The organism is Mycobacterium sp. KBS0706, from assembly GCF_005938675.2.
Lineage (GTDB): Bacteria > Pseudomonadota > Alphaproteobacteria > DSM-16000 > Inquilinaceae > Inquilinus.
In genome coordinates this window covers 53,866-109,913 of record NZ_VCCH02000017.1, presented here as the reverse complement: position 1 = coordinate 109,913, position 56,048 = coordinate 53,866, and the positions used below count along the sequence as shown (strand labels likewise).

Sequence of the window (56,048 nt, the reverse complement as noted above, 5' to 3'; positions counted from 1 at the left end):
CCAGCCGGGCGATGTCGGCGCGCGAGATCGGCCCGTGCAGGCGCACCGCCTCCAGCACGATGCGCCGGTTGTACGGCCGTCCGAGATCCTGGTTCGTGCCCTTCAGCCGCGTTGCCATGCAGCCTCCCGACCCGAAGCGTGATCCCGGCGCGGGAATTCGTCAAACGGTTTTATGAATTAAGGCGCGGGCAGGTTTTCGTCATCCTGTGGGGGTGGGTCCTCCACAGGGCGCATGGCGATCCCAAGATGCATCCGATCGGCCGAACTGACGCGCCGTCGGGTGTCGGGCACTGTCTGGAGTTGCCGCTGCTGGACCCCACCTGAGCAGCGGAACTGGTCTCGGGCACGAGATCGGGAGCCGGCGGCGAGACGCCCCCGATCAGCTGCCTCGCCGCCGGTGCTCTCGGTTCAGCCCGCCGCCTTCGCCTCGCGGCGGCGGCGGTGCAGGATCGGCTCGGTGTAGCCGTTGGGCTGGTCGAGGCCCAGCAGCACCAGGTCCAGCGCCGCCTGGAAGGCGATGCTGCGGTCGAAATCCGGCGCCATCGGCCGGTACAGCGGGTCGCCGGAATTCTGGCCGTCCACGACCGCCGCCATGCGCCGCATCGTCTGCCGCACCTGGTCTTCCGTGCACAGCCCGTGCTTCAGCCAGTTGGCGATGTGCTGGGACGAGATGCGCAGCGTGGCGCGATCCTCCATCAGCCCGATATCGTTGATGTCCGGCACCTTGGAGCAGCCGATGCCCTGGTCGATCCAGCGCACGACGTAACCGAGGATGCCCTGGGCGTTGTTGTCCAGCTCGCGCTGCACCTGCTCCGCCGCCAGGTTGCGGCCGCCCAGCAGCGGCGGGGTCAGGATCGCGTCCAGCTTCGCCTTGGGCCGGGACTTGAGCTCCTCCTGCCGCGCCGCCACGTCGACCGCGTGGTAATGCGTCGCGTGCAGCACCGCCGCGGTCGGCGACGGCACCCAGGCGGTGTTGGCCCCGGCGCGGGGATGGCCGATCTTGGCGGCGAGCATCTCGGCCATGGCATCGGGCTTGGCCCACATGCCCTTGCCGATCTGCGCCCGGCCCTTCAACCCGGCGGCCAGGCCCTGGTCGACATTGTTGTCCTCATAGGCGGACAGCCAGACAGCGTCCTTGATGTCGCCCTTCGGCAGCACCGGGCCGGCCAGCATGCTGGTGTGGATCTCGTCGCCGGTGCGGTCGAGGAAGCCGGTGTTGATGAACACCAGGCGGTGCTGCACCGCGCGCATGCACTCCTTGAGGTTGACGGTGGTCCGCCGCTCCTCGTCCATCACGCCGACCTTCAGCGTGTGGCGCGGCAGGCCCAGCGCATCCTCGACCCGGCCGAACAGCGCGTCGGTCAGCGCCGCCTCATCTGGCCCGTGCATCTTCGGCTTGACGATGTAGACGCTGCCGGCCCGGCTGTTGCGCGGGCCTGTGGTCTTCCGCAGGTCGTGGATGGCGCAGAACGCGGTGACCAGCGCGTCGAGGAAGCCCTCCGGCACCTCGCGGCCCTCCTGGTCCAGCACCGCGTCGGTGGTCATCAGATGGCCGACATTGCGGACCAGCATCAGACTCCGGCCGGGCAGGGTCAGCGTGCCGCCACCGACCGCGGTGTAGGTCCGGTCATCGGCCAGCCGGCGGGTCATGGTCTTGCCGGCCTTGGCGAAGGTCTCGGCCAGGTCGCCCGTCATCAGCCCCAGCCAGTTGCGGTAGACCGCGACCTTGTCCTCGGCGTCGACCGCCGCGACCGAATCCTCGCAGTCCTGGATGGTGGTGATCGCCGCCTCCAGCACCACGTCCTTGACGCCCGACGGGTTGTCGGCGCCGATCGGGTGCGACCGGTCGATCTGCAGCTCGACATGCAGGTTGTGGTTGCGGAACAGCAGGCGGCGCTTGCCGTCCTCACCGGCATGGCCGACGAACTGCGCCGGATCGGCCAGCGTGGTGATCGATCCGTCGGCGAGCGCGATCTCCAGTGTCGCACCGGCCAGGCGATACTCTGCCACCTGGCTGTGGCTGCCGGCGACGAGCGGGATGGCCGTGTCCAGCAGCCGTGCCGCCTCGGCGAACACGGCCTGGCCGCGCTTGCGGTTGAAGCCGGCACCGGGCGCCAGGTCGCCGGTCTGCGGGATCGCGTCGGTGCCGTAGAGCGCGTCGTACAGGCTGCCCCAGCGGGCATTGGCGGCGTTCAGGGCGAAGCGCCCGTTCATCACCGGCACCACCAGCTGCGGCCCGGCGATGGTGGCGATCTCCGGGTCGACATTGCCGGTGTCGATGGCGAAGTCCGGCCCCTCCTCGCGCAGATAGCCGATGCCGGTCAGGAAGGCGCGGTACTCGGCCGGGTCCAGGACCTGCCCCCGCCGCTCCTGGTGCCAGGCATCGATCTGCTGCTGCAGCCGGTCCCGCTCCGCCAGCAGCGCCCGGTTGACCGGGCCGAGCTCCGCCACGATCGCGGCGAAGTGGCGCCAGACCGCGTCCGGGTCGACGCCGGTGCCGGGGGCGATCCCGGTCTCGACCAGATCGGCCAGGGACGAGGCCACCTTCAAGCTGTGCCGGGAAACATAGGAGGTCATGTGCAGCGCCGTGGTTGGAGGATCATGCTCATCCGGCTAGTCGAACGGCCGCGCGCGGTCCAGCGTGCGGGGGCAAGTTTCCCGCGATGCGGAAACCGCGCGATGCTATGAACATTCTACAGCCTTGGGCGGGGCGGCGTCCCGCCGGACACGGCCTCAGGTCGGATGGAGTCATGAGAGAAAGGCGATCGGCGCCGGCCAAGGAAGGCGCTCCCCGGTCGGGCCCGAGGTCGGGCAGCGTGCAGTCGGTGGAGCGGGCGCTGTCGCTGCTCGAGGCGCTGGGCGAGGACGAGGAGGGCACGCGGCTGACCGACCTTGCGCTGCGCACCCGCCTGTCGCCCTCGACCGTGCACCGCCTGCTGACGACGCTGGAGCAGCGCCGCTTCGTGCAGTTCGACCCGTCGGACGGGATGTGGCATATGGGCCGGCAGGCCTTCGCCGTCGGCTCGGCCTTCGTGCGGCAGCGCAACTTCGTCGCCCCGGCTCTGCCGTTCCTGCGCCGGCTGCGCGACCAGACGCGGGAGACCGCCAATCTCGGCGTCGCCGACGACGGCGAAATGGTGTGCCTGACCCAGGTCGAGAGCCGCGAGATCATGCGCGCCATCACCCGGGTCGGCGGCCGCGCGCCGATGGCGTCCTCCGGCATGGGCAAGGCGATCCTGTCGACCTATTCCGAGGCCGATGTCGCCGCGCTGGTGGCCCGGCACGGCCTGCCGCGTCTGACGCCGCGGTCGCTGACCGGCGCCGCCGGCCTTGCGGCGGAGCTGGCCCGGGTGCGGACGCACGGCTATGCGGTCGACGACGAGGAGTTCGTCACCGGCCTGCGCTGCGTCGCCGCCGTGGTGCATGACGCGCAGGGCGAGGCGCTGTGCGCGATCTCGGTCTCCGGCCTGGCCACCCGGCTGACCGCGGAGCGGGCGGCGGCGCTGGGCCCGCTGCTGCGCGACACCGCGCGGGATCTGACGCGCGCCCTGGGCGGGCGGGCGCCAGACCCCGCTGACGGTTGATCGAAGGTCAGACGGCCTTCAGGTTCTCGGCCGACGACTTGTTGCGGCGCGGGTCCATCTGCTCCTCATAGGAGATCTTCTGGCCCTCGTTCAGGCCGCGCAGCCCGGCGCGCTCGACGGCGGAGATGTGGACGAACACATCCGGCCCGCCATTCTCCGGCTGGATGAACCCGAAACCCTTGGTGCTGTTGAACCACTTCACGGTGCCGATCGGCATCGCTTGCCTCCCAGGATAGATGGCGCCGCGCGTAAGCGCGCGACGCGTCAGTCGGTCACCGAGAGGGCAACGATCCATGACCGCGGATGCGGTCGGCCGGCCATCCGAACCGGAGTGACCGCCCATGATGGGGCGGGTTTTGCCGCCATGGCAAGAAGAAGATGACATGATCTCGGCGGCCGGTCCGGGTGCTCGGCGGCGCCGTCTTGCACCCGGTGGTCCAGCTCGGTGGTCAATGGGGTTCGCGAATATCCGCCGCCGGCTTTCTGTATTAGGCGAGTCTTGGTCTATTGTATTCGCCACAGGACGGTGTTCCCGACTATTGGAATCCGGTCGGCCGGGTCTGCGGCCGACGGCTGCCGGCGATCAGCCCGGCACCGTGCCGGACCCGCCGGCAGGCTCCGGATCGTGATGGTGTCGATGTAGACACCGGCCGAGGGGATGGTCTGCGACGGACGCGGCCGAACATCTGGGCGCTCTGCACGGCGCCGCCGGAACGCGCCTTGTACCGGGGCTGTTGCCCAGACATGGCATCACTGGAGTCCCTGGCGGCCGAGGCGCGCGGCTGCACGCGCTGCCCGCTGTACAAGGCGGCGACGCGGACGGTGTTCGGCGAAGGCCCGGCCGACGCCGCGATCGTCTTCGTCGGCGAGCAGCCGGGCGACCTGGAGGACCAGCAGGGCCGGCCCTTCGTCGGCCCGGCCGGGCGGATCTTCGACCAGGCGCTGGCCGAGGCCGGGATCCCGCGCGACCGCGCCTACATCACCAATGCGGTCAAGCACTTCAAATTCGCGCCGCGCGGCAAGCGCCGCCTGCACAAGAAGCCGAACGCCTTCGAGATCGACCGCTGCAAATGGTGGCTCGACCGCGAGCTGGCCGTGATCCGCCCCCGCCTGACCGTGGCTCTCGGCGCCACCGCGGCGCGGGCGCTGGCGGGGCGGCCGCTGGCGATCGGCAAGACTCGCGGCCGGGTGTTCGACCTGGCGCCGGACCTGCCGGGCCTGATCACGGTGCATCCGTCCTCGCTGTTGCGGGTGCCGGATGCCGAAGCGCGGCGCTTGGCCTATGCAGCTTTCCTGAAGGATTTGGCGGTTGTCGCCGATGCGCTCACACTTTCGCGGTGAACCGGCGGCAATCCTGCCCGTCCGGACCGAAGGAGGAGATCGACCATGGGCCGTACCTATGCCATCACCGAGCTCGCCGGCTCGTCCGAGATAGGTCTCGAGGACGCGATCCAGGGTGCCGTCGCCACCGCGTCGAAGACCCTGCGCAACCTCGAATGGTTCGAGGTGAAGCAGATCCGCGGCCATCTGAAGGATGGCAAGGTCGCACACTATCAGGTCGTTCTGAGCCTCGGCTTCCGCTACGACGAGAAGTAGCCCCGTGCCTTGGAGGGGCTGTCAGGCCAGCCCCTCCAGCAGCGCGGTCGCGACCCGCCCGGCACCCAGCCCGTCGCACAGCGCGGCGGAGGCGCGGGACAGGCGGTGCAGTCTCTCGGTATCGTCGAGGAAGGCCGCGATCGCCGCCTGCAGCGCGGCGTCGTCCAGCGCCGCCGCGTCGCCGGCCAGGGCGACGATGCCGGATTCGGCCAGGGCCTGCGCCGTCGGCCGCTGGTTGTCGGCCAGGGTGACCGCCAGTGTCGGCAGGGCGAGGCAGCAGCGCTCCCACGAGCTGCTGCCCATCGCCCCGATCGCCACGTCGGCCTCCAGCATCGCCCGCGCCATGTTCTCCAGCCCGACATGGCAGCGGAAGCGCGGATCCACGGCGGCGATCGCCCGCACCCGGTCGATGCTGGGCGCGACCGGACCCAGCACCACCTCGGCGCGGGCGAAATCCGGGATCGTCGCCAGGGCGGCGCAGACCCGGCCGGTGATGCCGCCGACATCGGTCAGGCCGAGCGACACCAGGATCGTCTGCGGGCGCCCCATCTCCGCGCGCCGCGCCAGCGCCGCCGGCCGCAGCGTCGCGAAATCCGGGCGCAGCAGGGCGTAGCCGAGGCCGACCAGCCGCCGGCAGCCGGGCGGCAGCAGCCCGTCATAGCCGGCCGGATCGGTGCCGAAATTCTGGTTCAGCAGCCAGTCGCAATGATGCGGCGCCGCGACCAGGTCGTCGATCACCAGCAGGCGCCGGGCCGCGGCGGCGAAGGCCCGCTCCTCCGGCGCCGTCCAGCGGTAGAGGTCGCAGATCGCCGCGTCGGCCCCGTCCGGCCAGGCCGCATGGACCGCCCTCACCGCCGCCTCGGGGGCTGCTTCGACCACGCGGCAGGCGATTGCGGCCAGGGCGGGCACCACCGAAGCGGCGTCGCCATTCACCAGGAACAGGCAGTCCGCGCCGCGATCGGCCAGGGCCCGGGCCAGGGACAGGCAGCGCATCGCATGGCCGCCGCCGATCGGCGCGGAAGCCTCCAGCCGGAAGGCGATGCGAGGCCCGGCGCTGCTCTCAGACGGTCCAGCCATCGAGGGCGCCCGGCCGCTTGATCTCGATCTCGACGAAGGCGATCGGGTGCGGCGAGCCGTTCATCACGTCGTGGCGGATGCCGGCGGGGCGCATGTAGGACTGGCCCTCCGCCAGCGGCACGTCGGTCTCGGTCTCGCCGTCGTGAATCCGCAGCGTCCCGGCGCGCAGCATGATTACGAAATAGGGGAAGCCGTGCTGGTGCCAGCCGGTCGCGGCGCCGGGCTCGAAGTCCCAGCGCGTGATCCGGACGGTGCCGTCGTCCTGCTGCACGGTCGGCACCGCCCGCGGCGCGTTCTGGAAAGCCATGATTGTGTCGCTCCGACTCTGCCGGCGCCACAGTGCGGGCTGGGTCCGCCGCAGGCAAGCGGCACGGTCGTTGTCAGCCCCGGGCGGAGGGGCTAGACAGGCGAAAACATGCGGAGGGGCTGACGATGCGGGGATGGATCGGGGCGATTGCCTCGGTGGCCATGATCGGAACGGCAGGTCCGGCCGTGGCCGAGACGGTGTCGGTGCTGACGCCCTATCTCTCGGCCGTCGCCACCGGGGAGATGGTCGAGACCTTCAAGGCCGATGCCGAGAAGCGCGGCTGGACCGTGTCGGTGGTCGACACCGCCGGCGATTTCGGTGCCCTGGCCAGCCGGGTCGAGGATGTGGTCAACGCCCGCACCGGCGCCATCCTGCTGGTCTCGATCAACCCGGCGCAGATCCAGGACCAGGTCGGCAAGGCCGCGGCCGCCGGCATCCCGGTCTTCGCCATCGACGGGGCGACGGGACCGGGGGTGACGCTGAACGTCACCTCGGACAACCATGCCCTCGGCAAGACCATGACCGAGCATCTGTTCGGCCGGCTGGGCGGCAAGGGCACGATCGTCCGCTTCTTCCATTCCGCCCATCCCGGCGTGCATCAGCGCGAGATCGCGCTGGACGAGGCGCTGCAGGCGGCGCCGGGCATCCGCCAGGTGGCCGACCACTACGTCCAGGTGCCGGGCCAGATCGACGACAGCCGCAACGCCATGGAGGCGATGCTGGCCGCCAACCCGGCGCCGGGCGCGATCGACGCCGTCTGGGCGGCCTGGGACGAGCCCGGCATCGGCGCGCTGCTGGCGCTGCAGGCGGCCGGGCGGACCGACATCGTCATCGCCGGCATCGACGGCAACCCGCAGGCGGTGGAGCTGATCCGGCAATGCACGCCCTTCATCGCCACGGTGCGGCAGAACTTCGCCGAGATGGCGACGATCACGGCCGGCCAGATGGCCAAGGTCTTCGCCGGCGGCAAGCCGGACGCGGCCGAGCTCTACGCCCCCGGCACGCTGATCACGCGCGAGAGCCTGGGCGTGACCTGCCCGTGAGCTGTGTTCGGAATGAGAACCTGCTCCTTTCTAGTCCCCCCTCCCCTTGCGGGAGGGGGGTAGGGGGAGGGGTCTGCGCGCGTCCGCGCGCGAATGCGCAAGGCACAGGCTTCGCGGTCGGGGCCGGCTCGTCGGAGTCCAGGCCGGCCCTGACGGCGAAAACCCCCTCCCCCTATCCCCCTCCCGCGAGGGGAGGGAAGACCCATTTTGGGAGACCGCGCCGTGGCGGCTGAGGCGCGGCTGGTCGAGCGCTTCGGCACGCCGGTGGCGCTGGTGGCGATCGTGCTCGGCTTCGGCCTGGCGCGGCCGGATGCCTTCGCCACCGCCGCCAACTTGCTCAACGTCACCCAGCAGATGGCGATCCTGGCGATCGCCGCCGCCGCCGCGACCTTCGTCATGGTGATCGGCGAGTTCGACCTGTCGGTCGGCTTCGTCGCCTCGCTGTCCGGCGTGCTGGTGGTCAAGCTGTTGGCCGCCGGCGCCGGCCCCGGCCCGGCGATCCTGCTGACGCTGCTGGCCTGTGCCGCCGTCGGCGTGCTGAACGGGCTGGTGGTGCACGGCCTCCGGGCGCCGTCCTTCATCGCCACCCTGGCGCTCGGCACCATCGCCTCGGGCGTCGCCTACTGGCTGTCCGGCGGCGCCAGCCTGTTCCAGGGCATTCCGCCGGGCTTCACCGCGCTGGCCCGGGCTGCGGCCGGACCGGTGCCGGTGCTGACGCTGTGGATGCTGGCGGTGCTGCTCGCGGCCGGCGGCACCCTGGCGCTGACCGTGTTCGGCCGGCGGCTGATCGCGATCGGCAGCAACCGCGAGGCGGCGCGCCTGTCGGGCGTGCCGATCGGCCGGCCGGTGGTCGCCGTCTTCGCCCTCTCCGCCGCCCTGTCGGGCCTGGCCGGGGTGCTGCTGGCGGCGCGGCTGGGCAGTGTCCAGCACACCATGGGCGAAAGCCTGCTGCTGCCGGCCTATGCCGCCGTCTTCCTCGGCATGACCGCCTTCCGCGGCGGCCGGCCGAACGTGCTCGGCACCGCGGTCGGCGTCGCCATCATCGCGGTGCTGGCGAACGGGCTGACCATCCTCAATGTCGATCCCTTCTTCCAGAAGATGGTCACCGGCGCGATCATCATCGCCGCGGTGATGTTGCGCCGCTTCGGCATGGCGGCGGCGCGATGAGCATCCTTCTGGTCTTCGATCTCGGCACCACGGCGCTGAAGCTGGTGGCGTTCGGCGAGGATGGCCGTCCGGCCCGGCAGGTCGAGGCGCGCCATCCGACCCGGTCGACGCCCGGCGGCGGTCAGGAGCAGGACCCGGAGGACTGGTGGACGGCCGCCGTCACGGCCTGCGCCGCCCTGCCGCAGGCGATGCGCGACTCGGTGCGGGCGATAGCGCTGGTCGGCACCATGGAGAACCTGGTGCCGCTCGACGCCGATGGGCGCCCGGTGCGGCCGGCCCTGCTGTACAGCGACGGTCGCAGCGGCCCGGCGTTCCCGCCGATCCGCGATCGGCTGCTGGCGGCGGGCGCCCCGGCGGTGCTCGGCAACGCCCCCGGGCCGCTGAACACGGTGTGCAAGTTCCGCTGGCTGCAGCAGGCGGAGCCGGAGACGGCGCGGCGGGTGGCGACGATCCTGCCGGGCGCCAAGGATTACCTGGCGCTGCGGCTGACCGGGCGGATCGTCACCGACCCGGCGGCCGGCACCACGGTCGGGCTGATGGACATCACCCGGCGCGACTGGGCGGCGCCGCTGGTCGAGGCGGTCGGCCTCGACCCCGCCCTGCTGCCGCCGATCCTGCCGGCCGATGCCGTGATCGGGGAGCTGCTGGGCCCGGCCGCTCGGGCGCTCGGCCTGCCCCTGGGCTGTCCGGTGGTGAATGGCTGTGGCGACGCCGCGGCCGCGACGCTCGGCGCGGCGGCCGATGGCCAGCTCCATGTCTATCTCGGCACCAGCGGCTGGGTGGCGCGCAGCCGGCAGCTCGACCCCGCGGCGCTGCCGCGGCCCTTCACCACCCTGGCGCATCCGCGGGCCGGCTGGGCGATCGAGATCGCGCCGCTGCTGACCGCCGGCGACGCCGCCGGCTGGTTCGGCCGGATCGCCGGCGCCGAGCTCGCGGTGCTCGACGCCGAGGCCCAGGCGGCCGATGCGGCGCCGCCGCAGACGCTGTTCCTGCCCTATCTGAAGGGCGAGCGGTCGCCCTTCGTCGACCTGGCGCTGCGCGGCGCCCTGCTGGACCTCGACATCGCCCAGGGGCGCGGCGCCTTGCATTACGCGGTGTTGGAGGGGGTGGCGCTGGCGCTGCGCAACAATCTCGATGCGATGGCGGCGCTGCCGGGGCCGATCCGGCTGACCGGCGGCGGCGGCACCAGCCGGATCTGGCCGCAGCTGATCGCCGACGCGACCGGCCGGGTGGTGGAATGCGCCGACCTGCCGACCGCGACCACGGCGATGGGCGGCTACCGCATCGCCGCCACGGCGCTGGGCTGGCCGGCGCCGCCGGACACCATCGGCGCGATCCACGGGCCGCGGCCGGAGCGGATGGTGCGGGCCGAGCGGCGCTTGGCCCGTTTCCGCCAGGCCACCGAGGAGGCGCGGCGCCGGGCCACGGAGGCGTCCGATTGAAAAAAGGGCCGCCCCGAAGGGCGGCCCCGATCGCGTGTCGGTTGGTTGGCTTACAGCACGAAGTCGCTGGCCGTCACGCTGGTGCCGTAGAGATTGATGTGGAAGTCGGAGGTGCCGTCGCCGTTCACGTCGCCCGCGATGGTGACGACGCCGGGCGCGGTGTTGGCGAAGCGGAGCTCACCCGCGGTGCCGCTGTACAGGGCGGTGCCGATGAAGGTGAAGGCCTGGTCGCCGGCGGCGCCGGTGTTGGCGTCGATCCCCGACAGGTCGATGAGATCGCCCTGGGCATGGCTGAAATCGCGGATCAGGTCACCAGCCTGGAACGGGCTGTCGGAGGTCGCGGTAAAGACGAACTTGTCCGCCCCCGCGCCGCCGATTAGCTGGTCCGCACCGCCACCGCCGCGGATGATGTCGTCGCCGAGATCGCCGGAAAGGGTGTTCTTCCCGGAGGAGCCGATCAGCGTGTCATTGAACTCCGAGCCGCCGGCATTCTCGATGTCGATCAGCAGGTCGCCCTGGGCATGGCCGTTGAAGCCCTGGCCGGTCGCCAGGTTCACGGTCACCGCGACATTGCTCTTGGTGTAGAAGGCACCGTCCACCCCGGCACCGCCGTTGATCGTGTCCGCACCCGCACCGCCGGTGATGGTGTCGTCCCCGGCAAGGCCGCTGAGCACGTCATTGCCGTCGCCGCCGCGCAGGTCATTGGCACCGGCATCACCGGTCAGGGTGTCGGCGAAGCGCGAGCCGATCAGATCTTCGACGCTGTTGAACGAGTCGCCCGTGGCGTCGCCGCCGGTGCCGACCCCGGTGGTCAGGTTGACGGTCACCGCGGCCGCCGAGAACTCGTAGCTCGCCGCGTCGAGGCCGCTGCCGCCGTTCAGCACGTCCGCCCCGGCACCGCCGAAGAGGGTGTCGTCGCCGCCGGCGCCATTGAGGATATCGTTGCCGGCCACGCCGGAGAGATAGTTGTCGTGGATCTCGCCGGTGATGTTGTCGGCGAAGCTCGATCCGACCACGTTCTCGACGTTGAACAGCGAGTCGCCCGCGGCCTCGCCGCCGGTGTTGACGTTGGTGGTCAGATTGACCGTCACCGCGGCGGTCGAGCTGACATAGTGGATGCTGTCCGTACCGTTGCCGGCGTCGATCATGTCGGCCCCGGTGCCGCCGTAGATGACGTCGTCGCCACCGCCGCCGAAGATGATGTCGTTGCCGGCCCCGCCGCTCAGGACGTTGGTGCCGTCGTCGCCGCTCAGCTTGTCGTTGAACGCGCTGCCCTGCAGGCTTTCGATGTGGGTCAGCACGTCGCCCTGAGCATCGCCGCCGCTGGCGGTGCCCGCGGTCAGGCTGATGGTGACGGCCGCGGCGGAATTCGCGTAGCTGGCGCGGTCGAGGCCGGTGCCGCCGTCGATCGCGTCCTTCCCGGCGCCGCCGGTGATGCTGTCGTCACCCGCCCCGCCGCTGAGCGCGTTGTCGCCGGTGCTGCCGATCAGGGTATCGGCGAAGCGCGAACCGGTGAGGTTCTCGATGTCGATCAGGGTGTCGTGTTCCGTGCCGGCGGGGTTGGTACCCGTGCCCGCCGTCAGATCGGCGATGATCGCCGTGCTCGAGTCGGCGTAGTTCGCGGTGTCGACGCCGGTGCCGCCGTCCATCCGGTCATTTCCGGCCCCGCCGACGAGCACGTCGTTGCCGGCGCCGCCGTTGAGGGTGTCGTCACCCGCCAGGCCGACCAGGGTGTTCGAGGTGTTGTCGCCGGTGAGGGTGTCGGCGAAGGCCGAGCCGACGACGTTCTCGAAGCCGATGCTGGCCAGATCGCCGGTGGCGTCGCCACCGCTGTTCAGGCTGATCAGCCCCAGCAGGCCGGGCGTCAGGTCGACATTCACCGCTGCGGGTGAGGTCTCGTAGCTCAGCGTGTCGATGCCGTCGCCGCCGCTGAGGACGTCGGCGCCGCCCTTGCCCTCGATGACGTCGTCACCGTCACCGCCGCTCAGCGCGTCGATGATGTTGCCGCCGACCAGCACGTCGTCGTTGGTGTCTTCGAGGTTGACGCCCAACAGCCCCAGGAGTTCCAGTGACAATGCCATATTTGTTCTCCGCTATCGCGTTCAGTATCAGTCCTAGCGCTGCCGGCACACGGCGCCGCTCTCGACCTACGATCACAAAATCGACGTTTACAAACAACTTAAAGGATCATGACAGCTCGGAAGTCTCCTCTTTTCTCCGACAATATATGCAGGATTTTAGATTATAAGATTTTTGTAAAAAGAAATGATATTTCTCATCATGGATGCTTTGTTATTCGTGTGGTGGAGATGGTTTCAAAGGCACTCGAAAATGGATAAAAATTTCCCGATATGAAGTTGTTTCGTTGTGTGGGGCGAATAGCCCACGGCCGCATGCTCTGGAATGGTCGGATCTTTGAAACTAAGTTTCAAGATCTTGGGCCAAAGCGATCTCGCAGATGCACTTTCTGCAAGTATGCCATGCATCTTGTGCATGATATCTTGCGTGTCGCCGCGCCTCGATGGGCGCGGCCGGTGCCTGCCCGCCGCGCCAGGGGCTGCGAAAGAGATTCGATGCGCCGCCGCAGCGTGCCGGCGAATCGTGAGCCCGACGGGTCAGCCCAGGCGAGTCTCGATCGCGGTCCTGACCGAATTGGCCAGGAAGCATTGCTCATGGGCGGCGTGGTGCATGGCCTCCTCCGCGGCCCGGTCCGGCGCCGGGCCGGCATAGGTCACGCGAGGGTTCAGCACCACCCGGGTGACCGCGATCCGGCCCTCGGCGTTCGTCTCCATCACCCCCTCCACCGTGTCGCTGTAGCGGTCGACGGCGAAGCGGCGCTTGGCCGCGATCGACAGGAAGGTCAGCATGTGGCAGCTCGCCAGGGCGGCGATGTAGGCCTCCTCCGGATCGACCGCCTCCGGGGCCGAGAAGGGCGGCGGCACGACATGCGGCGAGGCCGAGGCCCGCACCTCGACGCCGCCGTCGAAGCGCCAGACATGCGCCCGGCTGTAGCGGCCGTCGGTGAAGGCGACGTCCGGTGGGCGCTGCCACAGCACGGTGGCCTGATACTGGCTCATGGGGTCTCTCCTGGTTGCGGATCGGCCGCCGCCCGCAGATGGGCGGCGAGGGTGGCGACGGCGGCGGCGGCGTCGCCGGCGCGGCAGGCGGTGAGAATCGCCTCGTGCTGCTCCGCCATCGCGGCGCGGAAGGCGGAGCCGGGGGGCTGCAGCGCATAGGCGCGTCGTCCTTCCCGCCGCAGTGAATCGATCAGGCGCAGCATCCGGGCATTGCCGCAGGCGCCGTACAGGGCGGCGTGGAAGGCGACGTCCAGCTCCTCGATTGCCGCCGGATCCTCTTCCTCGGCCAGATCATCGGCCAGCCGCGTGGCCCGGCGCAGATCGCGCGGTTCCATCCGGGGCAACGACAGGCGCAGGGCCTCGCCTTCGACCAGGATGCGCAAGGCGGCGAGCTCCAGGCCCTCCGAGGCCGACAGGCCGGCAACGGCCAGGCTGCGGTCGGACCGGCGGACCACCAGCCCTTCCGCCAGAAGCCGGTCCAGCGCCTGCCGCACCGGCTGGCGGCTGACCCCGAATCGCTCCGCCAGGCTCTCCTGGCGCAGCGCCGTGTCCGGCGGCAGCAGGCGCGCTTCGATGTCCCGTCGCAGCGCATCGGCAATCGAGTTTGGATCCATGGATCCAAACTATCTCAGGATTGCAGTCGGCTCAACCCTTAAGTGAAGTTCGGCCTCCCCTGGAGGACCGGTATGCTGCGGCTGTCACCTCGCCGGTCCTTGCCGGGATCGCCTCGTCCTGGCAGGGAGGATGGCGGAGCATCGACCCGTGGACGGCATGAACGGCTTCTGGACGACCTACTGGTCCGACATCGTGCTGGCGGCCAGCCTCGTGCTCGGCCTCGCCGGCGCCATCCATGCGATCATGACCAAGGACGATGTGCGCGCCGCCACCGGCTGGGTCGGCGTCATCGTGCTGAACCCGATCCTGGGCGCCCTGATCTATCTGGTGCTGGGCGTCAACCGGGTGCGCCGCGCCGCGATCGCGCGCCGGCGGCGGCGGTCGGGGGTCGGCATGGACGACCACGAGACCGGACCGGCGGTCGACGTGGCGGCCGTCTCGGCGCCGCAATTCGCCTCGCTGCAGCGGCTCGGCGACAAGGTCTCGCCCTTCGCGGTGACGCCGGGCAACGACGTGCAGCTGCTGCAGGGCGGCGACGAGGCCTATCCGGCGATGCTGGAGGCGATCCGCGACGCCCGGTCCTCGATCGCGCTGCAGAGCTACATCTTCGACAATGATGCGGTCGGGCAGGAGATCGCCGGGGCGCTGATCGAGGCGGCACGGCGCGGCGTCGCGGTGCGGGTGCTGATCGACGCCATCGGCGCGCGCTATTCGCGGCCCCAGATCGTCGGCCTGCTGCGCGAGGGCGGCGTCAGGACGGCCCGGTTCAACGGCAAGCTGATCGGCCTGAGGCTGCCCTATGCCAATCTGCGCTGCCACCGCAAGCTGCTGGTGGTCGACGGCGAGACCGCCTTCACCGGCGGCATGAACATCCGGGCCCAGTTCTCCAGCGCCTATGCGGATGGACCGCCGGCCGGCGACAGCCATGCGTGCATCCGCGGGCCGATGGTGCAGAGCCTGCTGACCGCCTTCGCCCAGGACTGGCGCTTCACCACCGGCGAGCGGCTGCACGGCAAGGCCTGGCAGTCGCAGCCGCAGCCGCAGCCGGAGCCGTCGGTTCTGGCCCGCGCCGTCCTGTCCGGGCCGGACGTCACCCTGGGCTCGAATCACAGCCTGGTGATGGGCGCGATCGCCGTGGCGCAGCGCTCGATCCTGATCTGCTCGCCCTATTTCCTGCCCGACCTGCCGCTGACCAGCGCCCTGGCGATCGCGGCGCAGCGCGGGGTCGAGGTCGACATCGTCATCCCCAGCCAGAACAACCTGGCGCTGGTCGATGCCGCGATGACGGCGCAGCTCGACCAGGTGCTGAAGCCCGGTTGCCGGGTGTGGCGGGCGACCGGTCCGTTCGACCATTCCAAGCTGATGGCGGTGGACGGCGCCTGGGCGCTGATCGGCTCCTCCAACCTCGATTCGCGCAGCCTGCGGCTGAATTTCGAGCTGGATGTCGAGATCTACGACCGCGCCGTCGCCGGCGAGGTCGACGCCGCCATCCGCCATCGCATCGCCGCGGCCCGGCCGGAGACGCTGGCGACGCTGCGGGCCCGGCCGTTCCTGACCCGGCTGCGCAACCGCACGGTATGGCTGGCCTCGCCGTATCTCTGAGGCCGACGGCCTTTGAGATCGACGGCCATCCCTTTCGTCATGGCGAGCCCGAAGGGGCGTGGCCATCCAGGGCCGCTCGCACCGGCCCCTGGGTGGCCGCGTCGCTTCGCTCCTCGCCATGACGGGTTCGGGGCTGTTTGTATTGGCGTCCCGCCATGCCGAATCCGGCGCATCGTCCCGCCGTCTGCGAATGCTTCGCACGCCTCGGGCCGTGCTAGGACTGCGCGCATGGTGAACGGATCTCTCAAGGCGGTGCGGCCGGCCTGGCGCATCTATCTCCTGCTCGGTCTCGGCCTGGTGGCGGCGACGGCGGCGATCCTGCTGGCGATGGGCCGGGTGCCGATCTGCACCTGCGGCACGGTCAAGCTGTGGACGTCCGATGTGCACAGCTCGGACAACTCGCAGCACATCGCCGACTGGTACACGCCGTCGCACATCATCCACGGCTTCCTGTTCTTCGGCCTGACCTGGCTGGTCGCCCGGCGCCTGCCGCTCGGCGCCCGGGCGCTGATCGCCATCGCCATCGAGGCGGCGTGGGAGATCGCCGAGAACAGCCCGATGATCATCGACCGCTACCGCGAGGCGACCATCGCGCTCGGCTACACCGGCGACAGCGTGATCAACTCGGTCTCCGACATCGCCTTCATGACGCTGGGCTTCTTCTTCGCGGCGCGGGCGCCGGTCTGGCTGACCGTGATCCTGGCCATCTTCTTCGAGTTGTTCACCGGCTGGCTGATCCGCGACAACCTGACCCTGAACGTGCTGATGCTGCTGCACCCGGTCGATGCGATCCGGGCCTGGCAGTCCGGCGGCTGACTTCGAGACGACCGATGCTGAGACGCTTCTTCGCCTATTACCGGCCGCATCGCGGGCTGTTCCTGCTCGATTTCTGCTGCGCCATCGTCTCCGGCCTGCTCGAGCTCGGCTTCCCGATCGCGGTCAAGCTGTTCGTCGACAGCCTGATGCCGAGCGGTAACTGGCCGCTGATCATGCTGGCCGCCGCCGGCCTGTTGGCGATCTACGTCGCCAACACCGGCCTGATGGCGATCGTGACCTATTGGGGCCACATGCTCGGCATCAACATCGAGACCGAGATGCGGCGGAAGGCCTTCGACCACCTGCAGAAGCTGTCCTTCAGCTATTTCGACAACCAGAAGACCGGCCATCTGGTCGGCCGGCTGACCAAGGACCTGGAGGAGATCGGCGAGGTCGCGCATCACGGGCCGGAGGACCTGTTCATCGCGGTGATGACCTTCATCGGCGCCTTCGCGCTGATGCTGACCGTGCATATGGAACTGGCGCTGATCACCGCGGCGATCGTGCCGCTGACCGCCTGGCTGACCAGCCGCTACGGCGGCCGCATGACCCGCAACTGGCAGGCCCTCTACAGCCGGGTCGGCAACTTCAACGTGCGGATCGAGGAGAATGTCGGCGGCATCCGCGTGGTCCAGGCCTTCGCCAATGAGGAGCATGAGCGCCGGCTGTTCGCCGACGACAACCAGAGCTACCGCCGCACCAAGCTCGACGCCTACCGGATCATGGCGGCCAGCACCTCGCTCAGCTATCTCAGCATGCGGCTGATCCAGATGGTGGTGATGATCGCCGGCGCCTATTTCGTGCTGACCGGCCGGCTCAGCGAGGGCGGCTTCGTCGGCTTCCTGCTGCTGGTCAACGTGTTCTTCCGGCCGATCGACAAGATCAACTCGGTGATCGAGACCTATCCCAAGGGCATCGCCGGCTTCCGCCGCTACACCGAGCTTTTGGACACCGAGCCGGACATCGTCGACCGGCCGGGCGCGGTCGACGTGCCGGCGTTGAAGGGCGAGATCCGCTACGAAGGCGTCAGCTTCGGCTATGGCGACGGCACGCCGGTGCTGCGCGGCATCGACCTGGCCATCCGGGCCGGCGAGACCGTGGCCTTCGTCGGCCCCTCGGGTGCCGGCAAGACCACGATCTGCTCGCTGCTGCCGCGCTTCTACGAGGTCCAGGGCGGCCGCATCACGGTCGACGGCATCGACATCCGCGACATGACCATGACCTCGCTGCGCCGGCAGATCGGCGTGGTGCAGCAGGACGTGTTCCTGTTCGCCGGCACCATCCGCGAGAACATTGCCTATGGAAGGCTGGGCGCGACCGAGGCCGAGATCATGGAGGCGGCGCGGCGGGCACGGCTCGACGGCGTCGTCGCCGGCCTGCCGGACGGGCTGGACACGGTGATCGGCGAGCGCGGGGTGAAGCTGTCGGGCGGGCAGAAGCAGCGCCTGGCGATCGCCCGGATGTTCCTGAAGAACCCGCCGATCCTGATCCTGGACGAGGCGACCTCGGCCCTGGACACGGAAACCGAGCGGGCGATCCAGCAATCGCTGGCCGAGCTGTCGCAGGGCCGCACCACGCTGGTGATCGCCCATCGCCTGGCCACCATCCAGGACGCCGACCGGATCGTCGTGGTCGACGCCAATGGCATCGCCGAGCAGGGCCGCCACCGCGACCTGGTCGCCGCCGGCGGCCTCTACCGCCGGCTGCACGACGCGCAATACGGAATACGCTGACCGATCGTTCGGTCAATCGCTATCTCGGCTCCGCCCAGCCCTTCACGGTCAGCATCGCCTCGGCGAAAGCCGCCGGCGCTTCCTGCGGCAGGTTGTGGCCGATCCCGGGCCCGACCACCCGATGCTCGTGCCGGCCGGTGAAACGGCTGGCGTGATGGCCGGTGCCGCCGGGCGGCATCACCCCGTCGGCGTCGCCGTCCAGCGTGATCGCCGGCACCGGGATCGGCGGCTGCGCCGCCAGAAGGCGCTCGATCTCCGCCACCGCCGGGTCGCCCTCGGCCAAGGCGAAGCGGTGGCGGTAGGACTGAATCACCACCGCGACGAAGTCCGGATTGTCGAAGGAATCGGCGCTGCGCTCATAGGTGGCGTCGTCGAAGCGCCATTCCGGCGACCACAGCCGCCACAGCAGGCGGCACAGCTCGCGCCGGTTGCGCTCCAGCCCCTTCCGGCCGCGCTCGCCGTGGAAATAATACTGGTACCAGTAGCGGAACTCGGCCTCGGGTGAGGTGGGCTCGCCCGACCGGGCGATGTCCTGGATGTTGTAGCCGTTGACCGAGACCAGGCCGCGCGCCCGGTCCGGCCACAGCGCCGCGACGATGCAGGCGGCGCGGCCGCCCCAGTCATAGCCGCCCAGCACCGCCGATCCGATCTTCAGCGCGTCCAGCAGCGCCAGCAAATCGTGCCCCAGCGCCGCCTGCTCGCCCGACCGCGGCGTCGTCGCCGACAGGAACCGGGTCGGGCCGTAGCCGCGCAGCCAGGGCACGATCACCCGGGCGCCCTGCGCCGCCAGGCGTGGCGCCACCGCGTCATAGCTGTGGATGTCGTAAGGGAAGCCGTGCAGCAGCACCGCCGGCCAGCCTGACGGGTCGCCGGTCTCTTCATAGGCGACGTCCAGCACCCCGGCCTCGATCCGCTTCAGCATGGTCGCGACTCCTGCATTCGGATCCGGTGATTGGAGCACATCCGGCGGCGCGACTCATGAAGATCCGATCGCCGGGTGACCGCGGTAACACCCGACTGCCCCAGGCGTCCGGCATTTTGGCCGGGTGAGACAACAGCGGCGGCCGCGGGCCGCCCGTGAAGAAGGGGAACGACCATGGCCATCATCAACGGCACTCCGGGCAACGACCATATCGAGGGCACGGACGGCGTAGACACCATCAACGCCCTGGGCGGCGACGATGAGGTGAACGGCAACAAGGGCGACGACATCGCCTTCCTGGGCGACGGCAACGATGTGTTCGGCTGGGTTCCGGGCGACGGCAGCGACTTCATCGACGGCGGGGCCGGGCTCGACACGCTCGACTTCGACGGCGCCAATGCCGATGAGAACATCCAGATCTTCGCCAATGCCGGGAAGGCGATCTTCTTCCGCGACATCGCCGCGGTGACCATGACCCTGGACAATGTCGAGACCATCGAGTTCGAGGCGCTCGGCGGGTCGGACCTGGTCACCATCAACAACCTGGCTGGCACCGATGTGAAGCGGGTGGCGGTCGACCTGGCCGCGGTGCATGACGGGACCGCGGGCGACGGCGTCGAGGACACGGTGGTCATCAACGGCGCGTCCGCCGGCGCCGCCGACGTGGTCTCACTGTCGCAGACCGGCACCGGGGCGGATGCGACCGTGGTGGTGAACGGCCTGGCGGCGCAGACGACGATCGAGCATTTCGACGCGGGCGACCACCTGATCGTCAACGGGCTCGGCGGCAACGACCGGCTGGATGCGCGGGCGCTGCCGCAGTCGATGGTCCTGGTGCTCGACGGCGGCGAGGGCAACGACACGCTGATCGGGAGCGCCGGGGCGGACCTGCTGCTCGGCGGCGCCGGCAACGATATCGTGGTCGGCGCCAAGGGCAACGACACCGCTTTCCTGGGCGCCGGCGACGACACCTTCGTCTGGGCGCCGGGCGAGGGCAGCGACACTGTCGAGGGCGGGCTCGGCACCGACGATCTCGCCTTCCTCGGCGCGGGTGCCGCCGAGACGGTCGATGTCCTGGCCAATTTCGGGCGGGCGACCTTCTTCCGCGACATCGCCTCGATCAACATGGATCTGAACGATGTCGAGCGCATCCAGTTCACCGCGCTCGGCGGCGCCGACACCGTCAGGGTGCACGACCTGACCGGGACCGAGGTCACCCGCGTCGGCGTCGACCTGGCCGGGACCGTGGGCGGCGCCACCGGCGACGGGGCGGTGGATTCCGTGACGGTGGAAGGCACCGCCGGCCTCGACAAGATCTCGCTGTCCTCCTCGGGTGCTGCGATCGGCATCGGCGGCCTGCAGGAGACGGTCTCGATCACGCATGCCGAGGCGACCGATCTGCTGACGATCGACGCCGGCGCCGGCGACGACGTGATCAACGCCGCGGCGGTGGCGGCGGGCAAGATCAGCCTGACGCTGTCGGGCGGGGCGGGGAACGACAAGCTGGTCGGTAGCGCCGGCACCGACACCTTCCTGGGCGGCGCCGGCGCCGACCGGTTCCAGTTCAACCTGGTGTCGGACAGCGTGGTCGGGCCCAAGGCCGACAGGATCGCCGATTTCAGCCACGCCCAGGGCGACAAGATCGACCTGTCGCCCATCGACGCCAACACCGTGCTGGCCGGCAACCAGGCGTTCAGCTTCATCGGCACGGGTCTCTTCACCCACCATGCCGGCGAGCTGCGCTTCGCCTACACCTCGCCCACGACCACCACCATCGCGGGCGACGTCAATGGCGACGGCGTCTCCGACTTCCACATCGCGCTGTCCGGCACTATCGCGCTGACTGCGGCGGATTTCGTGCTGTAACCGGGAAGCCGGGCGTCCGGGCCGACGGCTCGGCGTCCGGCGCCACTCCGCCGCATTCGCGTCGAATTCGTGCTATATTTCATGATCGCCGGCCCGCTTGTTTCCAGCCGGCGCGGCGGCATCGGCTGCATGTGATCGTCCCGGCGCGGGCCGCGTCCCGTTGCCGGAATCGGGAGGGCGGCCCTCCGGCCCTCCTTTTTTGGATGAGGGATTTCAGATCATGTCCGTTTTCACCGGCACCGACGCCGCCGAAACCATCACCCCCGGCTTCGTATCGCCCACCGTGACGGCCTCCGGCCAGCCGCAGCCCTCGGACGAGGCCGACGTGATCTCGGCCGAGGGCGGCAACGACGTGGTCGACGGCGGCCGCGGCAACGACGTGGCCCTGCTGGGGACCGGGGACGACATCTTCTTCTGGGCCCCCGGCGACGGCAACGACACGGTCGAGGGCCAGGCCGGCACCGACACGCTCGATTTCGCCGGATCGAACATCAGCGAGAACATCGACATCGCGGCCAATGGCGGGCGCGTCCGCTTCTTCCGCGACGTGGCCTCCGTCACCCAGGACCTGAACGGCGTCGAACGCATCGAATTCCACGCCCTGGGCGGGGCCGACGGGATCACCGTCAACGACCAGACCGGCACCGGCCTGACCCGGGTGACGGTGGACCTGGAAGGCGTGCTGAACACCGGGGCGGGCGATGCCCAGGCCGATGTCGTGACCGCCAACGGCTCCGCTGCCGCCGAGACCGTGACCCTGACCCTGTCCGGCACGGCGGTGGTAGCGACCGGCCTCGCGGCCCAGCTCGTGGTCGACCATGCCGAGACCTTCGACCGGATCGTCGTCAACGGCCTGGCCGGCAACGACCGGATCGACGCCCGGCCGCTGGCGACGGCGCCGGTGCTGCTGACCTTCGACGGCGGCGCCGGCAACGACACGCTCATCGGTGGCGCCGGGGCCGATGTGTTGCTCGGCGGCGACGGCAACGACATCGTCATCGGCGGCCGCGGCAACGACGTGGCCTTGCTGGGCGCCGGCGACGACACCTTCGCCTGGGTCCCGGGCGACGGCAGCGACACGATCGAGGGCCAGGACGGCACCGACGATCTGAGCTTCATGGGATCCGCGGCCAACGAGACCTTCGACGTCGTGGCCAATGGCGGGCGGGTGCTGTTCCTCCGCGACGTCTCCAACGTCACCCTGGATCTCAACGATGTCGAGCGCATCCAGCTCAAGGCCCTCGGCGGCGTCGACAGGATCGCGGTGCACGACCTCAGCGGCACCGACATCACGCGGGTCGGGATCGATCTCGCCGGGACCACGCCCGCGGCCGGCGACGGCGCGGCCGACACGGTGACCGTGGACGGCACCAACGGCAACGACGTGATCGCCGTGGTGGCATCGGCCGCCGCCATCGGTATCAACGGGCTGACGGCATCGGTGTCGGTGCAGAATGTCGATCCGGCGCTGGACCGGCTGACGATCCAGGCGCTGGGCGGCGACGATGTGATCGACGCCTCGGCGCTGCCGGCCGGCCGGATCGGCCTGACCCTGCTCGGCGGCCTCGGCGCCGATGTGGTCCTCGGCAGCGCCGGCGCCGACACCGTGCAGGGCGGGGATGGGAACGATACGGCCCTGCTGGGGGCGGGGGACGATGTGTTCGTCTGGTCTCCGGGCGACGATAACGACGTGATCGAGGGCCAGGCCGGCATCGACACGCTCGATTTCCGCGGCTCCAACGTCAGCGAGACCATCACCGTTTCGGCGAATGGCGGGCGGGTGCTGTTCTTCCGCGACGTCGCCAACGTCACCATGGACATGAACGATGCCGAGCGCATCGACTTCCATGCGGTGGGCGGGGCCGACCGGGTCACCGTCAACGACCTGACCGGCACCGATGTCACCCGGGTGAAGGTCGATCTCGAGGGTGGTCTCGGCAGCGGCGTCGGCGACGGCCAGGCGGACATCGTGACCGCCAACGGCTCCGCGGCCGCCGAGACCGTGACGCTGACCCAGTCCGGCTCGGCGGTGACGGCGACCGGGCTGGCGGCGCAGGTCGTGGTCGACCATGCCGAGGCCGCCGACCGGCTCATCGTCAACGGGCTGGCCGGCAACGACCGGATCGATGCGCGGCCCCTGGGGGCACCGCCGCTGGCCCTGACCATCGACGGCGGCGCCGGCAACGACACGCTCTTCGGCGGCGCCGGCGCCGACCTGCTGCTGGGCGGCGACGGCGACGATATCGTCAGCGGCGGCCTCGGCAACGACGTCGCCTTCCTGGGGGCCGGCAACGACACCTTCTCCTGGGTCCCGGGCTGCGGCAGCGACACGATCGAAGGCCAGGACGGCACCGACGACCTCAGCTTCGTCGGATCCCTGGCCAACGAGGCCTTCGACATCGCGGCCAATGGCGGGCGGGTGTTGTTCCTCCGCGACGTCTCGGCCATCACCCAGGACCTGGACGATGTCGAGCGCATCCAGCTCAAGGCGCTCGGCGGCGCCGACGCGGTCGCGGTGCACGACCTGACCGGGACCGACATCACCCGGGTCGGCATCAACCTGGCCGGGACCAACCCGGCGGCGGGCGACGGCGCGGCCGATGCGGTGACGGTGGACGGCACCCTCGGCGCCGATGTGATCTCGCTCTCCTCCTCGGCCACCGATATCGGCATCGGCGGCCTGCGGGCGACGGTCGCGGTGCAGCACAGCGAGACGATCGACCGCCTGACGATCGGTGCCGGCGACGGCAACGACGTGGTCAATGCGGCCGCGGTGGCGGCCGGCCGGGTCACCCTCACTCTTTCCGGCGGGGCGGGCGACGACCGGCTGGTCGGCAGCGCCGGCGTCGACACCTTCCTCGGCGGCGCCGGGGCGGACCGCTTCGCCTTCGCCGCCGCCTCGCACAGCGTGGTCGGGGCGAATGCCGACCGGATCGCCGATTTCATCCGGACCGAGGGCGACCGGATCGACCTGTCGGCGATCGACGCCAACACCGCGGTTGCCGGCGACCAGGCCTTCAGCTTCATCGGCTCGGGCCTCTACACCGGCGTCGCCGGGCAGCTGCGCTTCGCCGTCACCAGCCCGACCACCACCACCATCGCCGGCGACCTCAACGGCGACGGCACCTCCGACTTCCACATCGCCCTGACCGGCGCCATCGCCCTGGTGGCGGCTGACTTTGTCCTATGACGGCGGGTGGATCGACAGGATGTAGAGCGCGTGGAGGATGCCGGGGATCCAGCCCAGGATCGTCAGGATGATGTTCAGCCGCAACTCGTCCCCGGCGCCGATGTCGAGATAGACGGCGAGCGGCGGGCAGAGGAAGGCGAGGATGTACAGCAGCGTGGGCAACGACCGGTCCTGATGGTGGATCCTGCCCTTCCCTAACGCCCTCGGCCGGCCGGGACAATCTCGGCTGCGTAACGATTTGTTGCCGTCTGTTTCGCCGGCCTGTCCTGGCACGCCGCTTGCTGACCCCCAGGCCCGGATGGCGCGGCGGTCGCGCCGGTTTGGATGAGGCGCAGGATGTCGTTGCGGAACTGGGGGAAGGGGCTGCTCTGCGGCCTGGTGGTCGCGGCCGGTCTGGCCGGGGCGGTGCAGCCGGCCGCGGCCGAGGCGCTGGATGACGTGCTGGCCGCCAAAGTGATCCGCATCGCCGTGCCGCAGGACTTCCCGCCCTTCGGCTCGGCCGGGCCCGACTTGCAGCCGCAGGGCTACGACATCGACATGGCCACCCTGATTGCCCAGGATTTGGGCGTGACGGTCGAGCTGGTGCCCGTCACCAGTGCAAACCGCCTGCCCTATCTGCAGACCCACAAGGTCGACCTGATCATCTCCAGCCTCGGCCGGAATGCCGAGCGCGAGAAGGTGATCGACTTCACCAGCGCCTATGCGCCGTTCTTCTCCGGCGTGTTCGGCCCGGCCGACTCGGCTGTGGCGAAGGTCGAGGACCTGGCGGGCAAGACCGTCGGCGTCACCCGCGGTGCCCTGGAGGACCTGGCGATCTCCAAGATCGCGCCGGCTGATGCCGACATCGAGCGGTTCGAGGACAACAACACGACCATCGCCGCCTTCCTGTCCGGCCAGACCGAGCTGATCGCCACCGGCAACGTCGTCGCCGCGGCGATCCTGGCGCGCGACCCGGCGGTGCGGCCGGAGCCGAAATTCATCCTCAGCCAGTCGCCCTGCTTCATCGGCCTGAACAAGGGCGAGCCGAAGCTGCTGGCCAGGGTCAACGCCATCATCGCCGCGGCCCGGCAGGACGGGCGGCTGGATGCGATCAGCAAGAAGTGGCTCGGCGCCGGCCTGCCGGGCGATTTGCCGGTGTGATGTGTCGCCCGGTGCCGGCGCTCCCCCTCACCCTCTCGCCGCCAACGCGGCGGGCCCCTCCCTCTCCCTGAGGAGAGGGAGAAAAGCGCCGGCCACCTTCACCTCTCCTTGGGGAGAGGTCGAAATCGCGCAGCGATTTCGGGTGAGGGGGCGAGCACCGCCCTCGATGACCCAATCCGAAGCTGGACAACGCCTTTGACCTTCCACTTCGCCGACCTGTTCGGCTATGGCGGCCTGGTCCTGCAGGGGATCGGGCTGACCATCCTGCTGACCCTCATCGCCATCGCCGGCGGGCTGGGCTTGGGCGTGCTCGGGGCGCTCGGCCGCCGCTCGGCCCGCGCCCCGGTGCGCATCCTGGTCGGCGCCTATGTCGAGCTGATCCGCAACACGCCCTTCATCGTGCAGCTGTTCTTCGTCTTCTTCGGCCTGCCGCGGCTGGGGGTGAGGCTCGGCAGCGTCGAGGCGGCGCTGCTGGCCATGATCGTCAATCTCGGCGGCTATGCGACCGAGATCGTGCGCGCCGGGCTCGACGGGGTCGGCCGCGGGCTGTGGGAGGCCGGGGCCAGCCTCGGCCTGTCGCGCTGGCGCACCTTCCGGCTGGTGATCCTGATCCCGGCGCTGGAGAAGGTGTACCCGTCCCTCACCGGCCAGTTCGTCATCATCATGCTCGGCTCCTCCGTAGTGTCGCAGATCGCGGTGCGCGACCTGACCTTCGCCGGCAGCTTCATCCAGTCCCGCACCTTCCTCAGCTTCGAGACCTATCTGCTGGTCGGCGCGATCTACCTGGTCCTCGCCATCGTCCTGCGCCGGCTGTCGGACCGGGTCGGCCGGCGGCTGTTCCGGCATCGGCAGGTGGCGGCATGACCGGCTTCACCACCTGGGACATCCTGCGCAACCTGCTGCTGGCGGCGCGCTGGACCGTGGCGTTGAGCCTGATCGCCTTCCTCGGCGGCTTCCTGCTCGGCGCCGGCCTCTTGCTGCTGCGCCTGTCCGGGCGGCGCTGGGCCCGGCACGCCACCGGGCTCTATGTCCAGCTGTTCCAGGGCACGCCGCTCTTGATCCAGCTGTTCCTGTGCTTCTTCGGCCTGGCGCTGATCGGGCTCGACCTGCCGCCGCTCGCCGCCGCCGCGGTGGCGCTGACCCTCTACGCCGCCGCCTTCCTGTCGGAGATCTGGCGCGGCGCGGTCGACAGCGTGCCGCGCGGCCAGTGGGAGGCGGCGCGCGCCCTGGCCCTGTCCTGGCCGCAGCAGCTGCGCCTGGTGATCCTGCCGCAGGCATTGCGCGTCGCCGTCGCGCCGACGGTCGGCTTCCTGGTGCAGGTGGTGAAGGGTACGGCCCTGGCCTCGGTGATCGGCTTCGTCGAGCTGACCAAGGCCGGCAGCATCATCGTCAACGCCACCTTCGATTCCGCCCGCACCTACGGCTTCGTCGCGCTGTTCTACTTCGCCCTGTGCTATCCGATCGCCCTGGCGGCGACGGCGCTGGAGCGGCGGCTGGCCCGGCCCGGGCGCTGACTCTTCGCGCAAGGCCCGTTGCCACCGGCGGCGCGGCGGGACAGCATGCGCGGCAAGGGGACGGGGAGGGGCGGATGCGCTGGTTTCGGGGCCTGTTGATCGCGGTGCTGGTTCTGGCCGGGGGGGCGGCTTGGGCACAGCAGACGCCCGCGCCGGCGCCGGCGGACCAGCCGCCGCCGGCCTCGGTGCAGCAGCTGCTCGACCTGCTGCGCAACCCGGAGGTGCAGGGCTGGCTGGCGCAGAAGCAGGCGGCGCAGCCGGCGCCGGCCGCCGCGGCCTCGTCCGAGAAGATGGACGAGATCGACATGATGCGGATGCAGACCCGCAGCAAGCTGCAATGGTACGTCGCCACCGCGCGCGACCTGCCGGGCATCCTGGCCGCGGTCGGGGCGCGGATCGGCCAGGCCCTGGCCGAGCTCGGCCTGATCGGCCTGGTCCTGGCGGTCGGCGGCTTCGTCGGCATCGGCATCCTGGCCGAATGGCTGTTCCGGCGCCTGACCGCCTCGATCCGCCACCGGCTGATCCACGCGCCCGGGGCCGGGATCGGCGAGCATCTCGCCGTCTTCGCCGCCCGCCTGGTCTTCGCCGTCGGCGCCGTGATCGCCTTCGCCGTCGGCAGCCTCGGCATCTTCCTGATCTTCTCCTGGCCGCGCGGCTTCCAGCATCTGGTCATCGCCCTGCTCGCCATCGTGCTGGTAGCCCGGCTGGCGCGGGCGGTGCTGCGGCTCGGCCTCGCCCCCGGCCGGCCGGATCTGCGGCTGGTCGCGGTGGCGGAGAGCGTGATCCCGGTGGTGATGCGCTGGCTGATCGCCATCCCGACGGTGATGATCGGCGGCGTGTTCCTGGCCCGGCTGATGAGCCGGCTGGACGCGCCGGTGGACGCGGCGATGCTGATCCGCGAGCTGACCTCCTTCCTGGTGCTGGCCCTGGTCGTCGCCTTCACTTGGCGGCGCCGGGCCTGGACCGACGAGCCGGGCCTCAAGGACGACCTCGCGCGCTGGGTGGTCACGGTGGCAATGGCGGCTGCCGCGGTCCTGATCGCGCTCGGCGCCGGGCGCGCGGCGATCACGGTGTTCGTGCTGGTGCTGCTGCCCTGGGCCCTGCGCCAGATCCGCGAGGCGGCGCGGTCGGTGGCGTCGCCGGATTCGGTCGAGGGCAAGGACAGGCCGCTGGCCATGCTGGTCGAGCGGACCGCCCAGGCGCTGGTCATCCTCGCCGCGCTCGGCTTCCTGGCGCAGCGCTGGGGCGTCGATTCGATGCACGCCATGATGGCGGCGGAGGAGCCGGGGGCGATGGCGCTGCGCGCCGTGCTGCGCATCGTGCTGACGCTGATCGCCGTCGACCTGCTGTGGCATCTCGGCCGCGGTCTGATCGACCACCATCTCAGCCGCTCGACCACGTCGATGTCGGCGATGGACGCCACCCGCCAGGCGCGGCTGCGCACGCTGCTGCCGCTGTTCCGCAACGCCTATTTCGTCACCCTGGCCACGGTCGCGGTGCTGGTGGTGCTGTCCTCGCTCGGCATCGACATCGGGCCGCTGCTGGCGGGCGCGGGGGTCATCGGCCTGGCCATCGGCTTCGGCGCCCAGACCCTGGTGAAGGACATCGTCTCCGGCGTGTTCTTCCTGCTCGAGGACGCGTTCCGGATCGGCGAGTATGTCGAGATCGGCAACCTGAAGGGCACGGTCGAGGCGATCTCGATCCGCTCGCTCAAGCTGCGCCACCAGCGCGGGGCGCTGCAGACCGTGCCGTTCGGCGAGGCCCGGGCGATGACCAATCTCAGCCGCGACTGGGTGGTGGTGAAGATGGAGTTCCGGGTGCCGTTCGACACCAATGTCGACCAGGTGAAGAAGATCGTGAAGAAGATCGGCGCCGAGATCGCCGCCGACCCGGTGCTGGGCCCGCATCTGATCGATCCGCCCAAGTCCCAGGGCGTGCGCCAGATCGAGGAGTTCAACATGGTGGTCGGGATCAAGTTCATGGCCCGGCCGGGCGAGCAGTTCATGATCCGCCGCCAGCTGTACCAGCGCATCCTTGAGGAGTTCGACGCTGCGGGCATCCACCTCGCCCGGCGCGACGTGGTGGTGCGCAGCCATGACGGCGGCGAGGTCGACCCGGCCGTGGCCGCCGCCGCGATCGCCGCGACCGGCGGCGAGCCGGCGCGGGGCTGACGGCTCCGGCCCATCCGATCGCTCGGCCGGCGGTCACCCGGTGTCGGGTTTGTCCGGGCCTTCATGGAAGGGGTATGGCTCGAGGCCGAGGGAGCGACGGAGGCGTTCGGCGGCCCGGACCGGGGGCTCGGCGTCGAGCAGCGCCGTGACATCGGGCTCCCGCAGCCGGGCCTCGATCCCGGCGATGAGGGCGGGGATCTGGTCGGGAGTCTCGAGCAGCAGCGGCTGCCGCATCAGCTCGACCACCCGGGCCCAGCGCCGATCCCTGGTCTCGGCCACGGTGCCGGTCAGCGGTGGCGGATAGGGCGGGTCCGACCAGTCGGCGGCCCGGAGGCGCCATTGGTCGGAGAGCCGGAGGCCGCAGCCCAGGCCGGCGATCACCGAGGCGACCGGCCGGTCCTCGATCCGGTCTTCCTCGTCCTGATAGAGCTCGTCGAGCCGCTCATCCAGATCGGTGGTGCGGTCCTCGGCGTCATCGAGCGCCCCGGTCGACTGCGCCGGGTCCCAGATCAGGGCTTGGAGGGCCTCGGTGACATGGTTGCGCTGGCGGGCGCGGCGGGCCCGACGGTCGGCCTTGTCGCCAGCGCAGAGATCGGCGGCGGCGCGACTGCGCAGCGCCAGGGCCCGCTGCACCGTGCGGGCATGGCGGGCGAAGGCCAGGCCGTGGTCCCGGGCCGCCGGGGCCTCGGACGCCTCAGACGGTCCGGCCTCAGGCTGCTCGGCCTGGGCGATGGCCTTGGCGCCCTCCGCCTCGACCAGCCGTATGCCGATCTCGGCGATGCGCGTCAGCATGCCGATCTGCTGCAGCGCGAGGCTGCGGCAATGGGCCTGGACGTCGAGATCGGAGTCCGCAATCTCTTTTTATGGAACGTATCATGAACGAGGCCGATGCGGCCGCGCAATGAACATTGCGTGAATTGCCGTTGCGTGCCGGCCGTATGGGTTGGCGGTTTCATCGCCATCTAAACCCCTCGACAGGGGGGCAGTCTCATTGGAACCGCATCTGGACTCATGGCTTTGTTGAATCTGGACCTAACCGGGTATGCGGAAACCTGCTAAATCTTCCTCGGTCCGCACCTGTCCGGCTCCGCCAGGCGCGTTTGGCTGTTCGGCCGCTCCCGCGAGGCGAGCGGCGCCGACCCGAAAGCAGGAGGGCGACCCGTGACCCAGACCATCAACGGCACTGCCGGCACCGACATCCTCAACGGCACCGACCCGGGCAACCCGGCCAACCTTGACGGCATCGACATCATCAACGGCCTCGCCGGCAACGACACGCTCAACGGCCTGGCCGGCAACGACACCCTCCAGGGCGGCGCCGGCGCCGACACCATCAACGGCGGCGACGGCAGCGACACGGTGAGCTATGCCCAGTCCACCGCCGGGGTCACCGTCCGGCTGCTCTACCAACCCGACGCGGTCGGCGTGGGGGGCGACGCCCAGGGGGACAGATACTCCGGCATCGAGAACATCATCGGCTCGGCCTTCGACGACGTCCTGGCCGGCCATGTCTTCGCACCCAACCTGCCAAACGGAAGCAGCATCCTCGACGGCGGCGCCGGCAACGATGTCCTCTCCGGAGGATTCGATGCGGATACCCTGTTCGGCGGCACCGGCGTCGATACCGCCACATACGAGACCTCGGTCTTCGGCGTGACGGTGAACCTGGGAAGCGGTGCCGCCTCGGGCGGCGATGCCCAGGGCGACACGCTGACCGGGATCGAGAATCTCACCGGCTCGGACAATGCCGCCGACACCCTGATCGGCGACGGCGGAACGAATGTCCTCGACGGCGGCGCCGGCGATGACGTTCTCATCGGCGGTGCCGGCGACGATCGGCTCGTCGGGCACGCCGGGGCGGACCAGTTGCAGGGCGGCGACGGCAACGACACGGCCGGCTATGGCGTGCACGTCACCGGGGTCCAGATCAACCTGGCCGCCGGCACCGCGTCCGGCGCGGCCCAGGGCGATACCTTCAGCAGCATCGAGAACGTCAACGGCACCCCTGTCGGCGACACGCTGACCGGCAGCGCCGTGGCCAACATCCTCGCCGGTGCCGCGGGCGACGACCAGCTCGAGGGCGGTGCCGGGGCCGATACGCTGGACGGCGGCGATGGCTTCGACACGGTCTCCTACGGCGGCTCGGCTGCCGGCGTGCAGGTCGACCTGGCGACCGGCACCGGCACAGGCGGCGACGCCCAGGGCGACATGCTGACCGGGATCGAATACATCGGCGGCTCGGGCTTCGACGATGTCTTCGGTGCCAGCAGCGTGGCCAATTACTTCGTCGGCGGCGCCGGCATCGACACGGTGACCTACGCCCGGTCCACCGCCGGGGTCATCATCAGGTTGGGCAGCGGCCCCGGCGCGGGGGGATGGGCTGCGCTCGACAATTTTTCCGGCATAGAGAATTTCGTCGGGTCCGGCGTTGCCGACATCCTGTCCGGCGACGGCAACAGCAACAGGCTCGAGGGCGGCGCCGGCGACGATGCCCTGGGCGGGAGAGGCGGCGCGGACGCCCTGATCGGCGGCGCCGGCATCGACACGGTCTATTACGACGTCTCGGCCGCCGCGGTGACCGTCGACCTGCGGAGCGGCACCGGCGCGGGCGGCGACGCCCAGGGCGACACCTTGAGCGGGATCGAGAACATCGTCGGCTCGGCCCTCGCCGACATCCTGCGCGGCAATGCCGGGGCCAATGCCATCACCGGCGGCGCCGGCAACGACGTGATCAACGGCTATGCCGGTGCCGACGCCCTTGATGGCGGTGCCGGCATCGACACGGTCCATTACGACGGCTCGGCCGCTGCCGTCACGGTCGACCTGCGGACCGGCACCGGCGCGGGCGGCGACGCCCAGGGCGACACGCTGACCGCGATCGAGAACCTCGTCGGCTCGGGCCTCGCCGACATCCTGCAAGGCAATGCCGCGGCCAATGCCATCGCCGGCGGCGCCGGCAACGACCTGATCAACGGCTATGGCGGTGCCGACCTCCTCAACGGCGGCGCCGGGATCGACACGGTCTATTACGACGGCTCGGCCATCGGCGTAGGGGTCGACCTGCGGACCGGCACCGGCACGGCCGGCGACGCCCAGGGCGACACGCTGACCGCGATCGAGAACATCGTCGGCTCGGCCTTCGTCGATATCCTGCAGGGCGATGGCGGGGCCAATGTCCTCTCCGGCGGCGCCAGCGACGACGTGATCAGCGGCTTTGGCGGCGCCGACGTCCTCAACGGCGGCGCCGGCGCCGACAGGGTCGATTACGACGGTTCGGCCGCCGGCGTGCAGGTCGACCTGGCGGCGGGCACCGGCACGGGCGGCGACGCCCAGGGCGATACGTTGAGCGGGATCGAGGACATCGTCGGGTCCGGCTTCGACGATGTCTTCGGCGCCAGCGCCGCGGCCAATGATTTCCACGGCGGCGGCGGCAACGACACGGTGAGCTATGCCCGGTCCACCGCCGGGATCGTCTTCAGGCTGGACGGCGGCGGCAGCACCCAGGGCGGCTGGGCCGAGGGCGACAGGTTCAGCAGCATCGAGAGCCTGATCGGCTCGGCCTTCGCCGACACGCTGTCCGGCGATGCCGCCAACAATAGCTTGGACGGCAGTGCCGGCGACGATGCCATGGCCGGGGAAGGCGGGGCGGACCGGCTGGTCGGCGGCGCCGGCATCGACACGGCCTATTACGACCATTCGGGCGCCGGGGTGCAGGTCGACCTGGCGGCGGGCACCGGCACGGGCGGCCACGCCCAGGGCGATACTTTGAGCGGGATCGAGAACCTCGTCGGCTCGGGCCTGGCCGACACCCTGACCGGCGACGGCGGGGCGAACCGGCTCGATGGCGCCGCCGGCGACGACCTGCTCCGCGGCGGCGCCGGGGCCGACGCCCTGATCGGCGGCGCCGGGGCGGACACCGCGGACTATGCGGCGTCCGGCGGCGGGGTCAACGTCAACCTGGCCACCGGCACCGGCGCGGGCGGCGACGCCCAGGGCGACACGCTGACGGGCATCGAGAACCTCGTCGGCTCGGCCTTCGCCGATCGGCTGTATGGCGCCGCCGGGGCCAATGCGCTGAGCGGCGGCGGCGGCGACGACACGCTCCGCGGCGGGGCGGGCGGCGACGTGCTGAACGGCGGCACCGGGTCGGACTTCGCCAACTACCAGGGCTCGACGGCGGCGGTGTCGGTCAACCTGCTGACCGGGGCGACCTCCGGCGGCGACGCCCAGGGCGACACGCTCAGCGGGATCGAGGACCTGTATGGGTCGAGCCACACCGACACGCTGGCCGGCGACAACGGCCGCAACATCATCGGCGGCGAGCTCGGCGACGACACCCTCGCCGGCAATGGCGGCGACGATGTGCTCTCCGGCGAGGCCGGCAACGACTCGCTCTCCGGCGGCGATGGGGCCGACCGGCTGGTCGGCGGCGCCGGCATCGACACCCTCCATGGCGGCATTGGTGACGATTCGGTCGATGCCGGCAACGAGAACGACCAGGTCTTCGGCGAGGCCGGCAACGACGCGCTCTTCGGCGGCGCCGGCAGCGACCGGATCGACGGCGGCGACGGCAACGACCAGATCGAAGGGGCGGCCGGGGCCGACACCATCATCGGCGGCACCGGCATCGACACGGCCAGCTATGTCGGCTCCGCCGCCGCGGTGTCGGTCAACCTGGCGACCGGTGCGGTGTCCGGCGGCGACGCGGCGGGCGACACGCTGGGCGGCATCGAGCAGCTGCTGGGCTCGGGCTTCGCCGACACGCTGACCGGCGACGCCAATGCCAACACGATCTGGGGCATGGGCGGCGGTGATGTCCTTACCGGCGGCGGCGGCGGCGACGCGCTGAAGGGCGGCGCCGGCAGCGACCGCTTCGTCTACGCGGCCCTGTCCGACAGCGCGGTCTCGGGCGCCGGCAAGGACGGGATCACCGACTTCTCGGCCGGGGACAGGATCGACCTGTCGGCGATCGATGCCGACGGCATTCCGAGCAACGGCAACACCGCCTTCAGCTTCGGCACCGGCGGCTTCACCGGCCATGCCGGCGAGCTGCGGGTGGTGACGGCCGGGGCGATCCAGGTGGTCTATGCCGACGTCAACGGCGACAAGGCCCCGGATTTCGCCATCAACGTCACCTCCGACCATGCGCTGGCGGCCGGCGATTTCGTGCTTTAGGGAGGGATATCGAGCATCGTCGCGTTGCCTCTCCCGTCCCCGCCGTCATTGCTAGAGGCGAAGCCGACGAAGCAATCCAGGGGCCACGCCAAACCGCCCTGGATTGCTTCGCTGCGCTCGCAATGACGATCTCCCGGCGGGCTCGCCGACATCGGGCCCCGGACACGTCACAGAGCGGACGGATCGATCACATCAGCCCGTTCCGCTTCAGGATCTCCGGCGCGTTCTCCTTGGTGATGGTCTCGGTCGGCAGGACGATGGTCTTCTCGACCTTCTCGCCCTTCAGCAGCTTCACCGCCTGGCGCAGGCCCTCGGCGCCGGGGGTGGGATACAGGAAGGTGGCGGCCAGCTCGCCCTTGTTGACCCAGACCACGCCCTCGTTCGGCAGGCCGTCGACGCCGACGAACTTGATCTCCTTCTCCCGGCCCGCATCCTTGGCGGCGAGATAGGCGCCATAGGCCATCGGGTCGTTGTGGCCGTAGACCAGGTCGATCTTCTCGTTGTTGCGCAGGGCGGTCGACATGATGTCGTAGGCCAGGTTCTGCTTCCAGTCGGCCGACTGCTTGTCCAGCAGGTATTTCAGCCCGGGCTCCTTGTCGGCGACGGAATGGAAGCCGTCCGACCGGTCATGCGCCGGTTGGGTGCCGAGGCCGCCCCAGATCTCGACGACATTGCCGGCCGCCTTGCCCGGGCCGCCCAGGGTCTTGACCACGAAGTCGCCGACCGCCTTGCCGATCACCACGTTGTCGCCGCCGATGAACTGGGTGTAGCGGTCGGTGTCGACATTGCGGTCCAGCACGAAGACCGGGATCTTGGCGTCGATCGCCTTCTCCACCACCCCGGTCAGCCCGGCCGATTCCTTCGGCGAGATCAGCAGGGCGTCGACCTCCTGCCGGATGAAGTTCTCGACATCGGCGACCTGCTTCTCGGTCTTGTCCTCGGCATCGGCGATCAGCAGCTCCACTTCCGGATGCTTCTCGGCTTCGGCCTTGATGTCCTTGTTGAACTGCACCCGCCACGGCTCCAGCGTCGTGGCCTGGGAGAAGCCGATGCGCCACTTCTTGTCGGCGGCGCGGGCCGGGGTCCAGCCGGCGGGCAGGTGCAGGGTGACGCCGGCGCCCAGCGCCAGCGCGGTGGTTTTCAACAGATCGCGACGGTTCATGGTTGCGTTCCTTCCCGATGGATCAGCGACGATCCTTGTTGGCCCGGCGCCTCGGATCGGGCGGCGGGGTCCCGCCGGGCTGCGCGCGCCGTGCGGAACGGCGCCAGCAGATCGGCCAGGTTGCGCTCCTGCAGCAGCACGGTGACGACGATGATCGCCCCCTTGAACACCAGCTGCAGGTTGGAGTTGATGTTGTGGAGCTGCAGGATGTTCGACAGCAGCCCGAAGATCAGGACGCCGACCAGAGTGCCGGCCAGGGCGCCGCGGCCGCCCATCAGGCTGGTGCCGCCGATCACCACCGCGGCGATGGCGTCCAGCTCCAGCCCCGCCCCGGCATCCGGCTTGCCCTGGCGGTACTGGGCGACATAGAGGATGCCGGCCAGCGTCGCGAGCATGCCGGAGAAGGCGTAGGCGGCGATCTTCACCCGGTCGACCGGGATGCCTGACAGCCGCGCCGCCTCCTCGTTGCCGCCGATGGCGTATACGTAGCGGCCGAACACGGTCAGCCGCAGCAGCACGGCGAAGATCGCGACCGCGGCCAGGAAGAACAGGCCCGGCACCGGCAGCACGCCCCACAGCATGCTGCGCAGCAACTCGATGTCCTCGGTGGCGTTGGTGCCGGCATAGACCGGCAGCACGGCGCTGTCCTGCCCCGCGGTCAGGCGCGACAGGCCCAGCATGCCGACCATCATCGCCAGGGTAACGATGAAGGGCTGCAGCCGACCGGCGACGATGATGGCGCCGCTGACCGCGCCGACCATCAGCCCGGCGCAGGGCACGGCGACCAGCAGGGCCGGGACGCCGAATTTGGTGCCGATCTGCGGCACCAGCCACAGGGCCACCAGCGCCGCAAGGGCCAGGCCGGCCGCGCCGGGGATCCAGCCGTCGCGCAGCGGGTCGCGCGCGTGCTGCCGCCGGGCGCCGACCGGCCCCTCCCGGTGCCTGAGTCCGCGGCCGAGGAAGCGGACCAGCAGGAAGGCGGCGGCGAAGGCGACCAGGATGGCGGCCGGCACGGCGACGGTGGCGGAGCTGGTCCAGCCGTCCTCGGTCAGCAGCGTCGCGGTCAGCACCGTGCCGAAGGCCATCACCGACCCGACCGACAGGTCGATGCCGGCGATCAGGATCACCACGGTCATGCCGACGGCGACCAGGCCGGTGATCGACACCTGGCGCAGCACGTCGGTCAGGTTGCCGTAGGACAGGAAGATGTTGCGGCCGCTGCCGCTGACCGGCGAGAAGGCGATGCCGATCAGCAGGATGACCAGCAGGCCCCAATACAGCTTGGTGCGGGACAGCAGGCGCAGGAGGGTCATGACGCGATCTCTGTGAGTCGGGCGGCGCGGGGCGAGGCGAGGTCCATGATCGCCTCCTGGCCAGCCCCGACGCGGGGTAGCAGGCCGGTCTGCCGGCCCTCGCACATCACCAGGATGCGGTCAGCGAGCAGCAGCAGCTCCGGCAGCTCGGAGGAGACGAGCAGGATGGCGATGCCCTGGTCGGCCAGGGCGAAGACCAGGTCGTAGATCTCCTTCTTGGCGCCGACATCGATGCCGCGGGTCGGCTCGTCCAGCAGCAGCACGCGCGGGGCGGTGGCCAGCCATTTGCCGATCACCACCTTCTGCTGGTTGCCGCCGGACAGGCGCCCGGCCGGCTGAAGCGGCCCGGTGCAGCGCACGCCGAGCCGGCCGATGGTGCCGCGCGCCAGCTCCGCCTCGCGCCCGAAGCGGCGCAGGCCGAGCCGCGCGAGGAGGGGCAGCGAGGGCAGGGCCAGGTTGTCGCGGATCGAGGCGCCGAGCTGCAGGCCGGTGACCTTGCGGTCCTCGGTCACCAGCGCCAGGCCGTGGCGCTTGGCGGCGGCCGGGTCGTCGATCGCCACCGGCGCGCCGTCGATCCGGATGGTGCCGCCGCGGCGGCCGCGGGCGGAGCCGAAGATGGTCTCGAGGATCTCGGTGCGGCCGGCGCCCAGCAGGCCGGCGATGCCCAGGATCTCGCCGGCCTGCAGGTCGAAGCCGACGCCGTCGAGCACCCGGCGCCAGCCGCCGCGCCGGCCCGGCACGTCGAGCGACAGGTCGCGGACCGACAGCACCGGCCGTCCGGAGGCGCCGCCGCGCCCGGCCGGATGCTCGGCCTTCGCCAGCTCGCGGCCGACCATATGGGCGATGATGCGCTCCCGCGTCAGCTGGCCGATCGGCGCGGTGACGACGTGGCGGCCGTCGCGCAGGATGGTGACGCGGTCGGCCAGCTCCATCACCTCGTCCATCCGGTGCGAGATGTAGACGACCGCGACGCCGTCGCGCGCCAGCTGCCGCACCACGCCGAACAGGGTGGCGCATTCGGCCTGGGACAAAGCGGAGGTCGGCTCGTCCATGATCAGGATGCGGGTGTCGAGCGACAGCGCCTTGGCGATCTCGACCAGCTGCTGCTCGCCGACCCGCAGGCTGCCGACCCGGGCGTCCGGATCGACGGCGATGCCCAGCCGGCGGATCAGCCGCGCCGCCGCGTCGCGCAGGGCCGGGCCGTCGACGAAGATGCCGCCGCGCAGCTTCTCGCGGCCGAGGAAGATGTTCTCGGCCACGGTCATGCCCGGCACCAGGTTCAGCTCCTGGTGGATGATGCCGATGCCGGCCTCCTCGGCGTCGCGGACTCCAGCGAAGGCGCGCGGTGCGCCGTCGACCAGGATGGCGCCGTCATAATCGGCGTAGATCCCGGCCAGGATCTTCATCAGCGTCGACTTGCCGGCGCCGTTCTCGCCCATCAGCGCGTGGATCTCGCCCGCGAACAATTCCAGGCCGACGCCGTGCAGCACCGTCACCCCGGCGAAGGCCTTGCCGATGCCGGCGGCCTGCAGCACCGGCGATGCGGTCTGTGCGGCTGTATTCGACACGTCTCCTCCCTCTCTGTTCGTGGGCGGTTGCGGCCGCCCGGCACGGCGGTTCAGGGCGGCGCGGCCGTGGTTTCGCGCATGATCAGCGGCGCCGGCAGGCGGATATGCTCGGCCGGCCGGTCCGGTGTTTCGAAGGCGGCGGTCAGGATCCGCCAGGCATGGCCGGCCAGCGCCTCGGTCGGCTGCCGGATGGCGCTGACGAAGGGGCGCAGCACGGTCAGCCAGGCGAAATCGTCGAAGGCCAGCAGCGACAGGTCCTGCGGGATCGACATCCCGGCATCCTGCACCGCCCGCAGCACGCCCAGCGTGGCGACGTTGCTGCCGGTGAAGATCGCGGTCGGCCGGCCGGGGGAGGTCAGCACGGGCAGCACCCCGGCCCGGGTCTCCTCCTCGGTCATGCCCGGCAGCAGCACCCGGGCCCGCTGCTCCAGCCCGGCGGTGCGCATGGCGCTGAGGTATCCCTCGACCCGCGCGGCGCTGTTCCAGAGGCGGGTCGAGTTGATGACGAAGGCGAGGTCGCGGTGGCCCAGGGCCAGCAGATGCTCGGTGCCCAGCCGGGTGGCGGCGGCGTTGTCGACCGCGACGGAGGGGAAATGGTCCCGCGCCGCGACCCGGTCCAGCACCACCACCGGGATGCGGTGGTGCCGCATCTCACGCTCGGTCTCCGACCAGTCACGAGTGGGGACGATGATCAGCCCGTCGACGCGCCGCGACAGCAGGGCCCGCACCCGCTCGTGCTCGCGCTCAGGGTCCTCGCGCGAGGTGACGATGATCACCTCGTAGCTCTGCGACAAAGCGATGTTCTCGAGATGCTCGACCAGCTCGTTGAACACGATGTTCAGCACGTCGGGCACCACCAGCCCGATGGTGCGGGTGCGCTGGCGGCGCAGCCCGGCGGCCAGGCTGTTCGGGCGAAAGCCCAGCGCCTCGGCCGCGTCCAGCACCCGCCGGCGGCTCTCGGCCCCGACCCCGGCCTTGCCGTTGAACACGTTGGATGCCGTGCCGAGCGAGACCCCGGCGCGCGACGCGACCTCCCTGATCGTCGTCTTTCGCTGCGACATGGCACCACTATGAAACGTTTCATATTGGAGTCAAGGCGCCCGTCAGGGCACCCGTGCGGGGGACGCGATGGCGTTCCGCCCCGTTCCCGTCTAGGCAGGGTCTGCGATCTGGAGGATCCGATGACGGCGAGCGTGCGGGCGATCTCGGGGGTCGAGGGCAAGGGGCCCGCCTGCTTCCTGGTGGAGGCGGCCGGAATGCGCCTGCTGCTCGATTGCGGCGCCGGTCCGGATGAGGGCATGCGCCCCGATCTGTCCGGGCTCGGCCCGATCGACGCCATCCTGCTCAGCCACGCCCATCCCGACCATATCGGCGCGCTGCCGGAGGCGGCGGATCGGTTCGACCCGGTTCCGGTCTACGCCACACCGCCGGTGCTGCAGGCGCTGCCCGAGGGATCGCCGGCCGACCGCCGGCCGCTCGGGCTCGGCCACAACCGGCTGGCGGGCGACCTCGCCGTCACCTGCGGCCGCTCCGGCCATGCGCCGGGCGGAGTGTGGCTGCATCTCGCGATCGGCGGTGGGCTGTTCTATGCCGGCGACATGGCGTTCGACTCGGTGGTGTTTGCGGTGGATGCGGGGCCGCCGCCGGCCCGGGTCGCGATTCTCGACGCCTCCTATGGCGACGACGACACGCCGCATGAGCACCGCCTGGCCGCCTTCGCGCCGATCTTCGCCGCCAAGCGCTCGCTGCTGCTGGCCCCGGCCGGCGGGCGCGGGCCGGAGATCGCCTTGGCCGCGGCGGCGGCGCATGACCGCAAGCCGGCGGTGTGCGACGCCAACCGCGCGATGATCGACCGGCTGATCGACGACCCGGCCTGGCTGCGGCCCGGTGCCGGCACGATGCTGAACTCGCTGCGCAGCCGGATCGAGCGGATCGAATCGGTCGAGCCGCCGCCGGAGCGGGCGATCATCGCCGCCAAGCCGAACGCCACCGGCGGCGCCGCCAGGCCGCTGCTGGAGGGCTGGGGCCGCGACGACGGCCCGGTGGTCGCCACCGGCTATGTAGCCGCCGGCAGCCCGGCACGAAGGGCGGTGGAGGAGGGGCGGGCGGTCGCGCTGCGCTGGCCGGTGCATCCGCGGCTATCGCAGAATGTGGCCCTGGCGAAGACGCTTGGGACCGATGTGGTGGTGCCGGCCTTCGGTGACGCCAAGCACCGCGCCGCCTGGGCCAAGGCCTTCGCCCCTGCCCGCACCGCCCTGGAGGAGACCGTGGAGATCTGATCGATTCAGCGAGCCAGACTTGGTGCCCCGAGACTCATGGGGAATGCTCCACCAGATCCAACCGACGCTCGATGCGCTCGACACGATCGGTCAGCCGGTCGAGCCGACCAGAGATGATGGCGTATTGCTGCTCCAGGAGGCCCAGGCGCGACTTCACTTCGCGCATGTCTTCGCGGATATCGTCAACAGCCCCACGGATATGACGCAGGTGCTCCAGCACCAGATTGTTCGTCTTCTCGTCCATAGTGCACCCGAACCCGCGGATACCGTGACGTCCGATCGCATTCTTATAACATAGGGATCATTCAGATCGATGCAGCCCTTCCTGTTCCTCCGCCACGGCCAGAGCACCGCCAATCGCGACCGGGTGATCGCCGGCAGCACCGACGCCGCACTGACCGGGCTGGGCGAGGCCCAGGCGCGAGAGGCTGCCGTCGCCTTGGCCGGCTCGGGCATCCGGCGGATCGTCGCCAGCCCGCAGCGCCGGGCGTTGCGCACGGCGGAGATCGTGGCGGAGGCGCTCGGCCTGCCGGTCGCGACCGATCCTGGACTGGTCGAGCGTCACTGGGGCACTTGGGAGGGGCGGTTGGTCGCCGACCGGCCGGACTATTTCATGGTCCCGGAGGGCGGCGAAAGCTGGGAGGCGTTCCGCGACCGCGCCTGGGCCGCCTGCGAGCCGATCCTGGCCGCCGGGCCGGCGCCGCTCGCCGGGCCGCTGCTGATCGTCGCCCATGCCGGCATCATGCGGGTGCTGCGCGACCGGCTGGGGCTGGGCTTCGAGGCCAGGGGCGTCGGCAACGCCCTGCCGATGCGATTCACCCCGCCGGACAGCGCGGGCTTGCCCTGGCGGCTCGCGCCGGTCATGAAATTGCAACCGGAACCTGCTAGCACCCCGGGCATTGTCTAAAATCCTTGGGATCGACGCCGATGCTGACTCGACTGCTTTTCGCCGCCGCGCTGACGGCCGTGTCCACCGCGGCGCTCGCCGCGCCGGGATCGCTGATGATCTACACCTCGACCCCCAACGAGGCGATGACGGCCCTGGTCGCCGAGTTCAACAAGGCGCATCCGGAGGTGAAGGTCGAGTTCTTCCGCTCCGGCACCACCGAGGTGCTGAACAAGCTGCAGGCGGAGTTCGCGGCCGGGTCGCCGCAGCCGGACGTGGTGTTCATCGCCGATGCGGTGGCGATGCAGCAGCTGAAGGATGACGGCCGCCTGCTGGCCTATGCCGACGCGCCGATCCAGGGCTTCCCCGACGGCTTCGCCGACCCGGACAAGACCTATTTCGGCACCAAGCTGATCCCGACCGGCATCGCCTGGAACACCAAGTCCGGCGCGCCGGCGCCGAAATCCTGGGCCGACCTCCTGTCCGCCGCGGCCAAGGACCAGGTGATCATGGCCAGCCCGCTCTATTCCGGCGCGGCGGTGATCCATGTCGGCACGGTCGCGGCTCAGCCCGGCCTGGGCTGGGATTATCTCGACAAGCTGGCCGGGAACGGCGCGGTCGCCGGCCAGGGCAACGGCACGGTGATGGAGGCGGTGGCCACCGGCCAGAAGAGCTACGGCATCATCGTCGACTTCATGGCGCTGAACGCCAAGGCCAAGGGCTCGCCGGTCGATTTCGTCTACCCGGCCGACGGCGTGTCGGTGGTGACCGAGCCGGTGGCGATCCTGAAGACCGCGGACGACGTCGCCGACGCGAAGTCCTTCGTCAACTGGCTGCTGTCGGATGACGGCCAGGCCTATATGGCCAAGCAGGGCTACATCCCCGGCAAGCCCGGCGTCGCCCTGCCGCCCGGCCGCCCCGCGGCGTCCGCGCTGAAGCTGATGCCGGTCTCGGCCGAGACCCTGGCCAAGGGCGTCGACGAGAACAAGCGCAAGTTCAGCGACGCCTTCGGGGGGTGAGGGCGCCCACCCGCCCGCCGCCTTCCCTTCCTTGTCATGCCCGGGCTCGACCCGGGCATCCAGGGCCGCAAGTGTTGCTCTGGGTTGCCCCTGGATTGCCGGGTCAAGCCCGGCAATCACAGGAAGAAGCATGGGCTTGGCTGGCATGATGGGCTAAACGCGGAGGCTCCGAGATCGTCGACCGCAGTTCCAGCGTGCCCGTGACCGATTCCCTGGCAACGACTCCCGCAGCCTTCCGCCCCCGCCGCTGGGGCGATCCCGTCCTGGCTGGCGCCGCCGGCGCCTATGTGCTGCTGCTCTGCGCCCTGCCGCTGCTGCGCCTGTTCGCCGAGGGGCTGGCGCAGCCGGAGGCGGCGCTGGCCATGCTCGGCGGCCGGGCGACGCTGCGGGCGCTGCAGAACACCATCGTCGCCGGCCTCGGCTCGACCCTGGTCTCGGTCGTGGTCGGCGGCGGCCTGGCGCTGGCCATCGGCCTGACCGACATCCGCCGCCGCGGCGTGCTGGCGCTGTTGTGCCTGCTGCCGATGCTGATCCCGCCGCAGATCGCCGCTTTGGCCTGGATCCGGCTGCTCGACGCCGGGTCGCCGGCCCGCGCCCTGCTCGACGCCGTCACCGGCCCGTGGCCGAACCACCCGCTCTATTCCGGCGGCGGGGTGGTCTGGATCATGGGGCTGGAGCATGCGGCGCTGGTGTTCCTCGCCGTCACCGCCGCCATTCGAAGCCTGCCCTGCGACCTGGTCGAGGCCGCGCGGGCGGCCGGCGCCAAGGGCCCGCGCATTCTGCTCGGCATCCTGTTGCCGCTGCTGCGCCCGGCCTTCGTCGCCGGCGCCGCTTTGGCCTTCGTCTCGGCGATCGGCAATTTCGGTGTGCCGGCGCTGCTCGGCATCCCCGGCCGCTACAGCGTACTGACCACGCTGATCTACCAGCGGCTCAGCGGCTTCGGCCCGTCGGTGCTGGGCGAGGTCGCGGCGCTGGCCCTGGTGCTGGCCGTGCTGGCGGCGCTCGGCCTCGGGCTGCAGCGCTGGGCCGCCGCCCGGGCGCCGGTGCTGGTGCGCACCGGCCCGACCGGCCCGGTGCTGCCGCTCGGCCGGGCCCGGCCTTGGATGGAGGCGGCGCTGTGGCTGGTCGTCGGCGTGCTCTCCATCGCCCCGCTGCTGGCGCTGCTGGCCTCGGCCCTGGTGCCGGCCTTGGGGGTGGAGCTGAGCCTCGACACCGCCAGCCTCGACCAGTTCGGCTACATCCTGTTCCAGCACGACGCCACGCGCCGCGCCTTCCTGAACAGCGCGTTGCTGGCCGCCGCGGCGGCGCTGGCCACGGCGGCGGTCGGCCTGGTCCTGGCCTATTACGCCGAGGCGCGGCGCTGGCGGGCGATGCGCTGGCTCGACACCCTGGCCGACCTGCCCTATGCGCTGCCCGGCGTGCTGACCGCGATCGCCGCGATCCTGCTGCTGTTGCGGCCGCTGCCGCTGCTCGGGGTCAGCCTGTACGGCACGCTGTGGATCATCCTGGCCGCCTATCTCGGCCGCTTCCTGGCGCTGGCGCTGCGGCCGGTGGCGGCGGCGATCGCCCAGGCCGACCCGGCGCCGGAGGAGGCGGCCCGCCTGGCCGGCGCCCGCGGCCCGCGGCGGCTGCTCGGCATCCTGCTGCCCGCCGTCGCCCCGGCGGTCGCGACCGGCGCCATCCTGGTGTTCCTGACCGCGTTCAACGAGCTGACCGTCTCGGCCCTGCTGTGGTCGCGCGGCAGCGAGACGGTCGGGGTGATGGTGTTCTCGCTGCAGGCGGAGGGCGCCGCCACCGCCGCCTCGGCCGTCGCCGTCCTGACCGTGCTGGTCACGCTCGGCATCGCCGGCATCGCCACCCTCTTCGCCCGCCGCCTGCCCAGGGGATCGCTGCCATGGCTGCCGTAGAGATCGAGCGAATCGTCCGGCGCTTCGGCCCGCGCGTCGCGGTCGACGGCGTCGACCTCGCCGTGGCGCAGGGCGAGTTCCTGGCCCTGCTCGGCCCCTCTGGCTGCGGCAAGACCACGCTGCTGCGCCTGCTCGCCGGCTTCGACGCGCCCGATGGCGGCACGATCCGCATCGGCGGCCGGGTGGTGGCGGGAGCGGGCGCGATGGTGCCGGCGGAGGAGCGCGGCATCGGCATGGTATTCCAGTCCTACGCGCTGTGGCCGCACATGACCGTGCGCGAGAATGTCGATTATGCGCTGCGCATCCGCCGGCTGCCGGCGGCGGAGCGGAATCGGCGCACCGATGAGGCGTTGACGGCCGTCGGATTGTCGGACCGTGCCGAGGCCCGGCCCGAGACCCTGTCCGGCGGCCAGCGCCAGCGTGTCGCTTTGGCCCGCTGCCTGGCGATGGCGCCTTCGCTGGTGCTGATGGACGAGCCCTTGGCCAATCTCGACGTGCATCTGCGCGACGCGCTGCAGGCGGAGTTCCGCCGGCTCCACCGGCAGTTCGGCGCCACCGTGGTCTATGTCACCCACGACCAGGCCGAGGCGATGGCGCTGGCCGACCGCATCGCGGTGATGGATCACGGCCGGCTGCAGCAGGTGGCGCCGCCGCGGCTTCTCTATGCCGAGCCGGCGACGGCGATGGTGGCGGATTTCGTCGGCCGCGGCATGGTGGTGCCGGTGACCTGGCGCGGCGGCGCCGGCGCCGGCCTGTGCACCGCCGAGCTGTGGGGCCATGCGGTGCGGCTGCGCGGCGGCGTCGGGGCGCATGCGCCATCGCAAGCCGCCTGCCTGCGGGCGGAGGGGCTAGCGGTCGATCCGGCGGACGGCATCGCGGCGCGGCTGGAGCGCGCAGTGTTCGAGGGGGCCGTGACCATCCTGCACTGCCGGCCGGACGCCGATCCCGGCCGGGTGCTGCGGGTCGCGCATCGCGGCCCGCCGCCGGAGGAGGGCACGGCCCTCCGCCTCAAGGTCGAGGATGGCTGGCTGATGCCACCGGAGCCCGGCGCAAAGGCGATGGCGGCGGAGTAAGGGCTCCGCCGCCGAGGTGAAAGACGCCGGTTACGGGCTGACTTCGCGGCTCAGCCGCGAGTCCCAGGGACACCAGTGGCAGCCCGGCAGGAACGCCCCACAGACCTCGTCGAGATGGTCTTCCACATACACCATGTTGGCGTCGCAGACCTCGATCGCCTGTTCAAAGAAATCGATCGTCTGCGGGTCGAGATAGAAGTTGAATCTCGGATTGTACGGCTGCTGGCGTTTGATGATCCGGCCGTGAACGTGGATTCTGTTCTTCTCTTTTCCAGATAGGATATCGCGAGCCGCCTGTATTTTGTTGTCGTCATTCAGCTCGATGACGAATTCCATCCCTGGGCTCGACTGCTGCGTGAATGCAAAATAAACAGGCATCTCACTTCTCCTTAAGTTATTAAATTACAAAGGTCAATTTACCGGTAAATCGAGCTCTGTAGTGAAGTTAGGTGTATATTCTTCATGAGTCAATTGATGATTCTTGAATACAGAATAAAAGTTTATGCAATATTTAGAGACATTGTCGGATGCATGCCCGAGGGCCAGGAACGGGCGAGGCGCGTGTCGTTCTCCTCCCGCCACCCCCTTTGCCGCCCACCGCGGGCCGGGCTATGGTCGCGCGCCCGCCGCCGCAAGAACGCCCATGCCCCAGCCCCGCCTGATCGGCCGCATCAACTGGATCGGCCTGTGGACCCTGACCGCCAAGGAGATCCACCGCTTCCTCAAGGTCGCGACCCAGACCATCGCCGCCCCGGTGATCACCACGCTGCTGTTCTACGCCATCTTCGCCCTCGCCCTCGGCGGGGCGGACCGGCAGGCCGCGGGGGTGCCGTTCCTGCAGTTCCTGGCGCCGGGGCTGATCATGATGGCGATGGCACAGAACGCCTTCGCCAACACCTCCTCCTCGCTGATGATCGCCAAGATCCAGGGCAACATCGTCGACGTGCTGATGCCGCCCCTGGCCCCGGCCGAGCTGGCCGCCGGCTACATCGCCGGCGGCGTCGTCCGCGGCCTGCTGGTCGGGACGGTGACCTGGGCGGCGATCCGGATCTTCGTGCCGGTCGACCCGGTCCATCCCGGCTTCGTGCTGTTCCACGGCCTCGCCGCGTCGATGATGCTGGCGCTGCTCGGCGCCATCGGCGGCATCTGGTCGGAGAAGTTCGACCACATCGCCGCCGTCACCAACTTCGTGGTCACGCCGCTGGCCTTCCTGTCCGGCACCTTCTACTCGCTCGACCGGCTGCCGCCGGCCTGGCACTTCGTCGCCCATCTCAACCCGTTCTTCTACATGATCGACGGGTTCCGCTACGGCTTCATCGGCGTCAGCGACGGCACGCTGGCGATCGGCATCCTGGTGCTGCTCGGCGTCAACGCCGCGCTGCTGGCGCTGCTGCTGCGCATGCTCGCCACCGGCTACAAGCTGAAGGCTTGAGCATGCAGCGTCCGGCGGGGGCGGCCCGCCCGGTCCGGCGCTTCGGCGCGGTGCATTGGCTGGGCCTGGCCACGCTGTTCCGGCGCGAGTTCCGGGCCTATCTCAAGGAGTGGCGGGAGACGGTCGTCGCCCCGACCTTCTCGACCCTGCTCTATGTCGCGGTGTTCGCCGTCGCATCGGGCGAGGCGATCGGCGACGCCACCGGAACCGCCGCCTGGGCCGGGCCCGGCGGGCTGCTGCCGTTCCTGGCGCCCGGGCTCGTCGTCTATGTCGTGATCCTGCGGGCGGCCGAGGCCACGGTCTACAGCATCACCTTCCTCAAGGTCGAACGGCTGGTCGGCGACATCCTGATGCCGCCGCTGGCGGCCTGGGAGGTGGCGGCCGGCTATGCCCTGGCCGGCACCGCCTCCGGCCTCGTCACCGGCCTGCCCTGCCTGATCGCGCTGCTGCTGGCCGCCGGCACCGGCGTCGCCGACCCGGCGCTGCTGGCCCTGGTGCTGGTGCTCGGCGCCTTCCTGCTGGCCGCCGCCGGCACGCTGGTCGGGCTGTGGGCGGAGAAATGGGACCAGGCCGCGGCCTTCTTCGGCTTCCTGTTGATCCCGGTCACCTTCCTGTCCGGCGTCTTCGCCCCGGTCGCGCTGCTGCCCGATCCGCTCGCCGCCGTGGTGGCGCTGAACCCGGTCTATTACGCGATCGACGCCGCCCGCATCGCCTTCGGCGGTGCCGGGGCCGAGCCGGTCGGCCGCAGCCTCGCCGTGCTGGCCGCCAGCGGCGCGGTGCTGTGGGCCTGCGCCGCCCTGCTGATCTCCCGGGGTTGGCGATTGAAGCCTTGAGGCTGCCTAATGTCGGACATGATCTTGTCCTGATCTCGGCCTCATCATTTTGGATATTGTCCTACACCCCCGGACGACAATGCTTTATTCAAAATTGTATCGATTTCAGCAGTGGCTCGGCTGGATTTCACCCGAAGAATCGACTGGACAGGGAACGTATTGTGCAGTGCAATGTTGATAGCTCTACCCGCCGGATTGTTTCGCCACGTCGGTATCGAATTGCGCCAAGGGAGAGGTTAAGTGGGCCAGGCCATTCCTTCCACCAGCGACATTGTCATCAGCGCCTATGAGGCGCGCCGCGCCGCGGGCGCCGATGAATGGACGGCCTGCGACGCCGCGCTCGAGGCGTTCCGCAGACGTCACCCGGAAGCATCGTCCGACCTGGCCAACACCTTCATCGCCGACGTGCTGCGCGACCATACTGCCCGGCATTAGATCCGACATATTGCATTGCAGCGAGATCAGGCGGCGCCGGACGGCACGCCTGATCCGAACTGCCGGCCGGCTTCCGCCGCCACCTCCCGGCACTGCCGGAACTCGCTGCCCAGCCCCCGTGCCCGCTCGAACAGCCGCTCGATCATCGTGATCCGCGCCGCCCGCCCGACGCCGAGATCGGCGCGCGGATGCAAGGTCAGGCAGGCATAGCCGTCGGTGGCGAGCAGCGCGTCCCACGCCTCGATCATGAAGGCCTCGGCCCGCGACTGGGTCAGGCGCTGGCCGAAATGGGTGGCGTCGGTCAGGCCCTGGCTGACCGGCAGCTCGACCATCCCGGCCCCGCCGTCGCCGTCCAGCGGATAGGGCGCGTCGTCGTCGATGAAGCTGCTGTCATAGCGGTAGCCCAGGCGCTGCAGGATCGGGACGGTGCGGTCCGACAGCGTCCCGGTCGGGGCCCGGAAGCCGACCGGCGCCGTGCCGCACAGCGCCGCCAGCCGGGAATGCGCCCGCTCCAGCACCGCATCCTCGCGGTCACCCAGGCCGATATGGTCCTCGAAGGCCAGGCCGTTCGATGCCACCTCGTGGCCGTCGGCCAGGCAGCGCTCCAGCAGGGCGCGGCAGCGCTCGGCCTCGAACACCGGCCAGAAGAAGGTGGCCTTGATCTCCGACCGGCGCAGCGAGTCCAGCATGCGGGCCAAGCCGATGCGATAGGTGTAGCGGCCGAGGCCCAGGCGGCCGAACAGCTCCTCCTCCGGCGCCGAAGCGGCCTCCGGGCCGACGCCGTGGACATTGACCGTGACCAGGGTGGTGCGGGTCATTGGCGCGGGTTCCTCCAGGCATCGGGCGCGGCCAGGCAATGCTCGGCCAGGGTCTTCATCCGCAGGGCCGCGATGCCCGGCCGGGCCTGGGCGTGGCGCAGGAAGGCCTCGACCGCCGCGGCCCGGGCCGGCACGCCGGAGCCGCCATTGGCCTCCGGATGGATGATCAGCTGGACATAGCCGTCGCCGGCCTCGATCGCCTCCAGCTCCTGGATCCAGGTCTCCAGCACCTCCGACGCCAGCGCCCGGCCGATGGCATACATCGGGTGGTCGTCCAGTGAGACGACGTTGTTCGGCAGGATGGCGAAATCCGGCTGCCCGGCCTCTTCCGGCAGCAGATAGGGCAGGTCGTCATCCTTCTCGCTGGCATCGTAGCGATAGCCCAGGCGGCGCAGTGTCGGCAGGGTCAGGCGGCTCTTGCGGCCGGAGGGCGAGCACCAGCCGACCGGGGCCTCGCCGACCGTGTCGGCGATGATGCGGTGGGTCTTCTCCAGCAGCGCCGGCTCGGCGTCGCCCAAGTCCCAGCCCTCATGCTGGTAGCCATGCGCCGCCAGCTCGTGGCCGGCCCGGTGGATGTCGCGGTACAGCTCGGGCCAGGTCTCGACGTCCTGGCCGCAGACGAAGAAGGTGGCGGGGATGCCCAGCCGGTCGAACATGTCGAGATACCGCCGCACGCCGCGCCGGATGGCATAGCGGCCGCGGCTGTGGATGCCGAGCGCGTTGAGGCCGCGCCCGGCCTCCTCCGACGGGCCGTCGACATGGACCGTGACGCACAGCACCGTCCGGGCGCCCCCCGGCCAGCGGGTCTGCGTCGCCATCGCCGTCTCCGATTTTGCTCCCGTATGAGACAATGGTGGCACGCTGGTGGCCCAGGAATCAACATTATAGGAATTCAAAATACACTAGGATTGGAATCGGACCGGCCGTGTATCCTCAATCGCGGCCCGGCGATGATCGGGCAGGCTGCGCCGGACAGATCGATGCCGTCAGAATTTCCCGGGGTCCCGCCGCGGACCGCCCGCCTTGTCCTCTGCACGCCGGATGGCCGCGTGCGCGGAATCCTGCCGCCGGTCGCCGCCGCGACGCCGTGGTGGCAAGAAGTCGAGCTCGTGGTGCGCGCGGTGCGCGACCGCTTCGGCATCGACGCCACCATCCTGCGGCTGCTGGAGACGGAGCTCGGCCGGCCGCATGGCGGCGAGGTGACCTATCTGGCCGAGACGGCGGATCCGGCGCCCGTCGAGCCCTGGGGCGGCACGCTCGACGAGCAGCCGCTGCGGCTGCCCTATGCTAGGCCCGGCGGTCCGGCGGCCGACCTGGCCTGGGCCCGGCAGGTGCTGGAAGGGCAGGGCCTGCGCCCGTCAGGGGCGCCGGAGCAGATCCGCAGCTGGAACCTGTCCAGCCTCTGGCGGATTCCGGTCGAGGGGCAGGTGGCCTGGCTGAAGGTGGTGCCGCCCTTCTTCGCCCATGAGGGGCGGCTGCTCGAACGCCTGGCCGGCGGCCCGGTGCCGCGGCTGCTGGGGCAGGCGGAAGGTCGCGTCCTGCTGGCCGAGATCCCGGGCGAGGACCTGTACGAGGCCGGGCCGGCCCGGCTGCTCGACATGGCGGCGCTGCTGGCCGGCCTGCAGCGCCCGTGGCATGGGCGGGCGGAGGACCTCCTGGCGCTCGGCCTGCCGGACTGGCGCGCGCCGGCGCTTGAAGCGGCGGTCGCCGCGGTGGTGGAGCGTACGGCGGACCAGCTCGCGGCCGCCGACCGGGCGGTCCTGTCCGGGTTCCTGTCCGGCCTGCCGCGGCGCTTCGCCGACATCGCCGCCTGCGGCCTGGACGACACGCTGGTGCATGGCGACTTCCACCCCGGCAATTGCCGGGGCGAGGGCTCGGCGATCACCCTGCTCGACTGGGGCGACAGCGGCGTCGGCCATCCGCTGCTGGACCAGCCGGCCTTCCTGAGCCGGATCCCGGACGAGGCGGTCGGGCCGGTCCGGGCGCATTGGCACGAATGCTGGCGCGAAGCGGTGCCAGGCGCCGATCCCGACCGGGCCGCGGCGCTGCTGGCGCCGGTCGCCGCCGCCCGCCAAGCGGTGATCTACCAGGGCTTCCTCGACCGCATCGAGCCGGCGGAGCGGGTGTACCACCGCACCGACCCGGCCGACTGGCTGGGCCGCACCGCGGCGATCCTGAGGGAGGAAGGCGAGCGACCATCGGTATGAGAACGCGTTGCCTCTCCCGCAAGCGAGACCTTTTCAAAGTAACTGGGACCCAACTTTTTATAGTCCCCCCTCCCGCGAGGGGAGGGGGGACTCATTTTGCTTTCGGCCGATGTCGTTGCGAGCCTCAGAGACAATCCGACGGACATTCTGAAAAGGTCTCGCTTGCGGGAGAGGTCACCCGCGCGGGGCGTGCTTGTTCAGGATGCGCTGCAGGGTGCGGCGGTGCATCTTCAGCCGGCGCGCCGTCTCCGACACGTTGCGGTCGCATTGCTCGAACACGCGCTGGATGTGCTCCCACCGCACCCGGTCGGCCGACATCGGGTTCTCCGGCGGCGGCGGCAGCTTCTCGCCGGGGTTCAGCAGCGCTGCCTCGATCTGGTCGGCGTCGGTCGGCTTGGCCAGGTAGTCGACGGCGCCGGCCTTCACCGCGGCCACGGCGGTGGCGATGTTGCCGTAGCCGGTCAGCATGATCACCCGGCTGTCCGGCCGCGCCTCATGCAGGACCGGCACGATGTCCAGGCCGTTGCCGTCGCCCAGCCGCAGGTCCAGCACGGCAAAGGCGGGGGCGACGCGGCGGGCCAGGTCGATGCCGGTGGCGAGGCCGTCGGCGGTCACCACCTCGAAGCCCCGTTTCTCCATGGCGCGGGCCAGGCGGGTGCGGAAGGCGATGTCGTCGTCGACGATCAGGAGGCTCTTGGCCGCGTCGCGTGCCGGCAGCGGCGCCGGCTGTTCGGGAGTGAGGATGGCAGGGGAAACGGTCATGACCAGGTCCTTTCTTTCCTCTCAAATTTGTGTCGCGGCCACGCAACTGCAATAACCGCGCCCCCTTGCGGGCCATTCGAGAAGGACAATTGGGCCCCGCTGTGCTCGAGCAGCGTGGCCGCGATGAAGATGCCGAGCCCCATATGGTCGCTGTCCTCGCCGCGGCCGGAGACATAGGGCTCGCCGAGCCGGCCCAGCAGGGCCAGCGGGAAGCCGGGACCGTCGTCGCTGATCTTCAGCACCACGGTCTTCGGTCCGTATTCGGCGCCGATCTCGACCCGGTTTCGCGCGAATTGCAGGGCGTTCTGGATCAGGTTGCCCAGGCCGTGGATCAGCTCCGGCGTCCGCCGCAGCTGCAGCGCCTGGCCCGGCGGGCCCTCGGCGGCGGTGATGAACAGGCGGCGATTCTCGGCATGCAGGTAGCTTTCGGCAGCCGCTCCGGCCAGCGCCGGCAGGGTCATCAGCCGGAACGGATCCTCGTCGTCCGGCTCCGGCCGTCGCGCCAGCTCGGTCAGAATGTCGCGGCAGCGGCCGACCTCCTGCTCCAGCAGCGCGATGTCCTCGGCCATCGGGTCGTCGGCCGGCACGTCGCGCCGCATCTCCCGCGCGATCAGGGTGATGGTGCCCAGCGGCGTCCCCAGCTGATGCGCCGCCGCCGCCGCCAGCCCGCCCAGCAGCGAGATGCGCTGCTCGCGTTCCAGCGCCATCTGGGTGGCGGCCAGCGCGTCCGAGACCTGCCGGGCGTCGGCCGCGACCTGCCAGACATAATGCGAGACGAACAGGATCGAGATGCCCATCGCCAGTCCGACGCCGAGATGGTAGGGCGACCCGCTGGAGGGCATGCCCCCCGGCAGCGGATAGTGCCAGAAGGCCAGCAGCACGACGCCGGCGATGGCCAGGCCGGTCAGCGTCATCGTGCTGCGGTAGCTCAGCAGCGTGGCCGACACCGTCAGCGGCGCCAGCATCAGCACCACGAAGGGGTTCAGCAGGCCGCCGGTGAGGAACAGGAGCGCCACCAGCTGGCACATGTCGTAGCCGAGATACAGCGCCGCATCCCGCTCCACCAGGCGCAGCCGCCATTTGCCCTGGACCACGGCGGCGGCGTTCAGCGCCACCGAGATGGCAACGATCGCCAGCGCCGGCCACAGCGGCAGGGCGTAGTCCAGCCAGTAATGCACGAACAGGATGGTGGCGGCCTGGCCGGCGACGGCGACCCAGCGGATCTTGATCAGGGTGATCTGGCTGATCCGCGCCCGCATCCGCCGGCCGGGCATGGCGTCGGTTGGCTCCGGCAACGGCCGCAGCGCGGGGTTGCGGCCCGCCTCCGCCGTCGGATCGACGCCGGCCCCCTGGTCATTCTCGCCCTGTCCGTCCATTCTCGCTCCATGCTCTCCGACGGCGTCATCATAGCGGAGCGCCTGTCCAAGCGCTTCCATCCCGGCGCCGCGCCCGCGGTCGACGGCATCTCCTTCGTGGTGCCGCGCGGTTCGACCGTCGCGCTGCTGGGCGGCAACGGCGCCGGCAAGACCACCACGATCTCGATGCTGCTCGGCCTGCTGCTGCCGTCCGGCGGCCGCATCACCGTGCTCGGCCATGACATGGCGCGGGACCGCTTCGCCGTCCTGCCCCGGATGAACTTCTCGAGCCCCTATGTCGATCTGCCGCACCGGCTGACGGTGCGCGAGAACCTGGCGGTCTATGCCCGGCTCTACGGCGTGCGCGACCGCCGCAACCGCATCGCCGAGCTGGCCGGGATGCTGGACCTGACCGGATTCCTCGACCGGCCGTCCGGTAAATTGTCGGCCGGGCAGAAGACCCGGGTGGCGCTGGCGAAGGCGCTGGTCAACGCGCCGGAGCTGCTGCTGCTCGACGAGCCGACGGCCTCGCTCGACCCCGACACCGGCGACTGGGTGCGCGGCATGCTGGAGCGCTACCGGGCCGAGCGCGGTGCCACCATCCTCCTGGCCAGCCACAACATGGACGAGGTCGAGCGGCTGAGCGACCAGGTGCTGATGCTGAAGGCCGGCAGGATCGTCGACCAGGGCTCGCCCGACCACCTCATCGCCAAATACGGCCGCTCCGACCTGGAGGAGGTGTTCCTCGACATCGCCCGCAGCCGCGGCGCGCTGGGGCAAGCGGCGCAATGAGCGGGAGTCTGGCCGCTCCGCCCGACCTGCACGGCTCGGCCCTGGGCCGCATCCTGGCGGTGATGCTGCGCCATCTCTACATCCTGCGCGGGTCGATGCCGCGGCTGGTCGAGCTCGCCTATTGGCCGACGGTGCAGATGGTGGTCTGGGGCCTGATCACCGAGAGCCTGGCGCCGGCGATGAACTGGCAGGCCCAGGCGGCCGGGGTGCTGATCTCGGCGGTGCTGCTGTGGGATCTCTTGTTCCGGGCCCAGCTCGGCATGTCGATCTCCTTCCTCGAGGAGATGTGGAGCCGCAATCTCGGCCATCTCTTCGTCAGCCCGATCCGGCCCTGGGAATGGGTGGCGTCGCTGATGGCGATGAGCCTGATCCGCACCCTGGCCGGGGTGGTGCCGGCGGCGCTGCTGGCGATCCTGCTGTACCACTGGAACATCTTCTCGCTCGGCCTGCCGCTCTTGGCCTTCTTCGTCAACCTGATCGTCACCGGCTGGGCCGTGGCCCTGGTGGTGCTGGCGCTGATCCTGCGCTACGGCATGGGCGCGGAAGGCCTGGCCTGGGCCATCGTCTTCGCCATCTCGCCGATCAGCGCGATCTACTATCCGGTCTCGGTGCTGCCCGGCTGGCTGCAGGGCGTGGCCCTGGCGCTGCCGCCGGCCCATGTGTTCGAGGGCATGCGCGACCTGCTGCACGGCCAGGGCTTCGACATCGGCCATTTCGTCGCCGCGGTCGGACTGAACGTGATCTGGCTGGCCCTCGGCTGCGCCGCCTTCCTCTGGGGCTTCCGCACCGCCCGCGACCGCGGCTCGCTGCTGCAGCAGGGGGAGTAGGCATGTCGCGCGACTTCATTCGGCAACGGCGAGATGCCGCAGAGTGAGACGCTCGTTTTCGTCGCGAGGTGAAAATCGGTCTCGATGCCGCCGCTGCCGGTGACCTGGTGTCGGCCGAGGACGTCGAAGCCGAGGCAATGGCGTGGCGGACGGAGACCCGGCGAAAGCTGACCGACCGAGCATCGTGAGATTGGCCGCCCTACAGGAACCCCCGCACCCAGCCGAGCTCGCCCATCGCCTGCCAGGCGGCGCCGGCGGCGATGGCGAGCAGCAGGGCGGAGGCGGCGAGGGCGACGCAGAGCAGGATGCCGTCCTCCTCCAGCCAGGCGACGGCCAGCAGGGCGATCGCCAGGGCCGGCGGGACGTTGCTCAGCGGGATCGGGACCAGCAGCAGCACGCCGAGCAGCAGCACCACCAGGCCGACCCCGCGTCTCGCCGCCTCGAACGGCGTCGGCCAGCGCGGATGGATGAAGCTCTCGATGGCGCGCAGCACCGGCACGGCGCGGCCGAGAGTGCGCGCCAGCCCCCGGGTCGGCACGCTGCGCTCGGCGATGCGTCGGGGAAAGACCGGGCCGGCATGGCCCAACATCATCTGCACCGCGAGGATGACGAGCAGTGGGGCGACGATGGCGGATACGCCCGGCATCGCTCCGAGCAGCGCCAGCAACAGCATGACCAGACCGAAGGACCGGTCGCCAAGCCCGTCGAGCAGCCGGCCCAGCGTCACACGCTCGGCATCGGCGTCGTGCAGCAGGCCGTCGAGCAGGGCGGAGGTCGGGATCCGGGACGTCATCTCACCGGCAGGATAACCGATGGCTCTCCGCTCGGGAGTCAATCCTGGCCGGGCCTCACGGGCGGGACCCCAGCGTCGCCGCCAGGCGGGTCGCCAGCCCACGGGCCTTGGCCCTGCGGCCGGGGCTCAACCCGGCGGCCAGGGTCCGGTATCCGGTCTCGGCCGCGGCGCGCTGGACACCGGTCGCCCCCGCCGCGGCCACCAGGAACCAGGCGCCGGCCCGCACCCGGTCGCCCGAGGCCGCGGGGCTGTCGGCATAGAGCTCGGCCAGCCGCAGCTGGGCGCGCGTCAGGCCGTTGCCGGCGGCCAGCAGCAGCCAGCGCAGCGCCTCGGCCCGGTCGCCGGGGATGGTGTAGCCGTTGTCGTCGAGGCGGCTGTCGCTGAGCACGCCGAGGTTGAACTGCGCCGCCGCGTCGCCGGCCTCCGCCGCGCGCCGCAGCGCCTTCAGGTCGGAGGTCACCGGGGTCAGGCGGGGCGGTGCCAGGCGGTCGGCGGGCGCGCTCATGCAGCCAGCCCCGGCCCGGCCCGCGCGATCCGGCAGGCATCGTCG

Annotated in this window: 51 protein-coding genes (2 of these 51 only partly in view); 27 read left to right on the top strand and 24 right to left on the bottom strand. The window is 70.6% G+C overall.

Annotated elements, in window-relative coordinates; genetic code table 11:
- Both FFK22_RS12065 and FFK22_RS12060 read right to left on the bottom strand, forming a co-directional pair.
- On the bottom strand, positions 1-118 hold the 5' portion of the coding sequence (locus FFK22_RS12065) for an ROK family transcriptional regulator (protein WP_138887021.1). Its footprint begins 1,115 nt before the window's first position; 118 of the gene's 1,233 nt are visible here — the first part of the coding sequence; the start codon lies at positions 116-118; the stop codon falls past the left edge of the window.
- 290 nt (positions 119-408) lie between these two features.
- Complete coding sequence (locus tag FFK22_RS12060; protein ID WP_138887022.1) at positions 409-2,577, bottom strand: malate synthase G; 2,169 nt, start codon at positions 2,575-2,577, stop codon at positions 409-411.
- A 173-nt stretch (positions 2,578-2,750) separates the two neighbouring features.
- On the opposite strand from FFK22_RS12060, the gene FFK22_RS12055 reads away from it, so the two are divergent.
- Positions 2,751-3,584 carry an IclR family transcriptional regulator gene (locus FFK22_RS12055; protein ID WP_138887023.1) on the top strand — a complete coding sequence of 278 codons (834 nt, stop codon included), beginning with the start codon at positions 2,751-2,753 and terminating at the stop codon, positions 3,582-3,584.
- Positions 3,585-3,591: 7 nt separating this feature from the next.
- Here the strand turns inward: FFK22_RS12055 and FFK22_RS12050 are convergent, their stop codons facing one another.
- Positions 3,592-3,801 (bottom strand): cold-shock protein, encoded by a 210-nt coding sequence (locus tag FFK22_RS12050; protein ID WP_034832428.1) that lies wholly within the window; start codon positions 3,799-3,801, stop codon positions 3,592-3,594.
- 527 nt (positions 3,802-4,328) lie between these two features.
- On the opposite strand from FFK22_RS12050, the gene FFK22_RS12045 reads away from it, so the two are divergent.
- Together FFK22_RS12045 and FFK22_RS12040 are read left to right on the top strand one after the other, a co-directional pair.
- Positions 4,329-4,925: a UdgX family uracil-DNA binding protein gene (locus FFK22_RS12045; protein WP_138887024.1), complete on the top strand. Its 597-nt coding sequence runs from the start codon at positions 4,329-4,331 to the stop codon at positions 4,923-4,925.
- Between the two features lie 45 nt (positions 4,926-4,970).
- Complete coding sequence (locus FFK22_RS12040) at positions 4,971-5,180, top strand: dodecin (protein ID WP_138887025.1); 210 nt, start codon at positions 4,971-4,973, stop codon at positions 5,178-5,180.
- Positions 5,181-5,201: 21 nt separating this feature from the next.
- Here the strand turns inward: FFK22_RS12040 and pseG are convergent, their stop codons facing one another.
- Together pseG and FFK22_RS12030 are read right to left on the bottom strand one after the other, a co-directional pair.
- Complete coding sequence (gene pseG / locus FFK22_RS12035) at positions 5,202-6,257, bottom strand: UDP-2,4-diacetamido-2,4,6-trideoxy-beta-L-altropyranose hydrolase (protein ID WP_138887026.1); 1,056 nt, start codon at positions 6,255-6,257, stop codon at positions 5,202-5,204.
- The gene (locus FFK22_RS12030; protein WP_138887027.1) at positions 6,241-6,564 is read right to left on the bottom strand and encodes a cupin domain-containing protein; all 324 of its coding nucleotides are present in this window, start codon (positions 6,562-6,564) and stop codon (positions 6,241-6,243) included. Before FFK22_RS12030 ends, pseG begins: the two co-directional genes overlap by 17 nt.
- A gap of 125 nt (positions 6,565-6,689) precedes the next feature.
- Here FFK22_RS12030 and FFK22_RS12025 point away from each other — a divergent pair, with 125 nt between their 5' ends.
- From FFK22_RS12025 to FFK22_RS12015, 3 genes are all read left to right on the top strand, one after another.
- Positions 6,690-7,607 (top strand): substrate-binding domain-containing protein, encoded by a 918-nt coding sequence (locus tag FFK22_RS12025; protein ID WP_138887028.1) that lies wholly within the window; start codon positions 6,690-6,692, stop codon positions 7,605-7,607.
- Between the two features lie 222 nt (positions 7,608-7,829).
- The gene (locus FFK22_RS12020; RefSeq protein ID WP_138887029.1) at positions 7,830-8,774 is read left to right on the top strand and encodes an ABC transporter permease; all 945 of its coding nucleotides are present in this window, start codon (positions 7,830-7,832) and stop codon (positions 8,772-8,774) included.
- Positions 8,771-10,216, top strand: a complete 1,446-nt coding sequence (locus FFK22_RS12015) for an FGGY-family carbohydrate kinase (protein WP_138887030.1) — start codon at positions 8,771-8,773, stop codon at positions 10,214-10,216. The genes FFK22_RS12020 and FFK22_RS12015 overlap by 4 nt, the downstream gene beginning before the upstream one ends.
- A 50-nt stretch (positions 10,217-10,266) precedes the next feature.
- Here the strand turns inward: FFK22_RS12015 and FFK22_RS12010 are convergent, their stop codons facing one another.
- From FFK22_RS12010 to FFK22_RS12000, 3 genes are all read right to left on the bottom strand, one after another.
- Positions 10,267-12,297 carry an S-layer family protein gene (locus FFK22_RS12010; protein WP_138887031.1) on the bottom strand — a complete coding sequence of 677 codons (2,031 nt, stop codon included), beginning with the start codon at positions 12,295-12,297 and terminating at the stop codon, positions 10,267-10,269.
- A gap of 534 nt (positions 12,298-12,831) precedes the next feature.
- Positions 12,832-13,293, bottom strand: coding sequence for an OsmC family protein (locus FFK22_RS12005; RefSeq protein WP_138887032.1), 462 nt, complete (start codon positions 13,291-13,293; stop codon positions 12,832-12,834).
- Positions 13,290-13,907, bottom strand: a complete 618-nt coding sequence (locus FFK22_RS12000; RefSeq protein WP_138887033.1) for a GntR family transcriptional regulator — start codon at positions 13,905-13,907, stop codon at positions 13,290-13,292. Before FFK22_RS12000 ends, FFK22_RS12005 begins: the two co-directional genes overlap by 4 nt.
- A gap of 157 nt (positions 13,908-14,064) precedes the next feature.
- Here FFK22_RS12000 and FFK22_RS11995 point away from each other — a divergent pair, with 157 nt between their 5' ends.
- The 3 genes from FFK22_RS11995 to FFK22_RS11985 all read left to right on the top strand — a co-directional run bounded on the left by FFK22_RS11995 (position 14,065) and on the right by FFK22_RS11985 (position 18,059).
- A complete protein-coding gene (locus FFK22_RS11995; protein WP_138887153.1) occupies positions 14,065-15,510 on the top strand; it encodes a phospholipase D-like domain-containing protein in 1,446 nt (481 codons plus the stop codon).
- Between the two features lie 228 nt (positions 15,511-15,738).
- The gene (locus FFK22_RS11990; protein WP_138887034.1) at positions 15,739-16,326 is read left to right on the top strand and encodes a DUF2585 domain-containing protein; all 588 of its coding nucleotides are present in this window, start codon (positions 15,739-15,741) and stop codon (positions 16,324-16,326) included.
- A gap of 14 nt (positions 16,327-16,340) precedes the next feature.
- Complete coding sequence (locus FFK22_RS11985; RefSeq protein ID WP_138887035.1) at positions 16,341-18,059, top strand: ABC transporter ATP-binding protein; 1,719 nt, start codon at positions 16,341-16,343, stop codon at positions 18,057-18,059.
- Positions 18,060-18,078: 19 nt separating this feature from the next.
- On the opposite strand, the gene FFK22_RS11980 is transcribed toward FFK22_RS11985, so the two are convergent.
- Complete coding sequence (locus tag FFK22_RS11980) at positions 18,079-18,981, bottom strand: alpha/beta fold hydrolase (RefSeq protein WP_138887036.1); 903 nt, start codon at positions 18,979-18,981, stop codon at positions 18,079-18,081.
- 174 nt (positions 18,982-19,155) lie between these two features.
- On the opposite strand from FFK22_RS11980, the gene FFK22_RS11975 reads away from it, so the two are divergent.
- Positions 19,156-20,847 (top strand): calcium-binding protein, encoded by a 1,692-nt coding sequence (locus tag FFK22_RS11975; RefSeq protein ID WP_138887037.1) that lies wholly within the window; start codon positions 19,156-19,158, stop codon positions 20,845-20,847.
- A gap of 220 nt (positions 20,848-21,067) precedes the next feature.
- Positions 21,068-24,037 (top strand): calcium-binding protein, encoded by a 2,970-nt coding sequence (locus FFK22_RS11970; RefSeq protein WP_138887038.1) that lies wholly within the window; start codon positions 21,068-21,070, stop codon positions 24,035-24,037.
- Here the strand turns inward: FFK22_RS11970 and FFK22_RS11965 are convergent.
- Positions 24,032-24,199, bottom strand: coding sequence for a YqaE/Pmp3 family membrane protein (locus FFK22_RS11965; RefSeq protein ID WP_138887039.1), 168 nt, complete (start codon positions 24,197-24,199; stop codon positions 24,032-24,034). The two genes, FFK22_RS11970 and FFK22_RS11965, sit on opposite strands and share 6 nt — an antisense overlap.
- 174 nt (positions 24,200-24,373) lie before the next feature.
- On the opposite strand from FFK22_RS11965, the gene FFK22_RS11960 reads away from it, so the two are divergent.
- The 4 genes from FFK22_RS11960 to FFK22_RS11945 all read left to right on the top strand — a co-directional run bounded on the left by FFK22_RS11960 (position 24,374) and on the right by FFK22_RS11945 (position 28,862).
- A complete protein-coding gene (locus FFK22_RS11960) occupies positions 24,374-25,177 on the top strand; it encodes a transporter substrate-binding domain-containing protein (RefSeq protein WP_138887040.1) in 804 nt (267 codons plus the stop codon).
- 195 nt (positions 25,178-25,372) lie between these two features.
- Positions 25,373-26,041: an amino acid ABC transporter permease gene (locus FFK22_RS11955; protein ID WP_138887041.1), complete on the top strand. Its 669-nt coding sequence runs from the start codon at positions 25,373-25,375 to the stop codon at positions 26,039-26,041.
- Entirely contained in the window at positions 26,038-26,691 is a 654-nt protein-coding gene (locus tag FFK22_RS11950) for an amino acid ABC transporter permease (RefSeq protein ID WP_138887042.1), read from the top strand. The genes FFK22_RS11955 and FFK22_RS11950 overlap by 4 nt, the downstream gene beginning before the upstream one ends.
- 74 nt (positions 26,692-26,765) lie before the next feature.
- Complete coding sequence (locus FFK22_RS11945) at positions 26,766-28,862, top strand: mechanosensitive ion channel family protein (protein WP_138887043.1); 2,097 nt, start codon at positions 26,766-26,768, stop codon at positions 28,860-28,862.
- Positions 28,863-28,895: 33 nt separating this feature from the next.
- Here FFK22_RS11945 and FFK22_RS11940 read toward each other — a convergent pair whose 3' ends face one another.
- Positions 28,896-29,654: a hypothetical protein gene (locus FFK22_RS11940; RefSeq protein WP_138887044.1), complete on the bottom strand. Its 759-nt coding sequence runs from the start codon at positions 29,652-29,654 to the stop codon at positions 28,896-28,898.
- Between the two features lie 369 nt (positions 29,655-30,023).
- On the opposite strand from FFK22_RS11940, the gene FFK22_RS11935 reads away from it, so the two are divergent.
- Positions 30,024-34,037 (top strand): calcium-binding protein, encoded by a 4,014-nt coding sequence (locus tag FFK22_RS11935; protein WP_138887045.1) that lies wholly within the window; start codon positions 30,024-30,026, stop codon positions 34,035-34,037.
- 187 nt (positions 34,038-34,224) lie between these two features.
- Here the strand turns inward: FFK22_RS11935 and FFK22_RS11930 are convergent, their stop codons facing one another.
- Genes FFK22_RS11930 through FFK22_RS11915 form a run of 4 tightly spaced genes read right to left on the bottom strand, consistent with a single transcriptional unit; the run spans position 34,225 to position 39,141 of the window.
- Entirely contained in the window at positions 34,225-35,199 is a 975-nt protein-coding gene (locus FFK22_RS11930; RefSeq protein ID WP_138887046.1) for a substrate-binding domain-containing protein, read from the bottom strand.
- Positions 35,196-36,512 (bottom strand): ABC transporter permease, encoded by a 1,317-nt coding sequence (locus FFK22_RS11925; RefSeq protein WP_138887047.1) that lies wholly within the window; start codon positions 36,510-36,512, stop codon positions 35,196-35,198. The genes FFK22_RS11930 and FFK22_RS11925 overlap by 4 nt, the downstream gene beginning before the upstream one ends.
- Positions 36,509-38,080 carry a sugar ABC transporter ATP-binding protein gene (locus tag FFK22_RS11920; protein WP_138887048.1) on the bottom strand — a complete coding sequence of 524 codons (1,572 nt, stop codon included), beginning with the start codon at positions 38,078-38,080 and terminating at the stop codon, positions 36,509-36,511. The genes FFK22_RS11925 and FFK22_RS11920 overlap by 4 nt, the downstream gene beginning before the upstream one ends.
- 50 nt (positions 38,081-38,130) lie before the next feature.
- A complete protein-coding gene (locus FFK22_RS11915; RefSeq protein ID WP_138887049.1) occupies positions 38,131-39,141 on the bottom strand; it encodes a LacI family DNA-binding transcriptional regulator in 1,011 nt (336 codons plus the stop codon).
- A gap of 120 nt (positions 39,142-39,261) precedes the next feature.
- Here FFK22_RS11915 and FFK22_RS11910 point away from each other — a divergent pair, with 120 nt between their 5' ends.
- Positions 39,262-40,359: an MBL fold metallo-hydrolase gene (locus FFK22_RS11910; RefSeq protein ID WP_138887050.1), complete on the top strand. Its 1,098-nt coding sequence runs from the start codon at positions 39,262-39,264 to the stop codon at positions 40,357-40,359.
- A gap of 34 nt (positions 40,360-40,393) precedes the next feature.
- Here the strand turns inward: FFK22_RS11910 and FFK22_RS11905 are convergent, their stop codons facing one another.
- Complete coding sequence (locus FFK22_RS11905) at positions 40,394-40,603, bottom strand: hypothetical protein (RefSeq protein ID WP_138887051.1); 210 nt, start codon at positions 40,601-40,603, stop codon at positions 40,394-40,396.
- Between the two features lie 69 nt (positions 40,604-40,672).
- Here FFK22_RS11905 and FFK22_RS11900 point away from each other — a divergent pair, with 69 nt between their 5' ends.
- From FFK22_RS11900 to FFK22_RS11885, 4 genes are all read left to right on the top strand, one after another.
- Positions 40,673-41,266 carry a histidine phosphatase family protein gene (locus FFK22_RS11900; RefSeq protein ID WP_138887052.1) on the top strand — a complete coding sequence of 198 codons (594 nt, stop codon included), beginning with the start codon at positions 40,673-40,675 and terminating at the stop codon, positions 41,264-41,266.
- Between the two features lie 20 nt (positions 41,267-41,286).
- The gene (locus FFK22_RS11895) at positions 41,287-42,264 is read left to right on the top strand and encodes an ABC transporter substrate-binding protein (RefSeq protein WP_138887053.1); all 978 of its coding nucleotides are present in this window, start codon (positions 41,287-41,289) and stop codon (positions 42,262-42,264) included.
- Between the two features lie 200 nt (positions 42,265-42,464).
- A complete protein-coding gene (locus FFK22_RS11890) occupies positions 42,465-44,171 on the top strand; it encodes an iron ABC transporter permease (RefSeq protein WP_221938543.1) in 1,707 nt (568 codons plus the stop codon).
- Complete coding sequence (locus FFK22_RS11885; protein WP_138887054.1) at positions 44,159-45,244, top strand: ABC transporter ATP-binding protein; 1,086 nt, start codon at positions 44,159-44,161, stop codon at positions 45,242-45,244. Before FFK22_RS11890 ends, FFK22_RS11885 begins: the two co-directional genes overlap by 13 nt.
- Before the next feature lie 30 nt (positions 45,245-45,274).
- On the opposite strand, the gene FFK22_RS11880 is transcribed toward FFK22_RS11885, so the two are convergent.
- Positions 45,275-45,622: a calmodulin gene (locus FFK22_RS11880; RefSeq protein ID WP_138887055.1), complete on the bottom strand. Its 348-nt coding sequence runs from the start codon at positions 45,620-45,622 to the stop codon at positions 45,275-45,277.
- Positions 45,623-45,887: 265 nt separating this feature from the next.
- On the opposite strand from FFK22_RS11880, the gene FFK22_RS11875 reads away from it, so the two are divergent.
- The 3 genes from FFK22_RS11875 (at position 45,888) to FFK22_RS11865 (ending at position 47,944) form a co-directional block, all read left to right on the top strand.
- On the top strand, positions 45,888-46,676 hold the full coding sequence (locus FFK22_RS11875; RefSeq protein ID WP_138887056.1) for an ABC transporter permease: 789 nt from the start codon (positions 45,888-45,890) through the stop codon (positions 46,674-46,676).
- Positions 46,677-46,678: 2 nt separating this feature from the next.
- Positions 46,679-47,509 carry an ABC transporter permease gene (locus tag FFK22_RS11870; RefSeq protein ID WP_138887057.1) on the top strand — a complete coding sequence of 277 codons (831 nt, stop codon included), beginning with the start codon at positions 46,679-46,681 and terminating at the stop codon, positions 47,507-47,509.
- A gap of 240 nt (positions 47,510-47,749) precedes the next feature.
- Positions 47,750-47,944: a hypothetical protein gene (locus FFK22_RS11865; protein WP_138887058.1), complete on the top strand. Its 195-nt coding sequence runs from the start codon at positions 47,750-47,752 to the stop codon at positions 47,942-47,944.
- A 26-nt stretch (positions 47,945-47,970) separates the two neighbouring features.
- Here the strand turns inward: FFK22_RS11865 and FFK22_RS11860 are convergent, their stop codons facing one another.
- Both FFK22_RS11860 and FFK22_RS11855 read right to left on the bottom strand, forming a co-directional pair.
- Entirely contained in the window at positions 47,971-48,762 is a 792-nt protein-coding gene (locus FFK22_RS11860; RefSeq protein ID WP_138887059.1) for a polysaccharide deacetylase family protein, read from the bottom strand.
- Complete coding sequence (locus FFK22_RS11855) at positions 48,759-49,580, bottom strand: polysaccharide deacetylase family protein (RefSeq protein ID WP_138887060.1); 822 nt, start codon at positions 49,578-49,580, stop codon at positions 48,759-48,761. Before FFK22_RS11855 ends, FFK22_RS11860 begins: the two co-directional genes overlap by 4 nt.
- Before the next feature lie 231 nt (positions 49,581-49,811).
- Between FFK22_RS11855 and FFK22_RS11850 the strand changes: the two genes are divergently transcribed.
- Positions 49,812-50,969 carry a phosphotransferase family protein gene (locus tag FFK22_RS11850; RefSeq protein ID WP_186002426.1) on the top strand — a complete coding sequence of 386 codons (1,158 nt, stop codon included), beginning with the start codon at positions 49,812-49,814 and terminating at the stop codon, positions 50,967-50,969.
- Between the two features lie 174 nt (positions 50,970-51,143).
- Here FFK22_RS11850 and FFK22_RS11845 read toward each other — a convergent pair whose 3' ends face one another.
- Together FFK22_RS11845 and FFK22_RS11840 are read right to left on the bottom strand one after the other, a co-directional pair.
- Positions 51,144-51,731 carry an ActR/PrrA/RegA family redox response regulator transcription factor gene (locus FFK22_RS11845; RefSeq protein WP_138887062.1) on the bottom strand — a complete coding sequence of 196 codons (588 nt, stop codon included), beginning with the start codon at positions 51,729-51,731 and terminating at the stop codon, positions 51,144-51,146.
- The gene (locus FFK22_RS11840; protein ID WP_221938542.1) at positions 51,728-53,107 is read right to left on the bottom strand and encodes an ActS/PrrB/RegB family redox-sensitive histidine kinase; all 1,380 of its coding nucleotides are present in this window, start codon (positions 53,105-53,107) and stop codon (positions 51,728-51,730) included. The genes FFK22_RS11845 and FFK22_RS11840 overlap by 4 nt, the downstream gene beginning before the upstream one ends.
- Positions 53,108-53,116: 9 nt before the next feature.
- On the opposite strand from FFK22_RS11840, the gene FFK22_RS11835 reads away from it, so the two are divergent.
- A complete protein-coding gene (locus FFK22_RS11835) occupies positions 53,117-53,878 on the top strand; it encodes an ABC transporter ATP-binding protein (RefSeq protein ID WP_138887063.1) in 762 nt (253 codons plus the stop codon).
- Entirely contained in the window at positions 53,875-54,705 is an 831-nt protein-coding gene (locus FFK22_RS11830; RefSeq protein ID WP_138887064.1) for an ABC transporter permease, read from the top strand. The genes FFK22_RS11835 and FFK22_RS11830 overlap by 4 nt, the downstream gene beginning before the upstream one ends.
- Positions 54,706-54,904: 199 nt before the next feature.
- On the opposite strand, the gene FFK22_RS11825 is transcribed toward FFK22_RS11830, so the two are convergent.
- The 3 genes in view from FFK22_RS11825 to FFK22_RS11815 are tightly spaced (at most 55 nt apart) and all read right to left on the bottom strand, a layout consistent with a single transcriptional unit that may run on beyond the window.
- Positions 54,905-55,498, bottom strand: a complete 594-nt coding sequence (locus FFK22_RS11825; protein ID WP_138887065.1) for an exopolysaccharide biosynthesis protein — start codon at positions 55,496-55,498, stop codon at positions 54,905-54,907.
- Between the two features lie 55 nt (positions 55,499-55,553).
- Positions 55,554-56,003: a sel1 repeat family protein gene (locus tag FFK22_RS11820; RefSeq protein WP_138887066.1), complete on the bottom strand. Its 450-nt coding sequence runs from the start codon at positions 56,001-56,003 to the stop codon at positions 55,554-55,556.
- On the bottom strand, positions 56,000-56,048 hold the 3' end of the coding sequence (locus FFK22_RS11815; protein WP_138887067.1) for a YkgJ family cysteine cluster protein. Its footprint extends 251 nt past the window's final position; 49 of the gene's 300 nt are visible here — the last part of the coding sequence; its start codon lies off the right edge, out of view; the stop codon is at positions 56,000-56,002. The genes FFK22_RS11820 and FFK22_RS11815 overlap by 4 nt, the downstream gene beginning before the upstream one ends.

Coding starts and splice junctions, on each gene's coding strand:
- FFK22_RS11875 (WP_138887056.1), top strand. CDS start 45,888: ATGCCCCAGCCCCGCCTGATCGGCCGCATCAACTGGATCGGCCTGTGG.
- FFK22_RS11860 (WP_138887059.1), bottom strand. CDS start 48,762: ATGACCCGCACCACCCTGGTCACGGTCAATGTCCACGGCGTCGGCCCG.
- FFK22_RS11885 (WP_138887054.1), top strand. CDS start 44,159: ATGGCTGCCGTAGAGATCGAGCGAATCGTCCGGCGCTTCGGCCCGCGC.
- FFK22_RS12055 (WP_138887023.1), top strand. CDS start 2,751: ATGAGAGAAAGGCGATCGGCGCCGGCCAAGGAAGGCGCTCCCCGGTCG.
- FFK22_RS12030 (WP_138887027.1), bottom strand. CDS start 6,564: ATGGCTTTCCAGAACGCGCCGCGGGCGGTGCCGACCGTGCAGCAGGAC.
- FFK22_RS11975 (WP_138887037.1), top strand. CDS start 19,156: ATGGCCATCATCAACGGCACTCCGGGCAACGACCATATCGAGGGCACG.
- FFK22_RS11970 (WP_138887038.1), top strand. CDS start 21,068: ATGTCCGTTTTCACCGGCACCGACGCCGCCGAAACCATCACCCCCGGC.
- FFK22_RS12040 (WP_138887025.1), top strand. CDS start 4,971: ATGGGCCGTACCTATGCCATCACCGAGCTCGCCGGCTCGTCCGAGATA.
- FFK22_RS12000 (WP_138887033.1), bottom strand. CDS start 13,907: ATGGATCCAAACTCGATTGCCGATGCGCTGCGACGGGACATCGAAGCG.
- FFK22_RS11995 (WP_138887153.1), top strand. CDS start 14,065: ATGAACGGCTTCTGGACGACCTACTGGTCCGACATCGTGCTGGCGGCC.
- FFK22_RS12025 (WP_138887028.1), top strand. CDS start 6,690: ATGCGGGGATGGATCGGGGCGATTGCCTCGGTGGCCATGATCGGAACG.
- FFK22_RS11945 (WP_138887043.1), top strand. CDS start 26,766: ATGCGCTGGTTTCGGGGCCTGTTGATCGCGGTGCTGGTTCTGGCCGGG.
- FFK22_RS11820 (WP_138887066.1), bottom strand. CDS start 56,003: ATGAGCGCGCCCGCCGACCGCCTGGCACCGCCCCGCCTGACCCCGGTG.
- FFK22_RS11830 (WP_138887064.1), top strand. CDS start 53,875: ATGAGCGGGAGTCTGGCCGCTCCGCCCGACCTGCACGGCTCGGCCCTG.
- FFK22_RS11870 (WP_138887057.1), top strand. CDS start 46,679: ATGCAGCGTCCGGCGGGGGCGGCCCGCCCGGTCCGGCGCTTCGGCGCG.
- FFK22_RS11950 (WP_138887042.1), top strand. CDS start 26,038: ATGACCGGCTTCACCACCTGGGACATCCTGCGCAACCTGCTGCTGGCG.
- FFK22_RS11845 (WP_138887062.1), bottom strand. CDS start 51,731: ATGACCGTTTCCCCTGCCATCCTCACTCCCGAACAGCCGGCGCCGCTG.
- FFK22_RS12060 (WP_138887022.1), bottom strand. CDS start 2,577: ATGACCTCCTATGTTTCCCGGCACAGCTTGAAGGTGGCCTCGTCCCTG.
- FFK22_RS11990 (WP_138887034.1), top strand. CDS start 15,739: ATGGTGAACGGATCTCTCAAGGCGGTGCGGCCGGCCTGGCGCATCTAT.
- FFK22_RS12050 (WP_034832428.1), bottom strand. CDS start 3,801: ATGCCGATCGGCACCGTGAAGTGGTTCAACAGCACCAAGGGTTTCGGG.
- FFK22_RS12005 (WP_138887032.1), bottom strand. CDS start 13,293: ATGAGCCAGTATCAGGCCACCGTGCTGTGGCAGCGCCCACCGGACGTC.
- FFK22_RS11905 (WP_138887051.1), bottom strand. CDS start 40,603: ATGGACGAGAAGACGAACAATCTGGTGCTGGAGCACCTGCGTCATATC.
- FFK22_RS11895 (WP_138887053.1), top strand. CDS start 41,287: ATGCTGACTCGACTGCTTTTCGCCGCCGCGCTGACGGCCGTGTCCACC.
- FFK22_RS11915 (WP_138887049.1), bottom strand. CDS start 39,141: ATGTCGCAGCGAAAGACGACGATCAGGGAGGTCGCGTCGCGCGCCGGG.
- FFK22_RS12015 (WP_138887030.1), top strand. CDS start 8,771: ATGAGCATCCTTCTGGTCTTCGATCTCGGCACCACGGCGCTGAAGCTG.
- FFK22_RS11855 (WP_138887060.1), bottom strand. CDS start 49,580: ATGGCGACGCAGACCCGCTGGCCGGGGGGCGCCCGGACGGTGCTGTGC.
- FFK22_RS11825 (WP_138887065.1), bottom strand. CDS start 55,498: ATGACGTCCCGGATCCCGACCTCCGCCCTGCTCGACGGCCTGCTGCAC.
- FFK22_RS11980 (WP_138887036.1), bottom strand. CDS start 18,981: ATGCTGAAGCGGATCGAGGCCGGGGTGCTGGACGTCGCCTATGAAGAG.
- FFK22_RS11910 (WP_138887050.1), top strand. CDS start 39,262: ATGACGGCGAGCGTGCGGGCGATCTCGGGGGTCGAGGGCAAGGGGCCC.
- FFK22_RS11900 (WP_138887052.1), top strand. CDS start 40,673: ATGCAGCCCTTCCTGTTCCTCCGCCACGGCCAGAGCACCGCCAATCGC.
- FFK22_RS11940 (WP_138887044.1), bottom strand. CDS start 29,654: ATGCTGACGCGCATCGCCGAGATCGGCATACGGCTGGTCGAGGCGGAG.
- FFK22_RS11840 (WP_221938542.1), bottom strand. CDS start 53,107: ATGGACGGACAGGGCGAGAATGACCAGGGGGCCGGCGTCGATCCGACG.
- pseG (WP_138887026.1), bottom strand. CDS start 6,257: ATGGCTGGACCGTCTGAGAGCAGCGCCGGGCCTCGCATCGCCTTCCGG.
- FFK22_RS12045 (WP_138887024.1), top strand. CDS start 4,329: ATGGCATCACTGGAGTCCCTGGCGGCCGAGGCGCGCGGCTGCACGCGC.
- FFK22_RS12010 (WP_138887031.1), bottom strand. CDS start 12,297: ATGGCATTGTCACTGGAACTCCTGGGGCTGTTGGGCGTCAACCTCGAA.
- FFK22_RS11960 (WP_138887040.1), top strand. CDS start 24,374: ATGTCGTTGCGGAACTGGGGGAAGGGGCTGCTCTGCGGCCTGGTGGTC.
- FFK22_RS11985 (WP_138887035.1), top strand. CDS start 16,341: ATGCTGAGACGCTTCTTCGCCTATTACCGGCCGCATCGCGGGCTGTTC.
- FFK22_RS11880 (WP_138887055.1), bottom strand. CDS start 45,622: ATGCCTGTTTATTTTGCATTCACGCAGCAGTCGAGCCCAGGGATGGAA.
- FFK22_RS11835 (WP_138887063.1), top strand. CDS start 53,117: ATGCTCTCCGACGGCGTCATCATAGCGGAGCGCCTGTCCAAGCGCTTC.
- FFK22_RS11925 (WP_138887047.1), bottom strand. CDS start 36,512: ATGACCCTCCTGCGCCTGCTGTCCCGCACCAAGCTGTATTGGGGCCTG.
- FFK22_RS11930 (WP_138887046.1), bottom strand. CDS start 35,199: ATGAACCGTCGCGATCTGTTGAAAACCACCGCGCTGGCGCTGGGCGCC.